At 68.6% G+C, this 57487-nt stretch carries 46 protein-coding genes (2 of these 46 only partly in view); 22 read left to right on the top strand and 24 right to left on the bottom strand.

The genetic code is table 11. The features are described 5' to 3' along the window. The 4 genes from N8I71_RS09530 to N8I71_RS09515 all read right to left on the bottom strand — a co-directional run. Window positions 1–348, bottom strand: the beginning of a protein-coding gene (locus tag N8I71_RS09530; protein WP_262877743.1) for a hypothetical protein. It extends 393 nt beyond the left edge of the window; the window shows 348 of its 741 coding nt (coding positions 1–348); it begins with the start codon at window positions 346–348; its stop codon lies beyond the left edge, outside the window. 173 nt (window positions 349–521) lie between these two features. Then, window positions 522–854 carry a GYD domain-containing protein gene (locus tag N8I71_RS09525; RefSeq protein ID WP_262877742.1) on the bottom strand — a complete coding sequence of 111 codons (333 nt, stop codon included), beginning with the start codon at window positions 852–854 and terminating at the stop codon, window positions 522–524. A 127-nt stretch (window positions 855–981) separates the two neighbouring features. Continuing rightward, window positions 982–2532: a winged helix-turn-helix domain-containing tetratricopeptide repeat protein gene (locus N8I71_RS09520; protein ID WP_262877741.1), complete on the bottom strand. Its 1551-nt coding sequence runs from the start codon at window positions 2530–2532 to the stop codon at window positions 982–984. A 102-nt stretch (window positions 2533–2634) separates the two neighbouring features. After that, entirely contained in the window at window positions 2635–5121 is a 2487-nt protein-coding gene (locus N8I71_RS09515) for an NAD-binding protein (protein WP_262877740.1), read from the bottom strand. Between the two features lie 306 nt (window positions 5122–5427). Here N8I71_RS09515 and N8I71_RS09510 point away from each other — a divergent pair, with 306 nt between their 5' ends. After that, window positions 5428–6483, top strand: coding sequence for a patatin-like phospholipase family protein (locus N8I71_RS09510; RefSeq protein WP_262877739.1), 1056 nt, complete (start codon window positions 5428–5430; stop codon window positions 6481–6483). Next, window positions 6474–7163 (top strand): hypothetical protein, encoded by a 690-nt coding sequence (locus N8I71_RS09505; RefSeq protein WP_262877738.1) that lies wholly within the window; start codon window positions 6474–6476, stop codon window positions 7161–7163. Before N8I71_RS09510 ends, N8I71_RS09505 begins: the two co-directional genes overlap by 10 nt. On the opposite strand, the gene N8I71_RS09500 is transcribed toward N8I71_RS09505, so the two are convergent. The 4 genes from N8I71_RS09500 to N8I71_RS09485 form a co-directional block, all read right to left on the bottom strand. Next, window positions 7160–7672, bottom strand: a complete 513-nt coding sequence (locus N8I71_RS09500; protein ID WP_262877737.1) for a hypothetical protein — start codon at window positions 7670–7672, stop codon at window positions 7160–7162. The two genes, N8I71_RS09505 and N8I71_RS09500, sit on opposite strands and share 4 nt — an antisense overlap. Further along, window positions 7662–9188, bottom strand: a complete 1527-nt coding sequence (locus N8I71_RS09495) for a type IV secretory system conjugative DNA transfer family protein (RefSeq protein ID WP_262877736.1) — start codon at window positions 9186–9188, stop codon at window positions 7662–7664. The genes N8I71_RS09500 and N8I71_RS09495 overlap by 11 nt, the downstream gene beginning before the upstream one ends. Beyond that, window positions 9185–9883, bottom strand: coding sequence for a hypothetical protein (locus N8I71_RS09490; RefSeq protein WP_262877735.1), 699 nt, complete (start codon window positions 9881–9883; stop codon window positions 9185–9187). Before N8I71_RS09490 ends, N8I71_RS09495 begins: the two co-directional genes overlap by 4 nt. A 147-nt stretch (window positions 9884–10030) precedes the next feature. After that, window positions 10031–14128, bottom strand: a complete 4098-nt coding sequence (locus N8I71_RS09485) for an nSTAND1 domain-containing NTPase (protein WP_262877734.1) — start codon at window positions 14126–14128, stop codon at window positions 10031–10033. Window positions 14129–14287: 159 nt separating this feature from the next. Between N8I71_RS09485 and amrB the strand changes: the two genes are divergently transcribed. Further along, on the top strand, window positions 14288–16042 hold the full coding sequence (amrB, locus tag N8I71_RS09480; protein WP_262877733.1) for an AmmeMemoRadiSam system protein B: 1755 nt from the start codon (window positions 14288–14290) through the stop codon (window positions 16040–16042). 4 nt (window positions 16043–16046) lie between these two features. On the opposite strand, the gene N8I71_RS09475 is transcribed toward amrB, so the two are convergent. Next, on the bottom strand, window positions 16047–17888 hold the full coding sequence (locus N8I71_RS09475; protein ID WP_262877732.1) for an MORN repeat-containing protein: 1842 nt from the start codon (window positions 17886–17888) through the stop codon (window positions 16047–16049). A 187-nt stretch (window positions 17889–18075) separates the two neighbouring features. Here N8I71_RS09475 and N8I71_RS09470 point away from each other — a divergent pair, with 187 nt between their 5' ends. From N8I71_RS09470 to N8I71_RS09450, 5 genes are read left to right on the top strand one after another with little or no spacing between them, the layout of a single operon-like run. Then, a complete protein-coding gene (locus N8I71_RS09470) occupies window positions 18076–20943 on the top strand; it encodes a molybdopterin oxidoreductase family protein (RefSeq protein ID WP_262877731.1) in 2868 nt (955 codons plus the stop codon). Beyond that, window positions 20940–21683, top strand: a complete 744-nt coding sequence (locus N8I71_RS09465; RefSeq protein ID WP_262877730.1) for a 4Fe-4S dicluster domain-containing protein — start codon at window positions 20940–20942, stop codon at window positions 21681–21683. The genes N8I71_RS09470 and N8I71_RS09465 overlap by 4 nt, the downstream gene beginning before the upstream one ends. Before the next feature lie 7 nt (window positions 21684–21690). Continuing rightward, on the top strand, window positions 21691–22644 hold the full coding sequence (locus N8I71_RS09460) for a dimethyl sulfoxide reductase anchor subunit family protein (protein ID WP_262877729.1): 954 nt from the start codon (window positions 21691–21693) through the stop codon (window positions 22642–22644). Continuing rightward, window positions 22641–23909 carry a fumarylacetoacetase gene (fahA, locus tag N8I71_RS09455; RefSeq protein ID WP_262877728.1) on the top strand — a complete coding sequence of 423 codons (1269 nt, stop codon included), beginning with the start codon at window positions 22641–22643 and terminating at the stop codon, window positions 23907–23909. The genes N8I71_RS09460 and fahA overlap by 4 nt, the downstream gene beginning before the upstream one ends. A 10-nt stretch (window positions 23910–23919) precedes the next feature. Continuing rightward, a complete protein-coding gene (locus N8I71_RS09450) occupies window positions 23920–24846 on the top strand; it encodes a ribokinase (protein ID WP_262877727.1) in 927 nt (308 codons plus the stop codon). Between the two features lie 49 nt (window positions 24847–24895). Here the strand turns inward: N8I71_RS09450 and N8I71_RS09445 are convergent, their stop codons facing one another. After that, entirely contained in the window at window positions 24896–25327 is a 432-nt protein-coding gene (locus N8I71_RS09445) for a MarR family winged helix-turn-helix transcriptional regulator (RefSeq protein ID WP_262877726.1), read from the bottom strand. Between the two features lie 87 nt (window positions 25328–25414). Between N8I71_RS09445 and hmgA the strand changes: the two genes are divergently transcribed. The 5 genes from hmgA to N8I71_RS09420 all read left to right on the top strand — a co-directional run bounded on the left by hmgA (window position 25415) and on the right by N8I71_RS09420 (window position 30148). Further along, complete coding sequence (hmgA, locus tag N8I71_RS09440) at window positions 25415–26776, top strand: homogentisate 1,2-dioxygenase (RefSeq protein ID WP_406676090.1); 1362 nt, start codon at window positions 25415–25417, stop codon at window positions 26774–26776. 70 nt (window positions 26777–26846) lie between these two features. Next, a complete protein-coding gene (locus N8I71_RS09435) occupies window positions 26847–27797 on the top strand; it encodes an MBL fold metallo-hydrolase (protein WP_262877725.1) in 951 nt (316 codons plus the stop codon). Between the two features lie 23 nt (window positions 27798–27820). Next, window positions 27821–28312: a DinB family protein gene (locus tag N8I71_RS09430; protein WP_262877724.1), complete on the top strand. Its 492-nt coding sequence runs from the start codon at window positions 27821–27823 to the stop codon at window positions 28310–28312. A gap of 19 nt (window positions 28313–28331) precedes the next feature. Beyond that, on the top strand, window positions 28332–29945 hold the full coding sequence (locus N8I71_RS09425) for an FAD-dependent oxidoreductase (RefSeq protein ID WP_262877723.1): 1614 nt from the start codon (window positions 28332–28334) through the stop codon (window positions 29943–29945). Continuing rightward, entirely contained in the window at window positions 29945–30148 is a 204-nt protein-coding gene (locus N8I71_RS09420; RefSeq protein WP_262877722.1) for a DUF2783 domain-containing protein, read from the top strand. Before N8I71_RS09425 ends, N8I71_RS09420 begins: the two co-directional genes overlap by 1 nt. A 3-nt stretch (window positions 30149–30151) precedes the next feature. On the opposite strand, the gene N8I71_RS09415 is transcribed toward N8I71_RS09420, so the two are convergent. Next, on the bottom strand, window positions 30152–31495 hold the full coding sequence (locus N8I71_RS09415; RefSeq protein ID WP_262877721.1) for a UDP-glucose dehydrogenase family protein: 1344 nt from the start codon (window positions 31493–31495) through the stop codon (window positions 30152–30154). A 295-nt stretch (window positions 31496–31790) separates the two neighbouring features. On the opposite strand from N8I71_RS09415, the gene N8I71_RS09410 reads away from it, so the two are divergent. Continuing rightward, a complete protein-coding gene (locus N8I71_RS09410) occupies window positions 31791–33239 on the top strand; it encodes an NAD-dependent succinate-semialdehyde dehydrogenase (protein WP_262877720.1) in 1449 nt (482 codons plus the stop codon). A gap of 6 nt (window positions 33240–33245) precedes the next feature. Here the strand turns inward: N8I71_RS09410 and N8I71_RS09405 are convergent, their stop codons facing one another. The 11 genes from N8I71_RS09405 to N8I71_RS09355 all read right to left on the bottom strand — a co-directional run bounded on the left by N8I71_RS09405 (window position 33246) and on the right by N8I71_RS09355 (window position 47156). Then, window positions 33246–33935, bottom strand: coding sequence for a GntR family transcriptional regulator (locus tag N8I71_RS09405; protein WP_262877719.1), 690 nt, complete (start codon window positions 33933–33935; stop codon window positions 33246–33248). A 50-nt stretch (window positions 33936–33985) separates the two neighbouring features. Continuing rightward, on the bottom strand, window positions 33986–35989 hold the full coding sequence (locus N8I71_RS09400) for a 3'-5' exonuclease (protein ID WP_262877718.1): 2004 nt from the start codon (window positions 35987–35989) through the stop codon (window positions 33986–33988). Window positions 35990–36065: 76 nt separating this feature from the next. Next, a complete protein-coding gene (locus tag N8I71_RS09395) occupies window positions 36066–36599 on the bottom strand; it encodes a hypothetical protein (RefSeq protein ID WP_262877717.1) in 534 nt (177 codons plus the stop codon). A 13-nt stretch (window positions 36600–36612) separates the two neighbouring features. Further along, window positions 36613–38427, bottom strand: a complete 1815-nt coding sequence (locus N8I71_RS09390; RefSeq protein ID WP_262877716.1) for a DUF294 nucleotidyltransferase-like domain-containing protein — start codon at window positions 38425–38427, stop codon at window positions 36613–36615. 108 nt (window positions 38428–38535) lie between these two features. Beyond that, on the bottom strand, window positions 38536–40326 hold the full coding sequence (locus N8I71_RS09385) for a sodium:solute symporter family protein (RefSeq protein WP_262877715.1): 1791 nt from the start codon (window positions 40324–40326) through the stop codon (window positions 38536–38538). A gap of 15 nt (window positions 40327–40341) precedes the next feature. Continuing rightward, a complete protein-coding gene (locus tag N8I71_RS09380) occupies window positions 40342–40599 on the bottom strand; it encodes a DUF4212 domain-containing protein (protein WP_262877714.1) in 258 nt (85 codons plus the stop codon). Window positions 40600–40689: 90 nt separating this feature from the next. Further along, complete coding sequence (locus N8I71_RS09375; protein ID WP_262877713.1) at window positions 40690–41379, bottom strand: adenylate kinase; 690 nt, start codon at window positions 41377–41379, stop codon at window positions 40690–40692. A 10-nt stretch (window positions 41380–41389) separates the two neighbouring features. Continuing rightward, the gene (gene acs, locus N8I71_RS09370) at window positions 41390–43261 is read right to left on the bottom strand and encodes an acetate--CoA ligase (RefSeq protein ID WP_406676092.1); all 1872 of its coding nucleotides are present in this window, start codon (window positions 43259–43261) and stop codon (window positions 41390–41392) included. Window positions 43262–43894: 633 nt separating this feature from the next. Beyond that, window positions 43895–44860: a LysR family transcriptional regulator gene (locus tag N8I71_RS09365; RefSeq protein WP_262877711.1), complete on the bottom strand. Its 966-nt coding sequence runs from the start codon at window positions 44858–44860 to the stop codon at window positions 43895–43897. Window positions 44861–44971: 111 nt separating this feature from the next. Continuing rightward, window positions 44972–45913 (bottom strand): hydrogen peroxide-inducible genes activator, encoded by a 942-nt coding sequence (locus N8I71_RS09360; protein ID WP_262877710.1) that lies wholly within the window; start codon window positions 45911–45913, stop codon window positions 44972–44974. A 322-nt stretch (window positions 45914–46235) separates the two neighbouring features. Then, window positions 46236–47156 (bottom strand): hydrogen peroxide-inducible genes activator, encoded by a 921-nt coding sequence (locus N8I71_RS09355; protein WP_262877708.1) that lies wholly within the window; start codon window positions 47154–47156, stop codon window positions 46236–46238. Window positions 47157–47260: 104 nt separating this feature from the next. Here N8I71_RS09355 and N8I71_RS09350 point away from each other — a divergent pair, with 104 nt between their 5' ends. The 8 genes from N8I71_RS09350 (at window position 47261) to mnhG (ending at window position 54081) form a co-directional block, all read left to right on the top strand. After that, window positions 47261–48226 (top strand): universal stress protein, encoded by a 966-nt coding sequence (locus N8I71_RS09350; protein WP_262877706.1) that lies wholly within the window; start codon window positions 47261–47263, stop codon window positions 48224–48226. Window positions 48227–48323: 97 nt separating this feature from the next. Further along, window positions 48324–50624: a putative monovalent cation/H+ antiporter subunit A gene (locus N8I71_RS09345; protein WP_262877705.1), complete on the top strand. Its 2301-nt coding sequence runs from the start codon at window positions 48324–48326 to the stop codon at window positions 50622–50624. A gap of 4 nt (window positions 50625–50628) precedes the next feature. Further along, complete coding sequence (locus tag N8I71_RS09340) at window positions 50629–51048, top strand: Na+/H+ antiporter subunit B (protein ID WP_262877704.1); 420 nt, start codon at window positions 50629–50631, stop codon at window positions 51046–51048. Beyond that, a complete protein-coding gene (locus N8I71_RS09335; protein WP_262877703.1) occupies window positions 51048–51410 on the top strand; it encodes a Na+/H+ antiporter subunit C in 363 nt (120 codons plus the stop codon). The genes N8I71_RS09340 and N8I71_RS09335 overlap by 1 nt, the downstream gene beginning before the upstream one ends. Further along, window positions 51407–52945: a Na+/H+ antiporter subunit D gene (locus tag N8I71_RS09330; protein ID WP_262877702.1), complete on the top strand. Its 1539-nt coding sequence runs from the start codon at window positions 51407–51409 to the stop codon at window positions 52943–52945. The genes N8I71_RS09335 and N8I71_RS09330 overlap by 4 nt, the downstream gene beginning before the upstream one ends. Then, complete coding sequence (locus N8I71_RS09325; RefSeq protein ID WP_262877701.1) at window positions 52942–53418, top strand: Na+/H+ antiporter subunit E; 477 nt, start codon at window positions 52942–52944, stop codon at window positions 53416–53418. Before N8I71_RS09330 ends, N8I71_RS09325 begins: the two co-directional genes overlap by 4 nt. 4 nt (window positions 53419–53422) lie before the next feature. Continuing rightward, on the top strand, window positions 53423–53752 hold the full coding sequence (locus tag N8I71_RS09320; RefSeq protein ID WP_262877700.1) for a monovalent cation/H+ antiporter complex subunit F: 330 nt from the start codon (window positions 53423–53425) through the stop codon (window positions 53750–53752). Then, entirely contained in the window at window positions 53752–54081 is a 330-nt protein-coding gene (gene mnhG, locus N8I71_RS09315) for a monovalent cation/H(+) antiporter subunit G (RefSeq protein ID WP_262877699.1), read from the top strand. Before N8I71_RS09320 ends, mnhG begins: the two co-directional genes overlap by 1 nt. A gap of 11 nt (window positions 54082–54092) precedes the next feature. On the opposite strand, the gene N8I71_RS09310 is transcribed toward mnhG, so the two are convergent. Both N8I71_RS09310 and N8I71_RS09305 read right to left on the bottom strand, forming a co-directional pair. Next, window positions 54093–54902 carry a metallophosphoesterase gene (locus N8I71_RS09310; protein WP_262877698.1) on the bottom strand — a complete coding sequence of 270 codons (810 nt, stop codon included), beginning with the start codon at window positions 54900–54902 and terminating at the stop codon, window positions 54093–54095. 89 nt (window positions 54903–54991) lie between these two features. After that, window positions 54992–57487, bottom strand: partial view of an ABC transporter permease gene (locus tag N8I71_RS09305; protein ID WP_262877697.1) — the 3' portion only. It continues 30 nt past the right edge of the window; only the last 2496 of its 2526 coding nucleotides appear in the window; its start codon lies off the right edge, out of view — the gene reads right to left on this strand; its stop codon occupies window positions 54992–54994.

Here is a 57487-nt window from a genome sequence, read left to right as displayed (position 1 = left end):
CCGGATGGCCGTTCCGTCCTCGACTTCGCCGCGCCAGTTGACCTTACCCCGGTGCGAGATCGGCACCGCGAGGCAGTGCCATGCGGCCACCGTCTCCGACAGCCAGGGCATGGCTGTTGCGGGATCGTCGATCACCGCCTCGGCCGCATCCCGCTCGGGCCAGATGCCGAATGCGCCCCAGACGTCGGAACGGCGGGTCAGCAGCCCGTCCGCGCCGACCGACTGGTGTGGGCAGAACCGCCATACGGATGCCCCGGGCGCGGTCGGGAACGACCGCTCGGTGACCGAGACGGGCACGGGAAACCGTATGCGGTGCAGCGTGATCCAGTCGTGGCGGGCGGATGTCATGAGGTCAGTCTCCACGCCACTCCCCGGACAGCCGAAGCATGACCGGGGACAGGTTCCGACGGCGGCGTGTTTCGGACGGCGCAGCGCGCCCGGGATGTGGGTGTCATGTCTTCACGTCTTCGGAAATTGCAGGATGCCGAGATGCGGGCGGCCCTGGGGTCGCCCGCGCCGGCTCAGCCATGCGGGGCCTTGTAGGCGCCCGTGACCTCGCCAGCCTTCTTCAGGGCTGCCATCGCCTCGGCCGATGTCATCAGCTTGGTCGTCGCCGAGGCGGAAACCGTTCCGGCCGATGCGACCGACGCCGCGCCGGCCATCATGAACATGTCGTCCGGCCCCTCGATCAGGCAGACGACGTCATATTGTCCGAAGGCGAAGAACATGTGGTGCAGCTTGCCGCCGAGCGCCTCGACCAGTTTGCGCGCCGCGGCCTCGCGGTCTGTCGGATCGGCCACCATCGCCTTGATGGCGTCCCCGGAATAGGCGAGCTGGTACAAATAGAACGGCATGGTTCGATCCTCCTCGGCGGGGTGCCGGCTCCGTTGCCGCCCCGTCCCGGAGAAGACTGTTACGATCCGCCGAGAGGCGTCTACCAATGCGCCTAAAACGATCTAAAGCGGGCAGCGTCGAAGCGCTTCACCGCAGTGCCGCTGCTGCATCGGCAGGGGCAAGGCCGCCGGCGATGCGAAAGAAGGTATGCGCCCGCGCGAGGTAGTCGGGGTTGGACGTCAGCCAACGCCCCGCCAGCCTCGCCTCGACGAGCGACGGTGCGATTGTCGCGACCCGCGCGAAGGCGGCCGCGGCCCGGTCGGTGCGCCCCGCACCCACCCAGGCGATGGCCGCGAGGATGAGGGGTGTCGCGCTGCCCGCGGATTCCGACAGCGCGGCCTCCGCGGCCTCGGCGGCGGCGGCGTAGTTCCGCACCGCGAACTGCGCGAAGCCCAGAACGACGAGCATCGATCCGCGGGACGGATCGCGCGGGCTGCGTCGCAGGGCGGCCTCGGCCAATGGAACGCCCCGGTCGGCTTCACCATGGAACCCCTCGTAGAGTCCGAGCCATGCAAGCGTCACGGCGCAATTGGGGTTCATCTCGTGGGCCTGGCGCAGCTCGGGCAGTCCGGTTTCAGGGTCCTGGTTGAGGAAATGCAGGAGCGCGCGAAGCCGGCGACCGTGGTGGTCGGTCGGATCCGCGGCGATGGCGCAGGTCGCAGCCTCGATCCCCTCGGCGAGGGTCCGCGGCACCGACGGCGTCGTGACATGATACGCGTTCCACCACGCGACCCAGGCCAGCACCCGCCAGGCGAGCGCGGAATTCGGGTCAAGCGCGAGTGCCTGCCGTGCGAGGTCCGCGGCCTTGTCCCGGGGTCCCCGGTCGTAGGCCATGTCGCCCGCCGAGATGACCGACCAGCCCCGGAGCGCAAGGCCGTGGGCCGTGAGGTCGCCGGGCGCGGCGGTGCGGATCCGTTCCGCCTCGACCCGGTCGATCTGGGGCGCAAGGCAGGTGACGATGGCGCGCGCGACGCGGGCCTGCGTGTCGAAATGCCTGCCGAGGCCCCGGTCGAAGTTCTCCGCCCAGACCTGGCCGCCCGTGGTTGCGTCGATCAGCTGGGCCGTCACACGCACCTGGTGGGGTGTCGCGCGCACGCTCCCCTCCACGGCATAGCGGACGCCGAGTTCGCGCGAGACCCTCCGAAGGTCCCGCGGCATGTCGCGGTAGACGAAGGCCGAGTTCCGGGCGACCACGAAGAGATCGCGGAAGCGGGACAGCTCGGTCGTGATATCCTCGGCGAAACCGTCGGCGAGCCATGCGAGCTCCGGATCGCCGCCGAGATCCGAGAATGGCAGTACGACCACGGACGGCCTGTCGGGCAGCCCGAGCGCGAGCGGCCCCTCCGCCGCGATCTCGAGCGTGAAGCGAAGCCCGCGTCCCGCAACCGTCACGATCGACTCCGCCCCGATGATCCGGCGCAGGTTCGCGACCTGGACGTTCAGGTTATTGTCGCCCACCACCGTTTCGGGCCAGACGGTCGCCATGATCTCGTCCCGGCTGACCACGCGGTCGCGTCCGGCGATCAGGAGGTCGAGGAGATCGAAGGCCCTTGCCCCGATGGCGAGATCCTCGTCATCGCGGGTCAGCCGGCGCGTGCGTCGGTGCAAGGTGAAATCGGCGAAGCGAACGCTGTCCATGATCTGGAATGTCCCCCTTCCATCAAGACATGTTCTTGGCCGGAAAAACAGGGTGCGTCGCCGGAAATCCTCGGATCGTCGATCGGCCGAACGCGCGGCCCTTTACTCGGGCGTCTTGAGACCCCCGCGAGGCGGCAGGACGCGGCCCCAGACGGCGGTGTCATGCCTGAGCCGGGCGATAACGGGATCGGGGGGAAGCCATTGCGACGGTTCGATCTCGTATTGCAGCCTGGCGAAGGGTTCGCCGCCTCTGGGCTCCGCGCCGCCGCCTGCATTCCAGGCCCAGACGGGATGGACCGTGACGCCGTGCCCCGCGACGGCCCCGGCGAGCGTGTTGGCGAGCGCGAGTATCTTCGGCACGGGCGGCGCCGGGAATAGCAATGTCAGGCGACAGAGGCGACCGGCGCGCGCGACCGCGATGAGCGTGTCCGCCAGTTGCAGATAGGGGTAGGTGTCGGGGTCGAGCCTCGTGTTCTCCGGGCGGGCCCGGTCGCCTTGTGGCAGCAGGATGCGAAGCTCGGTGGCCGTGGCCCATTCACGCGGGGGCGCTTCGGCCCGGACCACCGCCCCCGCTGCGCCGGACGCATCGCCATACGACAGCGCCACGTGGATCACCTTCGAGGGGAATGCCGCGGGGGGCCTGTTGCCCGACCGGAACGACAGCAGCGCACGAAGAAGGACCCCGTCATTCTGGCGGACCGTGCCGAGTTTCTCCCATGCGACCATGTTCTCGTGCAGCATGCGGGTCTCGTCCCGCGCGGACGCCTCTGTGCTGCCGGCATGGCGCCATCCGTCGAGTGCCCGGTCGATGACCCAGCGGTCATGCTCGTTCCGCATCGCCGAGAGAAACAGGGTCGCGTCCGTGGTCGCCGCCGCGATGTCGGCGAAGCCGTGCCGGGCAAGCCCGTTCTGGGCCTCCGAGAACCGCGCCGCGTCTTCGGCGGAGAAGAGCGGCAGGTCCCAGGCCCCCGACGCGCGCCAGTCCATGCCGAGATCGGCCAACTTCATCGCCGCATGGCGATGCGCCCGACGGTTTGCGGTCTTCTTGGATTCCGAAAGGCCGTTCCAGTCCGGAACGTCCGGTCCGCCGTCGCCGTCCGCGTCACCTGCCTCGGCGCGCTTCAGGTCTTCCTGCGCTGCCTCGTAGGCGCGGTGCAGCGCCTTGCTCAGCCGATCGGGGTCGCCATCGAGGGCGGTTGTCTGGTCGAGGCCGTCGTCGAGGCTGCCGAAGGCGGTGCTGAGCGTGATCCCGTCGGTGCCGAGCGCGTGCGCCTCGCCGCCGTGCCCGGCCCAGACCCGCACGTGGATCGGCGCGCCATCGAGCCGGCAGGTCTGGATCGCGGCCTGCAGGGCAAGGGCCGCGCGCAGGTTGAGGTCGTCGTCTCCGGTCGAGATCGCCCAGGCGGTGACCGGGATCGCGGCCTGTCCCTCCGCCTCCCGCAGGTCGAGCGACGCGAAGTCGACCGTTTCGAGGTCCGCCGTCACGAAGCGCGGCGGCAGCCAGTCGTGGACACCGAGTGCATTCGCGTCCGACAGAAGGGCGGGGCTGCGGCGCGTGAACCTGCTGCGCGCCGCCTCGGCGTCGGTGTCGATGACGGTGACGAGCGGCGGCTTCAGGCCGGCCCTGTTGGACAGTGTCAGGGTCTCTTCCAGCAGCGCCTCGCCCTGCCAGCCGAAGCCCGCGATCACCAGGTGCACCCGGTCCTGCCCCAGCAGCATCGCGGTCCGGTCCCAGCGTGCCGTCAGGACGAGGCGGCGCACGGCCTCGGCGCGGAGGTTGAAGAGTTCCACGCCGCGCCCCGTGGCGAAGCCCGCGCTGGCCGCCGTCGACAGGGTCGTGGCGACGACCGGGTTCTCGGTGAACATGCGGATGTCGCGCAGTCTGGGGGCAGCGGCCTGCACGGCCTCGGCGGCGTCGAACCCTGCAAGCTCGTCGCCCAGTGCCACGTAGACGCGCGCGGCGCGCCGGATGCGCGCGGCCCGAAGCTGTCGCCTGCCCGAAGGGTCGCCGGTCACGAGGAAACCGCCCATCCTTTCGGCGGCCTCGCGTGCCTCGCGGATGTCCTCGTCGCTGCCCTCGACCCGGTCGATCCAGGTGACGGCGCGGCCCCGCCTGAGAAGACGCCGGCCGATCTCGCGGCCGACGGGGCCGAAGCCGATGACCACGTCACGAGGTGCATTGGCCCGACGCGTGTGAAGGCGCCGCTGCACCCAGAGCCCGAAATCGTTGGCCAGAAGCTTGACGACCGCCGCGATCAGGACACCGGGGGCGAACATGCGCGCCACCTCCAACGTCCAGGGAAGCCGGACCTGGGCAGGCGCGGTGGGGTCGGCGCCCGCCGCGTCGGGCAGTTCGAGGTTCAGGCCGAAAAGCTGGACGGCCTTGTAGAAGGAATCCAGCAAGGCCACGCCATCGGGCCGGGATTTCCAGGGCTCACCGGTCCAGAACGCGTGTCCCCAGACCTCCATGTAGCCCGCCGTGCCGAGGCAAAGGATCACGACGACGAAGAGGATCGAGCACAGCCACAGCCATTGCCGGAAAAGAAGGCCTCGCCGGACGCGCCCCGGACGCTGGGAGTTCAGGCTCATGGCATCGCGCGCCCGCGCGGGCGGAAGAAGCCGCGTGCGGCAGTGTTGGACCGCCTGCTGCATTGCGCCTCGGGGGCTAAACTGGTGACGACGTGATGCTGCAAGGGTCCCGGCGCTGGTTGCTGCGCAACAGTATTCGGGGGAAGGCCACCGAAATCAAATGCTTCCTGCCCGGGTCACCGGAAGGTTGCCATCGGTTTCAAGCCGCGCGACGGTGCCCCCCGGGCCGGCGTGATGCACGGCTGAACCAGGATGGCCGCGTCCCGCCCGAGCGCCGGCCGACAGGAAAGGGGGCTGCGGCGCGCGATGAGGACGATCCTTTCGCTCGACGGTGGTGGTCTGCGCGGGGTGATCGCGCTTGGCCTTCTGTCGCAGCTCGAGGAGCGGCTCGGCGGCGGGCCGCTCGCGTCGCGCTTCGACCTGATCGGCGGCACCTCCACCGGTGCGGTGATCGCCACGGGGCTCGCCCTGGGCCTGCCCGTGCCCGAGATCCTGCGCTTCTACACGGACCTCGCGCCGCAGGTCTTCCGCCGCACGGGATTTCGTCTGCCGGGCATCCACGCCCTTTTCGACGAAGAGCCGATGGAGGCGCATATCCGCGACATCTGCGGCGACCGCACGCTCGAGACGTCCGACCTCGCCACGCATCTGGCACTTTTCGTCAAGCGGCTCGATACCGACAGCGTCTGGACGGTCACCAACAACCCGGCGGCCCCCTTCTGGGACGATCCGCCCGATGGCAGCTACATCGGCAACCGGCACTATCTCCTTGCCGACCTCGTTCGGGCCGCGACCGCCGCGCCGCATTATTTCGAGCCCGAACCGATCCCCGTGGCGCGCGACGATCACGGCATCTTCATCGACGCCGGCGTTACGCCCTACAACAATCCCGCCCTCGCGCTCCTGCAGCTTGTCGCGATGCCCGCGCAGGGGTTCGGCTGGCCGCTCCGGGCAGGGCAGCTCCGGATCGTGTCCGTGGGGACCGGCGCCTACCGCAATCAGCAGTCCCCCGACCGGCTGATGTCGATGACCTCCGGCACGCTCGCGCTCAATGCGCTCCTGTCATCGGTGCGGCATGGCGGGCAGATGATCGACGACATGCTCAGGCTTCTGGGCCGCGACGTGCGGGACGGAACCGCCTTTCTTCCCGATCCTCTTTTCGAAGTGCTTCGCCTCGACGTGCGGCTGGAACGGGAGTGGCTGAAACGGGAATTGGGGATGACGCTCTCGGACAGGGTGTTGAACCGTTTGCGCCGCATGGACGATACGACGCTGCCGGATGTGGCCTGGGAAATCGGTGCGCGCGCGGGTGAGCGCATCTTGTCGGATATGGCTCCGGGGGAGGTCTTGCCATGGGCATGAGCGAGATGGCGGCCCGCATCGCGGCGATCGGCGTGACCGAGGACGCAGGCTGCCCCGCCACGGACGAGGAGCGGGCGAAGCTGGTCTCCGACCTCTCGCCGGTGGACGGGCTTGGCTGGATCGGCGAGGGCACGGAGGTCCTTGTCTACACGCTTCCATTCTACGCGAAGGCCCGCCTTGTCGTGGCGGCGGATGCGTCGTGGAAACCCACGGGCGTGCTCGCGTGCTGGCTCTGGCTCGGCGGGGACTTCTGGCGGCTCGACGGGCGCTCGGCCGCGATCCACGATCTCAACCGCAAGAGCGGCCTCGTCGTCGAAGACCGCGTCGCGCTGCCCTACATGCGGTTCTTCTGCTTCTTCGTGCGCGGCGAGGAAGGGCCGTTCTTCGTTCTGGACGAACGATCGCTGCCGCTCCTGCCCGAGGCGGGCCGGGATGCCCTGGCGCCGCTGATGGTGCCGCCGGAGTTGCTCGGCCGGGACCGCGAGGGGGCGCTCCATGCCGCCGCCGTCCTGCAATACGGCAAGGGCGCCTTCGCGGCGCATTTCCGGATTCAGCCCACGGGCATGGTGGAGATGCTGGACGACGACCCGCTCGACACCGGCACGCTGCCGGACATCGACGCGCCCCTCTCTCTTGACGGGCCACATCCCGACCGGGACGACGACGAGATCCCGTTCTAGCGCATCCAGTCCCCGGCCCCGATGACGTGGACCGGCACGCCGCGCGCGCGGGCGAGCGAGACGACCGTTCCGGTTCCGCCCGGTTGGCCTGCCGTCCCGTCCCAGACCGCGATCAGCCTGTGGCAGGTTTTCGCGATGTGACGGGCGAGGCCGTCGAAATCGGGGGCGTCGTCAATCGATGGAAGGACAAGGGTCGATGCCTGCGCCAGCTGCGCGTCGAACCGTCCGATGTCGGCCGCCGTGACGCCCTCCTGCTCCGCGACGAAGGCCCGCCATGCATCGACCGGCAGCGGCAGGACGGCCTCGAGGGACCAGGATGCCGGGCGATGCCGCGCGGCGAGCAGGTCGGTGCCCTCGGCCATGCCGGACACCAGAAGGCGCGGTCTCGACACGTCCCGCGCGTCGATTTGCGCGAAAGCGACCGCCAGTGCCGCGACGATCTCGGCCTCGGCGCTGCGCCGCAACCGGTTCCAGCGGTGTCCGGTGATGCCGATGCGCTCAGGCGTCATCGCTGGCATTCGCGAGCCGGCGCAGGATCTCGCGCGAGACGAGGTCGTCGATCGGATCGATCGGGCCCGGACCACGGCGCACCTTGCTCCGGCCCTCGGACCTTGCCGCCGACGGTGGCGGCGCGGCGCGCAGGTAGGTCCGGTCGATCACCGGGCGCGGCACCGGGTCGAGGTCGGTGTCGAAGAACGGGTTTTCGTCGTGGAGCCCGTGAAACGGCGGGTCGCGAAGGTAGTTCGGGCGCGCGGCGACGACCGCCTCGTCGCCGGCGATCTGCAGAAGCATCTCGTCGGCCTCGAGCGCGAGGAACTCGCGGCCGTCGAGCGCCCCGAAGACCTCGGCCACGTCGGAGGCGGCGCTCAGGTTGTTCGGCCCGAAGGCCTGCAGCACGGCGCAGTTGTTGAGCATGGTCTGCCAGTCGGCGGGATAGAGGATGCGCAACTGGCTGAGGTCCTGCCAGAAGGTCCAGGTCTGAAGCCCGTAGCCTCGCATCAGCGTCACGGCGGTGCGCAGTTCGTCGAGCGGACCGAGTTGTGCGGCCTCGTCCAGGATGAAGAGCGTCGATTTTTCCGGCCGCCGCCGCCGCCGCATGATCAGCGACATCAGCGCGCTGATCCACAGCCGCAGGAACCGTCCGTGGCTGCCCAGCATATGCGGTGGCAGGACGATGTAGATCGTGAGCGGCGCGCCCGAAACCACGCGATCGATGTCGAAGCTCGTCCGCTCGATCGCCTTCTGCAGCGAGGGGCCGCGCAGGAAGTCGACTCCCTCCTGCGCGAAGGACAGGATGCCGCCAAGCGTCGTGTCCGCGCCGATCTGCAGGTTGCCGGCGATCATCCGCACCTCGGGGTGGCGCGACGCGAGGAAGGTTTTCGCAAGTGCGCCGGGATCGGAGGCCGCGGCATTGGCGAGGCGCCGCACCTCGGTCAGCGTGTGCTTCTTGCGCGGCAGGTCGGTCACGACATGCAGCACGATCGCCAACAGAAGCTGCCGCCCCCGGCTGACCCAGTAGAGGTTCTTGCCATCGTCGGAATCGTCGGGCAGGAGCGCATGCACGAGCGCCGCCGCCTCGTCCACGCCCGAGGTCGAGCGCGGGTCGATCAGGTCGAGCGGGTTGAACTGCCCGTCTGATCCCTCGACCAGGCCCATCGGGTCCAGCACCACGACCTCCTGGCCCATCTCGCGCCGGCGCCGCATCGTGATCGCGGCATTCTCGCCCTTGGGGTCCACCACGATGGCCGGGCCGTCATAGTGCAGGAGCGCCGGCACGATGCAGCCGACGCCCTTGCCCGCGCCGGTGGGCGCGACGGTCAGCAGGTGGCCCTCGCGGTTCAGGAGGATCGGATCGACGAAACCGGTCTCGGGCGAGGTATCGGCGGCGCCGAAGCTGAAACCGACGGGCGTTCGCAGATGCTCTCGCTCCATCGACCAGCCGACCAGCAGGCCGGGACCGCCAAGGTCCCGGGGCATTCTCAGCGCCGACTGCGGCGAGAGGCGCGCGATCCCCGGACCGTTCATTGCGCATCCTCCGCCCGTTCCCGGGGACCATAGCGCATCGATCCTTCGCGGCGCACCGCCTCGACCGTTGCGGCGGGGCCGAGCGTCTCCCGGGCCAGGACGGTGATCATGCCGTCGCTCGCCAGCCGCAATTCCAGCCGATGCAGCTCGTCCTCGCAGATCATGGTCGCGGAGATGCGGGCCGCCTCGGGCGCGCGGACGCCATCGAGCACGGAAGGCGATGTGGCGGCCAGCGCGACGTCAGGCGGCGCGATCGCGTCGCCGTCGCCTTGCGCGATGAAATGCGGCGCCTCGCCCAATGCCCCGAAGGCCGCCGCGAAGCGCACGAAGGACAGGCACAGGTCCACGCCCTCGAGGCGGACACCGTGGAGTTCGACATGCCGCTCTATCCGGCGGTAGTCGTCCAGCGGCGTGAACCCGTCGGGACCGTAGAGCATCACGAGGGCGGCCAGCTCGCTGTCGGCACTGGGTCCGACCTCGCCGAGCAGGAAATCGCACAGCATCCAGCCCTCGAAGAACCCCAGCGGCAGGACCCGCACCATCTCGATGGCGCGGCCTTCATCGATCAGGTTGGAGGCCGCAAGCCGTTGACGCAGCGCCTGTTCCAGTTCGTCCGGCAAGGCGCGCCAGTCCCCGGGCAGGACCGGCGGCAGGCCGAAATCGGCGGGCTCTGGTGTTGTGGCTCGGATGTCCATGGCGGGCGGGGCGTGTCGTTGCGGGTGCTTCGGGCGTACATGCGATCGGGCCCGTCGGGCGACAAGGCCTCGCATTGGTGCCGGTCACCCGGGCCGAGGTCAATGCGGAAGTCCCCCGTTCGTCGCCTCCCATGCCGGTCTGGTGCTTCAGAGATCGGCGGCGAGGGCCGTCCTCAGCGCGCTGAGGTCCCGGGCAATCGCTGCCCCGGTCACGGGCAGCGACACGACATCGCCGGCGGCCGTGGCCACGGCAAGCTCGTCCGGTCCGGTCCAGGCGATCCAGGCCACCTCGCGCGCGGTGCCGCCCGCAAGCAAGGCGCGCGGCAGGCCGGTATCGAGCCGCAGGACCGCCGTGGCCTCCGCCCCGTCCGCGTCGAAGGCGACGATGTCGATCGCGCCGGTCGCCCCAAGGACCGCGAGATGGCGCCCGTCCGGCGAGAAGGCGACCGTCCGCGTCTCCCGCTCGGCGGCGTCGAGCGCGACCGGCCCCGCGTCTCGGGCAAGGTCGAGGATCAGCACGCGGCCATCGCTCCGGCTGGTGGCGATCCAGCGTCCCGCGGGATGTATGTCGAGCGACAGCGCCGATGCCGTGTCCCGCGACTGGTCGGGCGGTATCGCGGGGACGAAGGCATCGCTGCCCGGCGCCACGGCCAGAAGGGCGCCGTCGCTCCGCGAGACGATGACCGTTCCGTCCCCGGCCACGGCGATCCCGCCGAGCGTCGCGCCGTCACCCCCCGGAAGGAGCGCGACGCGCGGGCAAGCGCCCTCCGGGGCATGGCGGTAGATCGCGCGGGCAGACGTTGCGTAGAGCGTTCCTCCCGATCCCGGGGTTGCCGTGGCAACGCGCTGCAACGTGTCGGGTGCGGTGCAGGCGCTGATCTCGCCGCTGGCACCGATCCGGACCACCCTGTTCGTGGCGGTCACGGCCGCCGCCTCCTCCGGCCCCGAGATCGCGAGATGCAGGATGGGTGCACTGTCCGCCGCAATGCTCCGGGCCCCGTCGCGGGCGCCCGGAAGCAGGAAGTGCACGCGCCCCTCGGCGTCGCCGGCGGCAAGCCCTGCCCAGCGGTCGGGATCGCGGGCAAGCGCCGTCATCGCCGCCCCGAAGCTCAGCGGCAGGCCGAAACCCGTGTCCGCCCGCATCTGCCAGCGCAGGGCCCCACCGCCGAACATGACGCCGTAGACGCTTGCGCCGGCGGCATCCCACGACAGGTCCGCCAGGTCGCGCGGCACGGGGTAGAACAGCGAGAAAGGCCCGTCAGGTTCACCTGCGCACACGACCTCGCCACCGCAGCGGAAGGCCAGCGCCGTCCCGTCGTCCGAGGCAGCCAGGGGCAGCGCCGGCAGGGCTTCGGCCAGCGTTCTCCGGAACCTGGGCGCGGCTTCCACCCCATCGGACCCGAGGTGGGCAATGCCGCCATCGCTCATCGCCACCGCGAGCGAGCCATCGCCGAGAAAGGCAAGGCCCGCCGCATTCATGTCGGTCCCGGTCGCCTCCTCAGCCGCATCTCCGGTCCTGCCCTGTCCGACGGTTCCGGAAAACGTCGCCCATGCGATGCGCGCGCCGTCCGCGGAGAGCGCCGTGGCAATGCTGCCCGGTGGCAGGGCGGGCATGACCTCGCACGAGGTGCTGTCGTCCGGGCAGTCGAGAAGGAGGCCGGCGTCCGGCCCGCCGTCGGCCAGCGCGGCGAGGCTTCTGTCGGACAGCGCCGCGACCGACCACTGGCTTGGCCGGATGAAGGCCGCGCGCTGCAACTCGGCCCAGGCGATGTCGGCCAAGCCGCCGCCCGGCGACGGCACGCGCCCCGCGCGCCCGTCCCGCGTGACGACGAGAAGGCTGCCGCCGCCCAGTGTCTCGAGCCCGGCGACAGGAAGGGCCGGATCGCCTTCCGGCCAGAGCCTTGTGCCACCACTACCGTCCGAGAGTAGGCCGCCCGATGACAGGGTCACGGGTGCCGGGCCGGTGCCGGGGCGGGGCGCGGCGAGCGCGATGACATCGGGACGTCCACCGACCCGCCCGCCGCCTCCGAAATCGCGCAGAACGGCGGCGGCCAGAGACAGCGAGGCCACCCCTTCGTTCCGGCGAAGGGCGCGCTCCGCGGCGTCGAGCGCGGCCGCCACGTCGCCGGACTCCAGCGCCGCCAGCCCGTCCTGTACCGTGCCCTGAAGTCCGACCCGCTGCACGAAGAGGCCGCCGAAGCCCAACGCCGCGACGACGGCGGCCGCGGTGCCCGCCTGCCAGATTGCGCGGAGCCGGCGGGCCGCGACCGAGCGGCGGATGAACCCCGGCAGGTCTGGCGCGGCGGCTTCCAGAGCGGCATCGCCCCAGTTGCGCTGGAGGTCGCGGGCCTCGCGCAGGGGCAGCCCGCGCAGGAGCGTCTCGCGCCCGGCCCGGCGGGACGTCCTCGCGGCATCCCTGTGGCGTTCGGCCATCGCGGCGAGGTAGCTGCGCAGCGCGAAGCGGCGCGCCTCTTCCTCCACCACACGGTCGAGTTCGCCCCAGCCGCGGATCAGGGACTCGTGGGCAAGGCGCAGCCCGTGGTCGTCGGCAACGAGGAGCCGCGCGTCGCGCAGCGCATTGGCGACGCGCTCCAGCGCGCTGTCGGGCGGGAGGTCTTGGTGTGGCAGGCGCCGGGCGACCACGGGGCTTTCGCGCCCGCGCATGTCGACAAGCAGCCTGACGAGGGCGGGAAACGCCGCCCTGTCGCTTGCCGACAGCGCCGCCAGCGCCGCGTCGCCTCGTGTCGCCATGACGCCACCCACGCCGCCCAGCGCATCGTAGGCCGCATGGGTCAGGACGTTGCCCTCGCGCGCGTCCCAAAGCCCGCTGAGCAGGAGTTGCAGCGCAGGCAGCGTGTCCGGCCCAGCCTCGGCCTCGATCCGCGTTGCGAGATCTGGCCGCTCCCCATCCGGGCCTTCATGGGCGAGGCCCGCCTTGCGCGCGGGGCCACGGATCATCTCGCGGATGTCGGCCTGCGTCGGTGGGCGAAGGACGAGGCTTGGCACCGGGGCATCCGGGCCCTTGATCGCCGGGCCGTTGGCCAGTTCGTCGAGTGCGTCGCTCTCGGCCAGCCGGTGCTGGAATTCCGAACGCATGGTCGCGACGAGAAACAGCGCCGCGCCGGCGCTGAGATCCTTCAGAAGGCCGGCCAGCGCCTCACGCTTCGGCGCGCTCCACTGGAACACTTCCTCGAACTGGTCGAGCACGAGGATCAGGCCCTGTTCCGGCCCGCCGCGCCCCGCACGCCCGAGCGCGGCGGCCAAGGGCGCCGCACGGGCCGGTCCGGGCGCCGTGAACAGTGCCGACAGCGCCTCGGGCGTGGCGAAGTCGCCCCGTGACAGTTCCTCGCCGATCGCTTCGGCATCGAAGAGCGCCCGCGCGAGGCCGAGGGCCGGCCCGCCGTCGGCTGCAAGGGCAGAGGGCGTGCGCGCCACCCATCGGTCCAGACGCGGCAGGTCCACCGTCCCCCCGGTCTTCTGCAGGCGAGGAAGGAGGCCCGCGCGCAGAAGCGAGGATTTCCCGCTGCCCGAGGGGCCGAGGATGAACAATGCCCGGTGCCCGCGCTTGGCATTGGCGAGGAAACGGGCGCGCGCGCGGTCGGTCTCATCGCGGCGCCCGAAGAACACCGGCGCGTCCTCGGGCCCGAAGGCGTCGAGGCCGCGGAAAGGCGAGCCCTGCCAGTCGGCGTCCCCGTCACGCTCGACCAGCCAAGCCCGGAGCGCGGCCTCGATCCGCGTCTCGAAATCCCCGGTGTCGTCGAACCAGTTGAAGGCGGTGACGAAATGGCCCTGTTCGTTGCGGAACCATCGCGTCCAGAAGCGTTCGAGCATTCCGAACTGCCGGGCGCGCTCCTCCATTTCGGCGACCGGCATCGTAACGTCGGCCTTCTTGCGGAAGACGAAGACGTCGGGCACCCGCACATCCGAGGAGAGGGCGCTTTCGAGGGCCGTTTCGAACTCGTATTCCGTGCCGGTGGGTATCGTGCCGTCAGCCCGCGCGTAGTGGGGGGGAAGCTCGCTTCCGAGGCTGCGCCACAGCACGCAGACAACGATATCGCAGGCCGAGGCCTGCGGGATCTGCGCCTGGAAGGTGGAATCGGCGCGGTAGAAGCTCTCTTCCCAGAGGACGGCCTCCAGCCGGTCCTCCGCGGCACGGTCGAGGTTTATCCGGTCGACCACGCGGCGGAAGGCCTGGCGCTCGGGGGCGACGTCATCCGGTGAGGACAGAAAGACGCGATAGACCACCGGTTGATCCTGTCCGTTCCGAAACCGCGCCACACCTTGACCGCGCCGAAAAAGACCGGCGCGCCGTCAGCCTAGCGGCAGGTCCGCGCCCCGATCAACCGCTTCGGACGTCTTGCAGCCTGCGTTGACAAGCCGGCGCGGCACCGCAAGCGTCGGGTCATGGCGAGGATCGCGACATGGATGGGGAGGGGCGGCGCCGTGCGGGGCGGTATCGGCGCGGTGCTGGCGCTTGCTGTGGGATGCGGGGCGGCCTCGGCAGAGCCGATGTCGCCCGGCTGTGTGCCGCCGCCCTCCCTGGCGATGCCGGCCGGTGGCGCGCTCCACCCGGATCTCGCCCATCTGCCCGAACCCGATCCCGTCGCCCTGACACAGGCCATCGCCGCCGAGCGTCCCGACAGCCCGCCGCCCGTGGGCGTGACCGGGATCACGGTTCCCCATCACCTTCTCGCCCCGGACCTGATCGCGCGCGGTTTCTGGGCCGCGTCGGCGGGCTCCTATGACCGGATCATCCTGCTGGCTCCCGATCACCATGGCCTTGTCGGGGAGGGCGCGGCCACCGCGCGCGGCTGCGTGGAGACGGTCTTCGGCCGCGTGCCTCTCGACCCGGCGGGCGCGGCGCGGCTTCTGGCGGAGGGTGGCCCCTTCTCGACCCATCCCGACCTTGCGCGGGAACACGGCGTGACCTCGCTTCTGCCCTTCGCCGCGAGATTTTTTCCCGGAACGCCGGTTCTGCCTGTGGTCACGTCGATGCGCGCGGGGGCAGAAGACTGGGCGGAGATGGCCGAGCATCTCGCCCCGCTTCTGACCGGGCGGACGCTGGTCGTCCAGTCGACCGACTACGTCCATTTCCTCGACGCCGCCGCGGCCGCGTTGCGCGACCAGGAGACGCTGGGCGTGCTGGCCACGGGCGATCCCGCGCGCGTCGCGCTGTTGCGCCAGCCCGATCATCTCGACGCGACGGGCGCGCAGGCGATCATGCTTGCGCTGCAGGCGCGCATGGGTCCGGCGCGGGGCGTGGTCGTCGCCAACCGGACTTCGGCCGACTACGGCGGCGCGCCCGACGACATCACGAGTTACATTGTCAGCGTCTTCCACCGCGATCCCGCCGTCCTGTCGGGGTTCCGATACGACGACCACGCCGTGATCCACCTTGCCGGCGACGTCATGCTGGGCCGTTTCATGCTGCCGGTTCTCGGCGATGCCGAGGCGCAGGCGCGGATCCTGAACGCGGTGCGGGTGCATACCGGTGGCGCGCCGGTCCTCGCCAATCTCGAGGGCGTGGTCCTGCCGGGGGCGGTGGTCGGCGCGCCGCCGCGTGCGCATGTCATGCCGGCGGAGGTGGCCTTGTCCCTGCTCGGAGGAATGGGTGTCGCGGCGGCGGGTCTGGCCAACAACCACGCCTGGGACCTCGGGCCCGACGGCCTCGCCGCGACGCGTGTCGCGCTGGAGGATGCCGGGATCGCCGCGCTGGGCCATGGCGAGGTGGCCGACCTCGGGCCGGTCCGCGTCGTGGCGCTGAACCTCGTGTCCCACCGGGGCCCCACCGCCTCTGAGGCCGAGATCGAAGCCGCCTGCCGGACCGATGCCCGCCCGCCCGTGATCGCCTTCCTGCACTGGGGCGCGGAATACACGCCCCTGCCGGGCCCCGGGGAGACCGCGCTGGCCGAGCGTCTGGCCGCCTGCGGTTTCGCGGCCGTCGTGGGAACGCACAGCCACCAGGCCTCGGCGGAAGTCGAGCTTGCCGGAGGGCGGATGCCCTGGGTCTATTCGACGGGCAATTTCCTGTTCGACCAGCGGTCCGACCGCGCGAGCGGCGCCCTCGTCGAGGTGCGCGTCTTCGAGCGCGGCACGATGGCGTTACGGCTCCTGCCCATCCCGAACCTCTTCGAGATGGGCGCGCATTGGCGTCCGTGACGGATCAGAAGTCTTCCCGCGGTTGCGCCGACCGGAAATAGAGCAGGTCCACCGGGCGCGACCGCACCTCGCGGCCGTCGGCGAGTTGCAGGACAATCTGGAACTCGTGCGTCGAGGAACGCGGCGCCTCGACCTCGATCTGCCAGCGCTGAACGAAACCGGGGCGCACGGCGGCTGCCACGGCGAAGGGCAGGCGGTAGGGTCCGCGGTCGAGGGCGAAGACGAGCGTATTGGGTATCGGCGTCAGCCCGGTTCCGCCTTCGCCGCAGCCGATAACATCATCGAACAGGGCAAGCCGGAAGGTCACTCGGAAGTCCCTGGTTTCGGTGCGCTGTATTCCATCGACATCCGTCCAGCCATAGGAAAGCCGTCCTTCGAAATCCGTGAACGCACCGCTTTCGTTGCCGAGGTCGAGGCGGGGGTAGACGGCATCCGTCAATGCACCGAAGGCCCCTTGGGAGCGGAGCGCCTCGAAACACGCGGCAAGATCGCCTCCGACGCATGTCACCGAGCGGTCCGGGAAAACCGCCAACTGACCACCGAGCGAGTCGATGAAGGGTCCAAAGTCGACGACGGGAAACGGCCACCCTCCCGCAAGTGCCTGGGAAACCGGAAGGATTGTCCGCCCGTCGTCGGGGTCGACGAAGCCCCCTTCGAAGGTGGCGTCTGTGGGTTGCGACCACCCGTAGTTCGCGAAGGTGAACTGCCGCACGGTACGGTCGGCTGCGCACTCAAGACTGTTCAACGTCTCCAGCACCGGTCGAAGATCCGAGCGGCTCCGGGTTACTTCCAGGTAGCCCCCCACGACCTGCTGAATCAGCGTTCCCGTATTCTCCAGTCCGATGTTGAAGGACAGCCTTTTGTCATTCACGTGGAACTGCGGTTGATGGTCTTCCGGCGGCAGGAGACGCCCCATGGGAGCGTCGCCCTGCCAACGCGCGAGAAAGGCCTCCGATTGTGGAAACACCGACAACACCTGTCCCTCGCTTCGGCTGGTGTAGCTGAGACGGTTCATTTGTGGCCGATCGAGCGTCATCCCGGGATCGAGCGCCACGGTCACGCGCACATCGGCGAACTGGTCCTGCTGCACCCGCGTGACATGGGCCATGCCCTCGTCCCCGCCGAGCGAGAGGCGCGTGCCTGCGACCTCGGCGCCCGCGCGCCATTCCGCGATGAAGGCGCGTGCATGAAGCGGGTAGACGAGGCCGGGGCCCTCGGGCAGACCATCCTCGAACCAGCCGGCATGGATCGTGCCGTCGGCACGGTAGAGCTCGCCGCGACCCTGGGGCCGGCCGGCGACGAACTGGCCAAGATATTCGCGCCCATCGGCCCATTGCAGACGCCCCTCGCCGTGGAAGAGCCCGTCGCGCCATGAGCCCGCGTAGGTCACGCCCGCGCGGTGCCGGAAGCGGCCTTCGCCATGCGGCCGCCCGTCGCGCAGTTCCCCCTCGTATTCCGCGACCTGTGCCGCCGCGTCGTAGGGCGCGCTGCCGGGAAGGCGCCAGCGCAGGACACCGGGCACAGAGGGGCGCGCGGCCCCGGTCAGGTGGCCCTCGGGATCGCTTGCTTCCCAGGCCAGATCGAGGCCCTCCTGCGCGAGGATGTCGAGAACCGACACCGTCTCGCGCGCAAGCCGGTTTTCGTCCCCGCGCCAGACGAGCTGTGTGATCTCGCGGAACTCGCCGGGACCGGGCAGGCCCGCCTGGGTGTCGACCGGGAGGGCGGGGCGCAGCACCGGGACATCGGCCGCACCGGGCCCCATGGCGAAAAGCAGGCTCGCGGCGGACAGGAGCGCGGCGCAGAGGCGCCGGACAACCCGGTGATCGGAAACGAAACGCAGTCTCATCGTACGGTGGGCCTCGGAAAGATACTCTCGCGGGAAAGTCTATCCGCGTCTTCCCTTTAGGCAACCTCGGCGAGGGATTCCGTCGGGCACAATCCACTCTCGCACAATCGGGATATGGCCGCTAACGTGGCCCGCGGGACCGCGTGGCAGGAAGTGAACCGCGCGGCAGGAGGAGACGCGCAGCACCATGTCACCCGAGCCCCGGATCGACCTGAACGCGCCGGTTGCGGACAGGGTCGCCAAGACGACGTGCTACATGTGCGCCTGTCGTTGCGGGATCGACGTGCACCTGAACGACGTCCCCGGCGGACGCGCCGAGGTGCGCTATATCGAGGGCAACCGTGACCATCCCGTGAACCGGGGCGTGATCTGCGGCAAGGGCGCCTCGGGGATCATGCAGCACAACTCGCCCGCCCGCCTTCGCGCGCCGATGAAGCGCGTGGGACCGCGTGGATCGGGCGAGTTCGAGGAGATCTCCTGGGACGAGGCGCTGCGGCTCGCCACCGAATGGATGGGCGAGGTGCGCCGGCGCGACCCCAAGCGGCTCGCCTTCTTCACCGGGCGCGACCAGAGCCAGAGCCTGACGGGGTTCTGGGCGATGAAGTTCGGCACGCCGAATTTCGCGGCCCATGGCGGGTTCTGCTCGGTCAACATGGCGGCGGGCGGGCTTTACACGTTCGGTGGCTCCTTCTGGGAATTCGGCGATCCCGACTGGGACCGGACGAAGTATTTCCTCCTCTTCGGCGTTGCCGAGGACCACGCCTCGAACCCGATCAAGATCGGTATCGGCAAGCTCAAGGCGCGTGGCGCGAAGGTCGTTTCGGTCAACCCGGTGAGGACCGGCTACAACGCGGTGGCGGACGAATGGGTCGGGGTCAGGCCGGGCACCGACGGGCTGTTCGTCGGCGCGCTGATCCACGAGCTGTTCCGGACCCGGCAGATCGATCTCGACTACCTCATCCGCTATACCAACGCGCCCTGGCTGGTGATCGACGCGCCGGGGACGGCAGAGGACGGTCTTTTCGCCCGCGACGGCGACGGCAATCCCCTCGCTTGGTCGCGCGACGCGGGCAGCCCTGTCAGCGGCAAGTCGGGCGATCTGTCGGTGTCGCTGACCGGGGCGCGTACGCTGCCCGACGGCCGCCGCGCGCGGCCCGTGTTCGAGCTGATGGCAGAGCGGTTCCTCGGCGAGGAGTACTCTCCCGAGGCCGTCGCCGCCGAAACCGGTATACCGGCGGATCAGATCCGCCGGATCGCCGCCGAGATGGCGCATGTGGCCTTCCGCGAGGAGATCGTTCTCGATCGTCCCTGGATCGATGCATGGGGGCGCAGGCACGAGAAGATGATCGGCCGCCCCGTGTCGATGCATGCGATGCGGGGGATCTCGGCCCATTCGAACGGCTTCCAGACCTGCCGGACGCTTCATGTCCTGCAGATCCTGCTGGGTTCCATCGATTGCCCGGGCGGCTTCCGCTACAAGCCGCCATACCCCAAGCAGACGCCGCCGAACCTGCTGCCGCACGGCCTGCCCGAGGAAATCCGTCCCGAGATGCCGCTCGGAGGACCGCACCTCGGTTTCCCGCACGGGCCGCATCACCTCCTGATCGACGCAGAGGGCAATCCCTCGCGCCTCGACAAGGGGTTCTCCTGGGACGCGCCGCTTTCGGCCCATGGGCTGATGCACATGGTCCTGAACAACGCGGCCACGCGGGACCCCTACGGCATCGACGTGCTGTTCCTCTACATGGCGAACATGGCGTGGAACTCTTCCATGAACGTGAAGGGCACGCTGGAGGCGCTGACCGCCAAGGACGGGAACGGCGACTACGTGATCCCGAAGATCATCTACTCGGACGCCTACTATTCCGAGACGGTGCCTTACGCCGACCTGATCCTGCCTGACACGACATATCTCGAACGCTGGGACTGCATCTCGCTTCTCGACCGGCCGATCTCGGAGCCCGACATGGTCGCCGACGCGATCCGCGTCCCGGTGGTGCCGCCCGACCGCGATGTGAGGCCCTTCCAGGACGTGCTGATCGACCTCGGCGCGCGCCTCGGTCTGCCGGGGTTCGTGAAGGAGGACGGGAGCGCGGCCTTTCCCGGCGGCTATCCCGATTACATGGTGAACCACGAGCGCAAGCCGGGGATCGGGCCGCTGGCGGGCTGGCGCGGGGACGGGACCGAGTTCGGCGTCGGCGCGCCCAACCCCGATCAGCTTGACCGTTACGCCGCGAACGGGGCTTGGTCCGCCGCGCATATCGCGCCGGAACATGCCTATTTCAAGCATGCCAACCGAGGCTATCTCGACTGGGGCATCGCCAAGGGCATCCGCCTGTCGCCCGAGCCCACGATCTTCCAGCTCTACTCCGAGCCGCTGCAGCGTTTCCGCCTCGCCGCGCGTGGGCATGGTGAGCGTCAGCCGCCCGACCACGCCCGCGACCGGATCGAACGGCACTTCGATCCGCTGCCTTTCTGGTATCCGCCCTTCGAGGGCGAGATGATCGATGGCGGGGCGTATCCGCTTCACGCGATCACCCAGCGGCCGATGCACATGTATCATTCCTGGGGCTCGCAGAATGCCTGGCTCCGGCAGATCACGGCGGCCAACCGGCTTTACATCCATCGAGATCTCGGCGCGCGGATCGGCGCCATGGACGACGACTGGGTCTGGATCTCATCGCATCTGGGCCGGGTGAAATGCCAGGTGCGGCTGATGGAGGGCGTCAACCCGCACACCGTCTGGACCTGGAACGCCATAGGCAAGCGCAAGGGGGCGTGGAACCTGTCGAAGGACGCGCCCGAGGCGACGGAGGGCTTCCTGCTCAATCATCTTATATCGGAACTTCTTCCGAAGGGCGGTGGCGGCTACCGCTATTCCAACTCGGACCCGATCACGGGGCAGGCGGCCTGGTTCGACCTGCGCGTGTCGATCGAGAAGGCCGAGGCGGGCGGCGAGAGCGAGCCGCGGTTCGAGCCGCTCGGTCGGGGCGGACTGCCCGACGCGCCGAACAGGATCGCCTATGGCGCCAAGCTCGGGGAGCCCGCGGAATGACCAACCTGCCCGGAGCGACGCCGAAGAAGCTCGGCCTCGTCATCGACCTCGACACCTGTGTCGGCTGCCATGCCTGCGTGACAAGCTGCAAGGAGTGGAACACCGGCGGATATTCCGCACCGCTGTCCGACCATGACCCCTATGGCGCCGACCCATCCGGCGCCTGGCTCAACCGCGTGCACAGCTACGAGATGGAGATCGGGGGTGCCGGGCGGACCGTGCATTTCCCGCGTTCCTGCCTGCATTGCGAGGAGCCCGACTGCGTCACGGTCTGCCCGACGGGCGCGAGCTACAAACGGGCCGAGGACGGGATCGTTCTGGTGAACCCCGACACCTGCATCGGCTGCAAGCTGTGTTCCTGGGCCTGCCCCTACGGCGCGCGGGAATATGACCACGACGACGGCGTGATGAAGAAATGCACGCTCTGCGTCGACCGGATCTACAACGACACGATCCCCGAGGAGGATCGTGTGCCCGCCTGTGTCCGCGCCTGCCCCACCGGCGCCCGGGCTTTCGGCGATCTCGGCGACCCCGACAGCGACGTGTCGGCCCTCGTGGCCGAACGGGGCGGTTTCGATCTTATGCAAGAATTCGGCTACAAGCCGGTGAACAAGTATCTGCCGCCCCGCGCCCCCAGCGAGGCGCCAACCGCCCCCGAGCCCGATGCGGAGACGATCCCGGCACCCCGGGACCGGCTCGAAAGGCTGTTTGCCTGGGTCGATGCGAAGCTGAGCGCCTGAGACGAAGATGCACCCGGCCTATTCCGTCATCTTCTTCACCACGGCCTCCGGAGCGGGCTACGGCCTGTGGTTCTGGCTTGGCCTTCGACTGCTGGCCGGTGGTGCAGCGGATGGTGCGGCGCTGGCCGCACTCATCGTTGGCGGCGTCCTGGTCACCTTCGGCCTTTTCTCCTCCACGTTCCATCTGGGCCACCCCGAACGCGCCTGGCGCGCGTTGTCGCAATGGCGCAGTTCCTGGCTCTCGCGCGAGGGCGTGGCGGCGGTGGCGACCTATGTGCCCGCAGGGCTCCTGTTTCTCGGTCTGGTCCTGCCCGGCGGCCTTCCGGGCGTGGCCGTGCTGGGTCTGCTCCTTGCGCTGGGCGCGTCCATGACCGTCTGGTGCACCGGCATGATCTACGCGGCACTCCGCACGGTGCCGGAGTGGAACCACGGGATCGTTCCGGTGCTCTACCTCGGGCTTGCGGGCGGCACCGGCGCGCTCGTCCTGGCCTTTGTCGATGCCGTCGCCGGTGTGGACGGCGTCATGGGTGTCGTTGCGGGCCTCGTGTTGCCTGCGGCGGCGGCGCTCAAATGGGTCTACTGGCGGCGCATCGACGGGGCGGAGGCGCCCTTCGGCATGGCCGAAGCCCTCGGTATCCCCGGCGCTGCGAACATCCGGGTCCTCGACCCGCCGCACACGCGGCCGAACTTCGTGATGCGCGAGATGGGATATGCCGTTGCCCGCCGCCATGCGGTCAAGCTGCGTCTCTGGGCGCTGACGCTGCTGCTGACGGTGCCCATCGCCGGGCTGATCCTCGCGGCGCTGCTGCCCGGCCTTGCCATCGCCTTCCTCGCGCTTGCCGTCGCGGCGGCGGGCGTGGGCGTCTGGGTCGAGCGCTGGCTGTTCTTCGCGGAGGCGCGGCACCTCTCCATGCTCTACTACGGCGCCACGCCCGGTGGTAGGGGAGGAGAGGTGTCATGAGCGCACCGCGCCTCGACGAAACGCACGATCCAGCGCGACGCAGCTGGGTCGAGAGTGCCAATGCGCCCGACTGCGATTTCCCGATCCAGAACCTGCCCTATGGCGTCTTCTCCGAAGGGGGCGGAGCCCGGCGGGTCGGCGTCGCGATCGGGAACATGATCCTCGACCTCACCGCGACCGAGGCGCAGGGGCGGCTCGGGCCCGGCGCGCCCGTCTTCGGCGAGGGTGTCCTGAACCCGCTGATGGCGAGGCCGCAGGCGGACTGGGACGAGATGCGCCGGCGCATCGCCGGGCTTCTCGACGAAAGGGCCGGCGCACGCGATCTGCCGATGGTCGCGCAGGGCGACGTGGAAATGCACCTGCCGGCCTATATCCGCGGGTTCACGGATTTCTATGCCTCGCGCGAGCATGCCACCAATGTCGGCAGCATGTTCCGCGACCCCGAGAACGCGCTTCTGCCGAACTGGCTTCATGTCCCCATCGGATACAACGGCCGCGCCTCGACGGTCGTCGTGTCGGGGACGGAGATCACGCGTCCGCTCGGTCAACTGAAGGCGCCCGATGACGAAGCGCCGCGTCTCGGTCCATCGGAGAGGCTCGACTTCGAGGTGGAACTGGGCGCGCTTGTCGGGACGGGCAACGCGATGGGCCAGCCCATGACCACCGCCGAGGCATTCGACGCGATCTTCGGTTACGTCCTTCTCAACGACTGGTCGGCACGGGATATCCAGGTCTGGGAATACCAGCCGCTGGGGCCCTTCCAGTCCAAGGCCTTCGGCACAACCATCAGCCCCTGGGTCGTGACCCGCGCCGCGCTCGAGCCGTTTCGCACCCAGCCGCCGTCACGGGTGAAACCACTTCTGCCCTACCTGTCCGAGGCGGGCCCGAACAACTTCGACATCGTCATCGAGGGCGATCTCGCCCCGGACGGATGCGCGCCCCGGACGATCCTGCGCACCAATGCGCGCTGGCTCTACTACTCCGCCGCGCAGCAGCTTGCGCATCACAGCCTGTCGGGGTGCGCCATGGAGACGGGCGACCTCCTCGGCTCCGGAACGATTTCGGGCGCGGAACAGGACAGCTGGGGCTCGCTCCTCGAACTGACGTGGAACGGGCGTGACCCGGTCCAGGTCGAGGGCGGCACACGAACCTTCCTGCAGGACGGCGACACGGTCACGTTGCGCGGCTGGTGCCAACGGCGATACCGCGTGGGCTTCGGGGCGTGCGCGGGGACGATCCGGCCCGCGCCCGAATGGCGGAAGTGAAGGAGGCGGCATGGCCCATGACATCGTGATCCTCGGCGTTTTCGTCGCCGATGCCAGTTTCCGGGCGGACCGTATGCCGCGCATGGGCGAGACGATCCTCGGCCACGGCTTCGCGCTGGGTCCGGGCGGCAAGGGCTCGAACCAGTCGGTCGCCGCCGCGATGGCGGGCGGCGACGTCGGTTTCGTCACGAAACTGGGGGCCGACACCTTCGCGGAGATGGCGCTTGCGACATGGGAGAATGCCGGCGTGACGCCGCTTGCCACTCGGCATCCCGACAGCTTCACCGGCGCCGCGTTCATCTACATCGATGCCGCATCCGGGGATAACGCCATCATCATCAGCCCGGGGGTGGCGGCCACGATCTCGGCCGCGGATGTGGAGGCGCGGGCGGCCGCCATCGGCGCTGCGAAGGTCTTCGTCACGCAACTGGAGCAGCCGCAGGAGGCCGCGATGCGTGCGCTGGCCCTGGCCCGGGGGGGCGGGGCGGCGACGATCCTCAATCCCGCACCAGCGGCGGCGATCCCCGACGAGATGCTCGCGCTTTGCGATTACGCGACACCGAACGAGACCGAGGCGGCGGAACTGACCGGGATCGCCGTGACCGATGCCGCGAGCGCGCGGGAAGCCGCCGCGGCGCTTCTGGAGCGCGGGGTCGGCAAGGCGGTCATCGTGACCCTTGGCGAGCAGGGATGCCTCTGGTTCGACGGGGTCCGCGCGCTGCACGTCCCGGCGATGAATGCGGGGCCCGTGGTCGAGACGACGGGGGCGGGAGACGCCTTTAACGGCGCGTTCGCCGTGGCGCTGGCCGAGGGCATGGCGCCCGAACCGGCGCTGAGGTTCGCCAATGCGGCGGCGGCGATTTCGGTGACCCGCGCGGGGACGGCACCGTCCATGCCCTCGCGGGCGGAGATCGAGGCGCTTCTGGCCCGCGGCTGAGGGTCTCGTTGTCCGGCGGAGTTCCCGCTCCTGCCCGCCATTCGTCCGCTTACATCGCAAGCTCGCGCAGCAGCAGGCGCAGTTCGCCCAGGCGTTGCGTGCCCAACCGCGCCTCCAGCTCCGCTTCATGCGCCGCGGCGGCACGCGACAGGTCGTCGAAAGCCGCGCGACCCGGCGGGCGCAATGCCAGAAGCTCGACCCGTCGGTCCTCCTCGCTCGGGCGGCGTTGCAGGAACCGTTTGGCCTCCAGCGCCGAGACCGCGCGGGATACCTTCGTCTTGTGGATCGAGGCGCGGCGGGAAATCTCCCGCGCCGACATCTCGCCATAGCGCCCGAGATGGAACAGGACGCGCCACTCGGTCCGCAGCATCCCGTATCGGTCGCGGTAGACGCGGGAGAACTCTTGCGACTGCGCCTCGGCCGCGGCGTTCAGCAGGTAGGGAGTGAAATCCGTCAGCTCGAAGTCGTCGTCCGGGGCCATTGTTTTGCCTCCGCCGCCCTTGTTGGTTACAAAAGTAACTATACACCTTGCCCCCGGAAAGACCCGCCGGAAAGGGAGGATGCCCAGATGACCGACCAGTCGCCATCGCGCCCCATGGTCCAGGACCGCAACGCCCAGGGCACGCATCCCGGCTACATGCCGGGCTTCGGCAATGATTTCGAGACCGAGGCGCTTCCGGGTGCGCTGCCGCAAGGGATGAACTCGCCGCAGAAATGCAACTACGGCCTTTACGGCGAGCAGCTTTCGGGCACCGCCTTCACCGCGCCGTCGCATCAGAACGAGCGGACGTGGTGCTACCGCATCCGCCCTTCGGTGAAGCATTCGCGGCGCTACAGAAAGATCGACATCCCCTACTGGAAGACCGCGCCTCACGTCGTCGAGGACGTGATCTCGCTCGGACAGTATCGCTGGGACCCGGTGCCGCAGGCCTCCGAGCCGCTGACCTGGCTTACGGGGATGCGGACGATGACGACGGCCGGCGACGTGAACACGCAGGTCGGCATGGCGAGCCACATCTACCTCGTGACCGCCTCGATGGAGGACGAGTACTTCTACTCCGCCGACAGTGAATTGCTGATCGTGCCGCAGGAGGGGAAACTCCGGTTCTTCACCGAGCTCGGGATCATCGACCTCGAGCCGCAGGAGATCGCGGTCATTCCGCGCGGGCTCCTCTACCGGGTGGAGGTCGTCGAAGGCCCCGCGCGCGGGTTCGTGTGCGAGAATTACGGCCAGAAGTTCGAGCTTCCGGGCCGTGGTCCCATCGGCGCCAACTGCATGGCGAACCGCCGCGATTTCAAGACGCCGGTGGCGGCCTACGAGGACCGCGAGGTGCCATCGACCGTGACCGTGAAATGGTGCGGCCAGTTCCATGTCACCGAGATCGGGCACAGCCCGCTCGACGTTGTGGCGTGGCACGGCAATTATGCACCGGTGAAGTACGATCTGAAGACCTACTGCCCCGTGGGGGCGATCCTCTTCGATCACCCCGACCCGTCGATCTTCACCGTGCTCACCGCGCCTTCGGGGGTACCGGGGACGGCCAACATCGACTTCGTGCTCTTCCGCGAACGCTGGATGGTGGCCGAGGACACGTTCCGCCCGCCGTGGTACCACAAGAACATCATGTCCGAGCTGATGGGCAACATCTACGGCCAGTACGACGCGAAGCCCCAGGGCTTCGTGCCCGGCGGCATGAGCCTTCACAACATGATGCTGCCGCACGGGCCCGACCGGGAGGCCTTCGAGGGCGCGTCGAACGCCGAGCTCGCGCCCCACAAGCTCGACAACACGATGTCCTTCATGTTCGAGACGCGGTTTCCGCAGCACCTGACGGAATTCGCCGCGAAGGAGGCGCCCCTGCAGGACGACTACATCGATTGCTGGACGTCGCTGGAAAAGAAATTCGACGGGACGCCGGGCAAGAAGTGAGGCGGCACCGGAAACGCCGAGGGGTCCGGGCCGGAAAAGCGGGCGGATCCGGCATCGAGGGAGCAGAGGCATGAGCAAGACATTCGCAAGCGCGGGCGACACTGCGGAGAAGAGGATCACCTTCGAGGAGATCGGCCCCGGCCTTTACGCCTTCACGGCCGAGGGCGACCCGAACACGGGCGTCATCGTCGGCGACGAGAGTGTGATGATCATCGAGGCGCAGGCGACGCCGCGCCTGGCGCGGAAGGTCATCGACTGCGTCCGCTCGGTCACCGACAAGCCGATCAGCCACCTCGTCCTCACGCACTACCATGCGGTCCGTGTTCTCGGCGCCTCGGCCTATGGCGCGCGGGAGATCATCATGTCGGATGCCGCCCGTGCGATGGTCGCCGAGCGCGGCCAGGAAGACTGGGAGAGCGAATTCGCTCGCTTCCCGCGCCTTTTCGAGGGGCACGAGGAAATCCCCGGCCTCACCTGGCCCACCACGACCTTCTCCGAGGCGATGACGATCTATCTGGGAAACCGCCGCATCGACATCTTCCGCCCGGGCCGTGCCCATACGGCAGGGGATGCCGCGATCTGGGTGCCCGACTGCGACGTGATGTTCACCGGCGATATCGTGGAGTACCACTCCGCCTGTTACTGCGGCGACGGCTACCTGACCGAGTGGGGCGGCACGCTCGACGTGATCGCCTCGTTCGAGCCGCAGGCCATCGCGCCGGGACGGGGCGCGGCCCTGGTCGGTCCGGACATGGTCGCCGCCGCCATCGAGAGCACGCGCGACTTCGTCGAGAGCACCTATCGCCCCGCGGCGCGGGTCGCGGCTCGGGGCGGCTCGCTCAAGGATGCGTGGGACGCCGTGCGCGCGGCCTGCGACCCGAAGTTCTCCGACTTCGCCATCTACGAGCACTGTCTGCCCTTCAACGTCTCCCGCGCCTGGGACGAGGCGCGCGGCATCGAGACGCCGCGGATCTGGACGGCCGAGCGCGATGCGAAGATGTGGGCGGACCTGCAGGGATGAGCGGGCACTCCCTCTTTTCGCGCATGGCGCGCAACAACGCCTGGGCCAATGCCCGGCTCCTCGGCGCAGTGGCGGAGTTGTCCCAAGCGGAGTTCGAGGCGGAGCGCACCGGCTTCTTCCCCTCGCTGAAGGAGACGCTGGGCCACATCTGGCTTGTGGACCTTTTCTATCTCGATGCGCTGGAGCGCGGTGGACGCGGGCGCGCGATCTTCCAAGTGGAAAAGATGCCCGACACCGCCACCGACCTCGCCGCGAAACAGGCCGAGGCCGACCGGCGACTGATCGCCTTCTGCGATGCGGGCGTGGGGCCCGAGGACACCGTCTCGGTGGGCTGGACGGGAGGTCCGGCGACCGAACTTGTGGAGGACGTGCTGCTCCATCTCTTCCAGCACCAGGTGCACCATCGCGGGCAGGCGCACGCCATGCTGGCGGGTACGGATGTCGCGCCGCCGCAACTCGACGAGTTCTTTCCGGTCTTCGACCGCCACCCCGACGCCGCCGCCTATCTCGACTGACGAGAGGAAGGAGGACCCGATGCCAGCCTATCCCTATGCCGAACAGCCCTTCATCCGCCCGCCCGAGCTCGACGGCGGCAGGACGGACGCCCCCGTCGCCATCGTCGGAGCGGGTCCCATCGGCCTGTCAATGGCCATCGACCTTGCGCTGAAGGGCGTGAAAACGGTCGTGCTCGACGACAACAACGTGGTTTCCGTCGGCTCCCGCGCGATCTGCTGGGCAAAACGGACGCTGGAGATATTCGACCGACTCGGCGTGGGCGAACGGATGCTGGAGAAGGGCGTGACGTGGAAGGTCGGGCGCAATTTCCACGGTAGGGACGAGGTCTATTCCTTCGATCTGCTGCCCGAGGCCGGGCACAAGTACCCCGCGTTCATCAACCTTCAGCAATACTACGTCGAGGAATACCTGCTGGAGCGTGCGCGGGAGTTTCCGGACCTCATCGACGTGCGGTTCCTCAACAAGGTCACGGGCCACGAGGACGGGGGCGACGGCGTGCGGCTGTCGGTCGAGACGCCGGAAGGCACCTACACCCTCGACGCCCGCTATATGCTGGCCTGCGACGGGGCGAACTCGCCGACACGAACACGCATGGGCCTCGACTTCTCCGGGCAGACTTTCGAGGAGCGGTTCCTGATCTGCGACATCGAGATGAAGGGCAGCCCCTTCGGCGACCATGACACGCCCGAACGCTGGTTCTGGTTCGACCCGCCCTTCCATCCGGGCAAGTCGGCGCTTCTGCACAAGCAGCCGGACGACATCTACCGGATCGACCTGCAACTCGACGCGGGCGCGGACCCCGAGGCGGAGGTCGCGCCCGACCGCGTGGTCCCCCGACTCCGCGCCATCGTCGGCGACAAGCCTTTCCGGATCGACTGGCTGTCGGTCTACCGTTTCCGCTGCATGATGCTGGACCGTTTCGTCCATGGCCATGTGATCTTCGTGGGCGACAGCGCTCACGTCGTGTCGCCCTTCGGAGCGCGCGGCGGAAACGGCGGCATCCAGGACGTCGACAACCTCGGCTGGAAGCTTGCCGCCGTTCTCAAGGGCGAGGCCCCCGAGAGCCTGATCGACAGCTACGACGAGGAGCGCCGGCACGGGGCGGAGGAGAACATCCTGAACTCGTCCCGCGCCACGAACTTCATGACCCCGAAGACCCCGGCCGAGGCGTTGTTCCGGGCCGAGACGCTGCGCCTCGCCCATGACCAACCCTTCGCGCGGGAACTCATCAATTCGGGGCGGCTATCACGGCCCTGCTCGCTGGCGGGCTTTCCGCTCCAGACGCCGGGCGGCGGGCCGGTGGTGCCGGGAACCGCGATGCCGGACGCGCCCCTTGGCGGGGACTGGCTGATCTCGCTCGTCCAGGGCGACTTCACGTTGGTGGGGTTCGGCAATGTCCGGTTGCCGGCGGTGCCGGGCATAAGGCGGATCGGTGTGGACCAGAGGGGCGACTATCCCTGTCATGGCGACGCGGAGGGGTTCGCGCTGGGCCGGTACGGGATGGGGCTGGCCTATCTTTTCCGGCCCGACGGCCACGTGGCCGCCGTCTTCGATGCGCCGACGGCGGCGCAGGTCGGCGCGGCCCGCGACCGGGCGCTGGGGCGTATCCCCGCGATGCAGGAGGCCGTGTGATGGGTGCGCGCAGGCTCTATGAAAGCGGCTTGGGCGGGAGCGGCGACGAGATCTACGCCGCGCTTCTCGAGGCGCACAAAGGGTTGAGCGAGGCCGAAAGCGAGGCTCTGAACGCGCGCCTCGTCCTCTTGCTCGCGAACCGGATCGGCAATGCCCACGAAGTGCTCGAACTGATCGAGACCGCCCGCAGCTACACGGGCTGATCCCTACTCGGCGGCGAGCTTGCTGGCGTCGGGGTTCAGGCCGCCGCGGCCGACCGCGTCGTAGGCCTCGAAGCCGGCCTTCTTCGCGTCCTTCGCGGAGTAGACGTTGCGAAGGTCCGCCATGCGCGGGGTCGCCATCTTCTTGGCCAGTCGCTTGAGGTCGAGCGCGCGGAACTCGTTCCACTCGGTAAGGATCACCACGAGATCGGCATTCTGCGCCGCCTTGTAGGGATCGTCCGTCCAGTGCACGCCGGGCAGGAGCGTCTCGCCCTCGCGCCGGCCCTGCGGGTCCACGACACGCACCTTGGCGCCGCCGCCCACCAGCGCTGGCACGATGGTCAGCGAGGGCGCGTCGCGCATGTCGTCGGTGTTGGGTTTGAACGTCACGCCGAGAATAGCGATCGTCTTGCCGTTGAAGGACCCGTCGCAGAGATCGCGCAGCTTCTCGATCATGCGCGCCTTCACGGCATCGTTCACGCGGATCACCGTCTCGACGATGCTCTGCGGCACGGCGTGTTCCTGCCCGATCCGGGCCAGCGCGCTCGTGTCCTTGGGAAAGCACGATCCGCCATAGCCGGGGCCTGCGTGCAGGAACTTGTTGCCGATCCGTCCGTCGAGGCCGATGCCCTTGGACACTTCCTTCACGTCGGCGCCGACCCGCTCGCACAGCGCGGCGATCTCGTTGATGAAGGTGATCTTCGTGGCGAGGAAGGCGTTGGCCGCGTACTTGATCATCTCGGCCGACTCCAGGTCGGTGGTGATGATCGGGAAATCGCGCAGGAACAGCGGGCGGTAGACCTCGGCCATGACCTCTGCCGCGCGCTCGGTCTGGACGCCGACCACGACACGGTCGGGGCGCATGAAGTCGTCGATGGCCGCGCCCTCGCGCAGGAACTCGGGGTTCGAGGCGACGTCGAACTCGGCCGTGGGGTTGGCCTTGGTGACCACCTGCTTGACCTTGCGGTTGGTGCCGACCGGCACGGTCGACTTGGTGACGATCACGGCATAGCCGGTGAGCGCGTTCGCGACCTCCTCGGCGGCGGCCATGACGTAGCTCAGGTCCGCGTGCCCGTCGCCGCGCCGCGTCGGCGTGCCGACGGCGATGAAGATCGCGTCCGCCCCGGCGACCGCGCTGGCGAGATCGGTGGTGAAGGACAGGCGTCCCGCCTCCACGTTCTTGGCCATCAGCTGGTCGAGCCCCGGCTCGAAGATCGGAACCTCGCCGCGTTCGAGCATCTCGATCTTGGCGGGGTTCTTGTCGACGCAGACAACGTCATGGCCGAAATCCGAGAAACAGACCCCCGAGACAAGGCCGACATAGCCCGTGCCGATCATCGTGATCTTCATGGATGCTCTCCAATCGCAGGGACGCGCCCGTCGCGGTCCGTTCGTTGCAATACCATGGCTGCGCGGGACGGCGCGGAAAAGGCCCGCGTCGCCCGAGGTCTGCCGGCGGTCAGTATCGCCGCCGTGCGCGTCATACTGCAATGCAGCACTCATGGAAACCATGCCGGTGCGTGCCGCGTCCGTTCCGAACGCGAAAACCCGCCGGACCTTGCGGACACCCCTGCGCCGATGCGACATGTTCGGCACGGGATGGCGGCCGCCAAGATGCGCCGCGCAAGAAGCAAAGGATCACGACATGGCGGACTGGCAGGGATGGATGCGGCAGGCGAACTACGTCGCAGGTGAATGGATCGGAGCGGATTCGGGGCAGACGATCGACGTCACGAACCCGGCCACCGGTGAGGTCATCGGCACGGTTCCCGCCTGCGGCGAGGCCGAAACGATGCGCGCCATCGATGCCGCCGCCGCCGCTTTCCCCGAGCTTGCCGGCATGGGCCTGATGGCGCGCGTGGGCCTTCTGTGGAAGCTGCACGACGCGCTCATGGACAACCAGGCGGCGCTGGCCGAACTGCTGACCGTCGAGATGGGCAAGCCGCTGACCGAGGCCATGGGCGAGATCGCCATCGGCGCGCAATACGTGCGCTGGTTCGCCGAGGAGGCGCGACGCGCAAAGGGCGAGATCGTGCCCGCCGGCGTGAACGGGCGCCGCATTCTCGTGACGAAGCATCCCGTGGGCGTTGTCGGCATGATCACGCCGTGGAACTTCCCGTCCTCGATGCTGGCGCGCAAGGTGGCGCCTGCGCTCGCCGTGGGCTGCACCGTGGTCGCCAAGCCCGCGACGGCGACGCCCTATTCGGGCCTGGCCTGGGCCGCGCTGGCCGAGGAAGTGGGCTATCCCGCCGGTGCGGTGAACGTGCTGACCGGCTCGGCCCGCGCCATCGCGGGCGCCATGATGGCGCGGGACGAAGTGCGGAAGGTCACCTTCACCGGCTCCACCGAGGTCGGCAAGGAGCTGATCCGTCAATCGGCCGACACGGTGAAGAAGGTGTCGATGGAACTTGGCGGCAACGCGCCCTTCATCGTCTTCGATGACGCCGATCTCGATGCGGCGGCGGAGGGGGCCATCGTGTCGAAGTACCGCAATTCCGGCCAGACCTGTGTCTGCGCGAACCGGATGTACGTGCAGGCGGGCGTCTACGATGCCTTCGTCGAAAAGCTCGTGGAGAAGACCCGCGCGCTGAAGGTGGGTGACGGACGCGAGGCGGGCGTCGCGCAGGGGCCGCTGATCGACAAGGACGCGGTCGCCAAGGTCGAGGAACTGCTGGACGACGCCAAGGCCAAGGGGGCGCAGGTCGCGCTTGGCGGCTCGCGGCACCAGCTGGGTGGGTCCTTCTTCCAGCCGACCGTGGTGACCGGAGCGACGCAGGACATGGCCTTCGCAACCGAGGAGATCTTCGGGCCTCTCGCCCCCGTCTTCCGCTTCGAGACCGAGGAGGAGGCCATCGAGATGGCCAATGCCACGCGCTTCGGCCTTGCCTCCTACGCTTACACAAGCGATCTCGGCCGGGCCTTCCGGCTGAACGAAAAGCTTCAGTACGGGATGATCGGCATCAACTCGGGCCTTATCACCACCGTCGAGGCACCTTTCGGCGGGGTCAAGGAAAGCGGCCTCGGCAAGGAGGGCGGCAGCCAGGGGCTCGAGGATTACCTCGACACGAAATACGTCTGCATCGACGGGATCTGACGGGGACTAGCCCCAGGTCACGTCTTCGGCGGCGACCCGCATGACCTGCAGCGCGATGGCCCGCCCCTTGCCATCGCGCGCGACGCGGCGGATCACCAGCAGGGGCGTATGCCGGTCGCACGACAGCGCCACCGAATCCGCCATCGTGGTGATCCCGGCGGAGACCGAGGCCTCCGTCCCGGCCGGGTCGAGGCCATGGGCGATCAGGAAGGCCTCCAGATCGACGGGCGCGTCCTCGTCGAGTGCCGGGATCAGCGTCTCCGGAATCAGGGTTTCCTCCAGCGCCGCGCGCTCGCCGTTCCGCTTCAGCAGCCGCTCCACGGCGGCGAGGCGCGGCTTGCCGAAAAGCGCGAGTTCCGCCTCGTCGGCACCGCGCGTGGCGGATTTCGCGCGGTGGACCTCGAAGGCGACCGGCTGGCCGTCGGCATCGCGGAGCTGAGCGGCGGTCCGCGCAGCGGTCGGGGCCTCGGGGGTCTCGACCGTCTCGGCCACGATGGTGCCGCGTCCGGGCTTGCGGCTGAGAAGCCCCATGCCCTCCAGCGTCATGAGCGCGCGCCGCATCGTGCCCTGGCTGACGCCGAATTCCTCGGCCAGCACGAATTCGTTGGGCAGGCGGCGGCCGACCTCCCATGTTCCGGCCTCGATCCGGCGGATCATCTCGGCCTCGGCGGCCTTGTAGAGCGGCGTGCGCGCCATGGTCTGTCCCTTCCTTGTCCCTTCCCCTCTGCGGCTTCGGGACGGTTCGGTCAATTCAGGTGTTCGATCAGCCGCGAATGGCGGTCGAAGGCCTGGATGAGTGCCCCGAGATTGGGCAGGTCTGCCGCTTCCAGCATCGGGATCATCTTGCGGAAGGCCTCGCCGGTGCCGATCGCATCGCCAATGGCTGTGTGCCGGTCGGCTTCGGGGATGGCGACGCCGAGCCTCGTGCACAGCGCGTCGAGCGTGTGCTCCGCCGATTGCCCGAAAAGGATCGCCGAGCACAGGACCGTGTCGAGGATCGGCTGGTCGAAGCGCCGCCCGATCTCACGCTCGCGGCGCCGGAGGAACGACATGTCGAAGGGTGCATTGTGGGCGACCAGCACCGCACCGTCGGCGAAGGTGTGAAACCGCCGGATCGCCTCGGCCACGCCGGGTGCGTCTGCCACCATCGCGTCGGTGATGTGGTGGACGGCGGTCGAAGCCGCGGGGATGCCGCGCCCGGGGTTCACCAGCATGTCGAACCGTTCCGCGCCCACGAGCTTGCCGTTCACCACGCGGACGGCGGCGATCTGGCATATCTCGTCCACCTGCGGGTTCAGGCCGGTGGTCTCGGTGTCGAAGATGACGAAGTTCAGCTCGCGCAGCGCGGCGGCGGCGAGGTCCTCGGGGATCTCGGCGTTGAGGAGGTCGAAGTCGTAGAGGACCGCGCGCTTGGGCCGCGCGGGCCGCGCCTCGGCCAGCGGCAGCGCAAAGCGCAGCGCGCTCCGCCCCGGTCCCGCCGGTTCGCGCAGGATGGCCGTGCCGTGGGCCAGCGCAACATTTGCCCCGGTGAAGCCGCTCATCCCCGGCGATAGCGGTGTGGCGAGCCAGCCCGCGACCGCCTCGGCCGTCGGGATGTCGCCCGACGCCTCGAGGCTGACGATGGCCTCCCGGTCGCCTTCGGAGGCGATCGTCAACGCGAACTCGCGCGCGCCGTCGCCCGACCAGTCAAGCGCCAGCCGCTCCATCAGCCGCGTGACCGCGAAACCGTCGCAGCGGAGCGCCGTCGCCCCGAGGTCCGATGCCAGCGCTACGCCCTTGCGGGAGAGGCGCGCGGTCAGCGCCGCGCCTAGGTCCTCGGCGGCGATATGCTCCATCGGCCACCAGCCGGTGTCTGTGGCGCCTTTTCGCGTCTCGGTGGCCTCGGCGAGCGTGGCGAGGCTCGCGGCGGCGTCGCCCTGAATGCCGGGAAGGGCGTCCTGCACGCCCTTCAGCAACGTCTCCAGCAGGTGCGTCCGCTCCATGTGGGTGGCCATGTCCTCCGTCACGTCGCGCAGCGTCAGGACATAGCCCGGCCGCTCCGTCTCCTGCCCTTCGAGCCGGAGAAGCCGCATCCTGGCCTCCAGAAGCCGCGCCCCCTCGCGCGTCGTCACGAGGATGTCGGTTCCCTCGTCGCCGTCCTTGCCGACTAGGCGCTCATAGGCCTGTTCCACCGGGCCCATGCGCAGCAGCCCGCGCAGCGGCCGGTTCAGTCCCAGCGCCTCGGAGGCGCCAAGGATGCCGCGGGCATTGGCGTTGTAGAGCGCGATGGAATGACCCGGCGTACAGAAGAGGACACCGTCGGGAACCTCGGCCAGAAGCGCCTCGAGCCGCGTCTTCTCGGTCGTCAGGCGCGCGGTCTCGCGGCCCACGGCCAGCGCCATGGCGTTGCGCGTCTCGGTGAGGTTCGTGGTCACGGCCGCGGCAGCGGTGCCCAGATCGCCCAGGTACTTCGCGGGGGCGTGGTCGATCACGTCGTCGACATCGGCATGGGCCCGCGCGCGCATCTCGGCGGCCAGTCGCTCGACCGGTTTGGCGACATTCTCATCGAAGAGAACCCAGATCCAGGTCGTCAGGGCGAAGATCGCCAGCACCGCGATGACGCCCGAGATGACGAAGGCCGAAAGGGCATGGTCCTCGCCCAGGCGGACATAGCCCAGCACGAGGCCCGCGACGGCAAGGGCCGATGTCGCGGCCGCGAGAAAGGCGAAGAACAGGAATATGCGCAGACGCAGGGATAGCGTGGTGAACATCTTTCGGGGCCTCCTCCTTGCCCCGTCACTTGGTGCCCTCTCCCGGCGGTCGCGCGGCGCCGGGCGGGCGGTTTCGTCAGCCGCCTGCAGCCCCCCCGCTGCAGACGGAATTCAGGATCGGGTCATCGCGGCCGGGGCTCAGCCAGCCGGCATCCACGGGTGCCCCGGTTTCGGTGAAGGTGGTCGAGGGCGTGATCTCGGCCCGGCGTGCGCCGTCACAATCCACGAGGACAGGCAGGACGAATTGCGGCTGCCAGCGTTCCTGGCGGCGGATCTGCACGACCTGGATCCCGGAACCGGGCGCGGTCTCGACCGTCTCGGACGGCGAATAGGCGATGAAGCCGCGCACCCAGGGCCGGACATAGGTCCAGGGCTGATACCATGTCTGCTGCTCGCGGGTGGAAACGACGACCGTATCCGCCGCCATGTTCCGCAACACGTTGGGATACCAGCCGTACTCGGTGCCCACGGTGGCGGCGAGCATGGCGAGGCCCGCGCAGATCGGGATGATGCCCTGGGGCAGCCGCTTGCGCGACAGCGACCGCAGCAGCAGGCCGATCCCGGCCCCCGCGAAGCCGGCCACCACGGCGGTGATCAGCGCCCAGAACATGGCGTCTCCTTCCTCAACTCAGGTAGCCGCGGCCGGAGCCGGCGGCGTTTTGCATGGTCTTGATGACGACGAACGCGTCGCGCAGGTGGCTGCGCTCGAAATCAGAAAGATCCGCGGGCGTCATGAAGTTGTCGGGCTTCTCGCCGGACTTGATCAGTTCCGCCTGATGTTCGAGCCGGGTCTGCGCGATCATGTCATAGGCGTCGATCAGGTCGCGCCCCCCGGTTGTCGACACCGCACCCGCCTCGATCGCGGCCAGGAGCCGCGCGCGCGTGTTCACCTCGGTCAGACGTCCCTTCAGCGCGTAGACGCGGCCGAGGTCCACGACCGGCACGACGCCGTTGTGCTTGAGGTCGATCGTGTTCTTGTGCTCGCCCGAGCGGACCGTGGCGAAGCCTCGGAAAAGCCCCAGCGGCGGCTGATGCTTCAGCGAGTTGGAGATCATGTGCGCCACGAAGATCGAGTTCTTCGAGGCGGCCGCCAGCGTCTCTTCCTGCAGGTCGGCGAAGAGGCCGAAGTTCCCGCCGATGGGCCGCAGGTCGAACATGACGGAGGCGAGCATCTGTGCCTCGGGGTTCGGCGTGGCGATCCAGCCCGCGAAGTACTGCCGCCAGACGCGCACCGGCTGCCGCCAGCGGACCGCCGTCGCCATCATGTCGCCGGGGCAGTAGAAATAACCCGCCTCGTTCAGCCCGTCGGACACGAACTTGGCGAGCTCCGCGAAATAGGCGTCGTCGGGGGGCGTCGCGGCATCGTCGAGGATAAGGCAGTTGTCCTGGTCCGAGACCCCGGTCTGTTCCTGTCGCCCCTGGCTGCCGCAGGCGAGCCAAAGGTAGGGCACGGGTGGCGGCCCGAGCTTCGCCTCGGCGAGCGCAAGAAGGCGCCGCGTCGTCGCGTCCCCGATATCGGTGATCAGCCGCGTCACGACCTGGTGGGGGTTCTGGGCGGCGACGAGCTGCACCAGAAGCTCGGGGATGCGGCCCACGATCTTCGCCAGCGTCGCGCTGTCCGGGGCCGATGCGATCTCCTGGATCAGCGCGGCCGAGGACGTGGCCTGGAACCGCGTCAGGTCGGTCTGGGTCAGGATGCCCACGAGCTTGCCGGCCTCGACCACGGGCATGTGTGTGATGCCGCGTTCGACCATCGTGTGCAGGACGTCGGCGACAAGGGCGGTGGGGGGCAGGGTGATGGGATCGGGCGTCATGACGCTGGCCACCGGCGTGTCGAAGGGCACGCCTTCGGCGACCGCGCGGCTGGCGATGTCGCCGGTGGTCAGGATGCCCTTCACTGTACCTTCCTCGGCGGCGATGATGCAGGAGACGTGGATCTCGCGCATCTTCCGCGCCGCCTCGATCAGCGGGGTCTCGGGAGGGCAGGTCAGCGGGTCGCGCGTCATCAGGTCGGCGAGCGCGATGGTGGTGATGTCCTGGCGGCGCCTTGCGGCCGGCCGCGTCCGGTCGAAGAAGCGCATCACGCGGGGATGGTCGCGCAGGAGCGCGTGGAACGCCGCGGCGGGAATGCGCAGAAGCCGGCTGTCCTCGGCGGCGGTGGCGGTCACGACGGCGGTGCCGTCCTTCATCAGCCCGCGTTCGCCGAAGGAGTTGCGGGGCCCGAGGATGGACAGGACCTCGCCGCCCTCGTCGGTGATGTCGATGCGACCTTCGAGGATCAGGTACAGGTGTGTCTGCGGATCGCCGACCCTGTAGAGCGTCGCCCCGGCGTCGATTTCCTGCAGGTCGACTTGGGCGGCGAGCGCCGCGCGATCTGCATCGGGCAGGGCGTCGTAGGGATGCGTGCCGGCCAGCGTGGCTGCGATGTCGAGGCTCATCGGTCCGCTCCCGTTAAGTAGAAAGGCGCACCCCGAAGGTGTCGGGATGCGCCGGTGTCTTGAACAGGGCCCGCGGTGTCGCAGGCCCTGTCCGATCCGTTCAGGCGATCACTTGTTGATCGCCGCGCCGGCGCCGCGCGGGATCCGGACGCTCTCGACGAGGTCCTGGATTTCCTTGGGCGGAGCGGCCGTTGCGTTCGACACGAGGTAGGCGACTGCGAAGTTGAACACAGCGCCGATCGGGCCGAAGTGGGTCGGCGGGATGCCGAACAGGTACTGGTCTGCGGTCAGCATGTTCGTACCCGGGATGAAGAACCAGCCGAGGTAGAGGAACAGGTACAGGCAGGTCGAGATCAGACCGGCCAGCATGCCCCAGGTCGCACCGGCGGAGTTCATCCGCTTGGAGAAGATCCCCATCATCAGCACCGGGAACAGGGTGGCCGCGGCAAGACCGAAGGCCAGTGCCACAACCTGCGCCGCGAAGCCCGGCGGGTTGAGACCCAGGTACGTCGCCAGCACGATCGCGCCCGCCATCGAGATACGGGCCGCGAGAAGTTCGCCCCGCTCCGAGATGTTGGGGTTGATCACCGACTTGATGAGGTCGTGGCTGATCGCCGAGGAGATGGCGAGCAGAAGGCCTGCCGCGGTGGACAGTGCCGCCGCGATGCCGCCCGCCGCGATGAGTGCGACGACCCAGCCCGGCAGGTTGGCGATTTCCGGGTTGGCCAGAACCAGGATGTCCCGGTTGAAGTTGGTCAACTCGTTGCCGGCCCAGCCACGCTCCGCCGCCAGGGCCTGCATGTCGGCATTGGCGTCGTTGTAGTACTGGATGCGGCCGTCGCCGTTCTTGTCTTCCCAGCCCAGAAGGCCGGTTGCCTGCCACGTCGCCATCCAGTCGTAGGCGTCGTCGTTCTCGATCGTCTCGAGCGACACGGCCTCACCCTGGATGCCCTCGGGCCAGAACTGCGTGGTGATGTTCAGGCGAGCCATTGCACCGACCGCGGGAGCGGTGAGGTACAGCAGCGCGATGAACACCAGCGCCCAGCCTGCGGACCAACGAGCGTCGGCCACCTTCGGCACCGTGAAGAAGCGGATGATGACGTGCGGAAGGCCCGCGGTGCCGATCATCAGCGACAGGGTGTAGAGCGCCATGAGCCAGGCGTTCGTGCCGGCGGTGTACTCGTTGAAGCCGAGATCCGTCAGCAGGCCGTCCAGCGTCACCAGCAGGTGCTGCCCCGCGCCGACCTGGCCTTCGGCCATGGTCGAGAACAGGCCGAGACCCGGGATCGGGTTGCCGGTCAGCTGCAGCGAGATGAAGACGGCCGGGATCGTGTAGGCGATGATCAGAACGACATACTGGGCCACCTGCGTGTAGGTGATGCCCTTCATGCCGCCGAGAACCGCGTAGACGAAAACCACCGCCGAGGCGATGAACAGGCCGGTGGTCGATTCCACCTCGAGGAAGCGCGAGAAGGCAACGCCCGCCCCAGTCATCTGGCCGATAACGTAGGTGACCGAGATGACGATGAGCGAAACGACCGCCACGACGCGTGCGGTGTTCGAGTAGTAGCGGTCGCCGATGAACTCCGGCACCGTGTACTTGCCGAACTTCCGCAGGTAGGGCGCGAGAAGCATGGCCATGAGCACGTAGCCGCCGGTCCAGCCCATCAGGAACAGCGAGTTGGTGTAGCCCGAGAAGGCGATGAGGCCGGCCATCGAGATGAACGAAGCCGCCGACATCCAGTCAGCGGCGGTGGCCATCCCGTTGACGACGGGGTTCACACCCCGGCCGGCGGCGTAGAATTCCGACGTGGAGCCCGCGCGGGCCCAGATCGCGATACCGAAGTAGAGCGCGAACGACAGCCCCACGACGATGATGTTGAGTGTTGTCTGATCCATGACTTGGTCTGCCCCTTACTCGTCCACGCCATGTTCCTTGTCGATCTTGTTCATGCGCCAGGCATAGAAGAAGATCAGGACAAGGAAGACGAGGATCGATCCCTGCTGGGCAAACCAGAAGCCCAGATCCGTGCCACCCACCGCGATACCGCTGATCAGCGGCCGAAGCAGGATCCCGAAGCCGTAGGACGCGAATGCCCAGATCACCAGCGAGATGGTGACCAGGCGGATATTCGCGGCCCAATAGGCATTGTTATCAGATTTTTCAGCCATTTAGCTCTCCCTTCGAGGTCCGCCGACCGGCCCCTCCTGGTCCGGCCGACATCGTCCTCCGGCAGGGTGCGACCCCGCCGGAAGATCTGGTCATGCGGTCGTGACGCCTGTCACGATCGCGCACATCCGTTCCGCGATCTCGCCGATCTCTCCCATCGCGGGAATGCCGGTGAGGGTGCCGCGGGCGGCGTAGTAGTCGATGAGCGGCGCGGTCTCGGCATGGTAGGCCTGAAGCCGCGTGCGCACCGTCTCGGCGTTGTCGTCGGCACGGCGCTTCATCTCCGTCCCGCCGCACTTGTCGCAGACGCCGGCCACGGCCGGCATCTTGAAGCTGTCGTGGTAGCCCTCGCCGCAGGCGGCGCAGGTGTAGCGGCCCGAGACGCGCTCCACCATCGCCGCGTCGTCCACCTCGAGGCTGATGACGGCGTCGATCCGCTGTCCGCGTTCGGCCAGCAGGGCGTCGAGTGCTTCGGCCTGCGCGGCGGTGCGCGGGAAACCGTCGAGGATCGTCCCAGCGGCCACATCCGGCTGGTCGAGCCGTTCCTTCAGGACGGCCAGCACGATCTCGTCGGAGACGAGGGCGCCCGTCTCCATCACGGCCTTTGCCGCCAGACCAGCCTCGGTCTCCGCCGCGACGGCCCCCCGCAGGAGGTCGCCGGTCGACAGCTGCACGAGGCCGAACTGCTCCATCAGCATCCGCGCCTGCGTGCCCTTGCCCGCGCCGGGCGGGCCCAGCAGGATCAGGTTCACGGGGCGGGTCTCGGTCGCTGTGTCCTTCATCGCTCCGCCCTCACGTGTTCGCGCGGTTGGCGATGAGGTCGTCCACGACAGACGGGTCCGCCAGCGTGGACGTGTCCCCGAGCGCGCCGAAGTCGTTCTCGGCGATCTTGCGCAGGATGCGGCGCATGATCTTGCCGGAGCGCGTCTTGGGCAGGCCGGGGGCGAACTGGATGACGTCGGGCTTCGCGATCGGCCCGATCTCCTTGCGGACCCAGGTCTGAAGCTCTTTCTTCAGCTCTTCCGTGGGCTCCTCGTCGGCCATGAGCGTGACGTAGCAGTAGATGCCCTGGCCCTTCAGCTCGTGCGGGAAGCCGACCACGGCGGCCTCGGCCACGGCATCGTGGGCCACCAGCGCGCTTTCGACTTCGGCAGTGCCCATCCGGTGGCCCGAGACGTTGATGACGTCATCGACCCGACCGGTGATCCAGTAATAGCCATCCTCGTCCCGGCGGCAGCCGTCGCCGGTAAAGTAGTAGCCCTTGTAGTCGGAGAAGTAGGCGCTGACGAAGCGTTCGGGATCGCCCCAGAGCGTGCGCATCTGGCCGGGCCAGCTGTCCTTGATGCACAGGACGCCCTCGGCAGCGGTCTCGTGGATCTCGGCGCCGGTCTGGGCATCGAGCAGCACGGGTTGCACACCGAAGAACGGCACCGTGGCCGAGCCCGGTTTGGTCGGCGTCGCGCCCGGCAGCGGCGTGATGAGGTGGCCGCCCGTCTCGGTCTGCCACCATGTGTCGACGATGGGGCATTTCCCCTTGCCGACGACCTCGTTGTACCAGTTCCAGGCTTCGGGGTTGATCGGCTCGCCGACCGAGCCGAGCAGCTTGAGGCTGGAGAGATCGTATTTCGTCACGAACTCGTCGGGCTGGCCCATGAGAAGGCGGATCGCCGTCGGCGCGGTGTAGAACTGGTTGACGGAGTGCTTCTCGCACACCGCCCAGAACCGGCCAGCGTCGGGGTAGGTGGGCACGCCCTCGAACATCAGGGTCGTTCCGCCGTTCGCCAGCGGGCCGTAGACGATATAGGAATGCCCGGTGACCCAGCCGACGTCCGCCGTGCACCAGAAGACGTCCCCGTCCTTGTAGTCGAACGTGTACTGGTGGGTCATCGCCGCATAGGCGAGATAGCCGCCCGACGTGTGAACCACGCCCTTCGGCTTGCCGGTCGAGCCCGAGGTGTAGAGGATGAACAGCGGATCCTCCGCGCCCATTTCCTCGGCCGGGCATTCGGTGCCGACGGTCGAGGCGATGTCGTCGTACCAGACGTCCCGGTTGGCCACCCATGCGACCTGCTGGCCGGTGCGCTTCACGACGAGGCACTTCACGTGGTCGTCGCAATGCAGGAGCGCCTTGTTGACGTTGTCCTTCAGTTCGGTGACCCGTCCGCCGCGCGGCGCGCCGTCGGAGGTGACGACCACCTTGGCCTCGCTGTCGTTCACCCGGTTGGCGAGCGCGTCGGGCGAGAAGCCGGCGAAGACGACGGAATGGATGGCGCCGATCCGCGCGCAGGCCAGCATCGCATAGGCCGCCTCGGGGATCATCGGCAGGTAGAGCACGACGCCGTCGCCGCGCTCGACGCCCAGTTCCTTCAGGACGTTGGCGAAGCGGCCGACCTCGTTGTGGAGCTGACGATAGCTGATGTGCTGGGACGGCTCTTTCGGATCGTCCGCCTCGAAGATGATCGCGGTCTGGTCGGCGCGCTTCTCAAGATGGCGGTCGATGCAGTTGGTCGCGACATTCAGCGTGCCGTCCTCGAACCAGCGGATATGCACGTCGTCATGGGCAAAGGACGTGTCCTTCACCTTGGTGTACGGCTTGATCCAGTCGAGACGCTTCCCGTGCTCGGCCCAGAAGGCCTCCGGGTCGCGGACCGAGTCTGCGTACATGCGGCTGTAATCTGCGGCGTCGATATGAGCGTCGGCAAGCAGGGCGGGCGAGGTCTGGGTATCCTTGGGCACGTGATATCCCCTCCGGAATGCGACGACCCGAACATATCAGCGGACCACACCAGGCCGTCCGCGGGGCCCCTGTGCCCCCGCGTGATCCGCAAGACCCGCCCCGATGCGATGTTTCACGCGGCCGGGGCCTTGGTCGCCCGCTACGGGGCATGACGATTTCGGGTCAGCCTCCCCCAACCTCCTCCTGCGGGCCGTTACCGGGCGTTCCCTGCATCCGCGCTCTGTTCCCCTCGCGGATGAGCCGGTGCCGGCCGCATCTGGCAGCGTGGCGATGCACCTTGTGCATGCCGATTCCGCCGCCGTGGGCAACATGGCAGGTTTGCCCCTGCGAAAGAATATGTCGTGGAGTGGCGGCTCAGGATTATGTCGTGATCCTTCACGCCGCGACGCAGAAGTTGTGAAGAAATTTTCAAATGCGCCGCGAGAGCCTCAGAACAAAGGGTGTTTCGCGCCCGGCGTCAGTCGACTTTGTTTTCAGCCGGGGCCGGTGCGCCGGCCCCGCGCGGCAGCTGCCCGGCAAGGCCGCGGTTCACCCCTTGCCGGGGCGGCGTGCCTGTTCGATCAATCGAGGAGGGCGAAGGCCGGGCCGAGCCAGGGCATCCGCTCCAGTCCGGGTTCGAGGAAATGGGTGCCGATCAGCTCGCGGGCCAGGGTGGCGATCTGCTGCGGGATCGGCCCGGTCCAGTCGTCGGTCGCGAACAGCGCGATGTGACGTGCCACCGGCTCGCCCGGAAGGGGATGGGCGTCGATCCCGCCCGCGAAACGCCCGGCGCGAAGCAGGCTGAGCGGCGTTGTGATGGTCCAGCCGGTGCCCGAGGCGACGAGCGCGCTGATCGACTGGTTGGAGTCGATCTCGAACCGCTGCGGAGGGCTGAGGCCGGCCCGGCCGAGATAGGCCTCGATCTGCCGTCCCATCACCTGGTCCATGTCCCGCCGCAGGAATGACAGGCCCGCCAGGCCGGACAGGCCAGCATCGACGCGGGTCCCGCGCGGCACAGCGAGGATGTAGGGGTCGCGCACCAGTGGATGCGGAACGGTTCCGGGCGGATTGCCGGGGTAGGCCGCGCAGATCGCGATATCGAGTTCCCGGTCCGCGATGCGGGCGGCCAGCGCGTGGCTCGGCCCCGTCTGCAGCCGGAAGGCGCACTGGCTCATCGCCTCCGCCAGCCGCGCCGCGAGCGTCGGTGTCACCTCGTTCTCGAAATCCTCGATGACGCCCAGCGACAGCGCCGAGAGATCGGTAAGATCGAGCTGGGTGAGGTCGCGCTGCCCCGCGCGCAGAAGCTCGAGCGCGGTTTCGGCCCGTTCCAGAAACAGCCGCCCCGCGGGTGTCAGCGTCATGGGGCGGCGGGAGTGATCGAGCAGCTCGACCCCGAGCGCGGAGCTGAGGTTGCGCATCTGCTGCGACACCGCCGGCGCGGACAGGCCCAGTTCGCTTGCCGTGGCCGCGACCGATCCGGTGCGGGACAGCGAGGTGAACACCTCCAGTCCGCGGAGCGTCAGGCCTTTCGTCAGGGCGGTGGGCATTCTCGGCGGGGTCCCTTTTCGGGCGGAGCGGGCCGCAAATCTCGGCCCCATGATGGCGGCGCGGGTCCCGGCGTCAATGCACATGGGCGAAAACCGCAATTGCGGTCGCCCTCAGCCCTCGATGACGAGTTCCGGAAAGCGGCGGGCGGTATCCCGTATCGCCGACGCGAGCCGGGAATAGGCCACGCCCGCACCCGAATTCTTGCGCCATACCAGCCCGATCGACCGGGAGAAGCGTCTGCCGCGGAAGGGTCGGGTCACCACGTCGCCGGCGGCGCGAGCGTCGATTTCCGAGCGGACGTAGAGCGCGGGCAGGAAGGTCAGGCCCATGCCCATCGCCGCCATCTGCCGCAGCGCGTCGAGCGAAGTCCCCTCGTAGTCGCGCGACAGGAAGGCCCCCGTCTCCGAGCAGAGCGCCGAGATCTGGTCATGGAGCGCGTAGTTCTGCGACAGCGTCAGCACCGTCTGGTCGGCAAGGTCCGGATTGTCGAGGCCTTCGCGCTCGGCGAGCGGGTGGTCGGAGGGCAGCACGGCTAGGATCGGCTCGCGGAACAGTCGCGCGACCTCGAATGCCGCCCCCGGAACCGGAAGCTGGGTCAGGATCAGGTCGTGATGGCCATCGTTGATCTGCCGCATCAGGTCGCGCGGGGTGGCCTCGCGGATGTAGAGGCGCAGGTCGGGGTGGGACCGGTGGAGGTCGGCCACGACATGCGGCATGAGGTAGGGGCCGAGCGTGGCGGAGGTGCCCATCCGGATCGTGCCGGCGAGGCCCGATTGCAGCGTGACGGAGAGATCGAGGATGCCCTGCGCCGCGTCCAGCATCTCGCGCCCGCGACGGGACACCTCTCGGCCCGCCAGCGTCAGGCGCACCGGTCCCCGGCCGCGTTCCACTAGGGTCTGGCCAAGGGCCTCCTCGAGCGTCTTGATCTGCACCGACAGCGACGGCTGCGAGATGCCGCAGCTTTCGGCCGCCTCGCGGAAATGCTCGGTGTCCTCCAGCGCCGCAAGGTAGCGCAACTGGCGTAGCGTGAAGGGCGGAATGGCATTCGGCATGGTATGTCGCTCCCCTGACTTCGAAGCGAGATAGGAACTTCCAATTGAATTTGAAGGGGTGAGGGTATTTCTCCTATCCGGAACTCGGAATATCTTCTCACTGCGACCGAGGGTATTGGTTAAGCGGATCCATGGGCACGCGTGGGTTCGTTTTGGGTGTCGGTGCTGTGCTGGCGGTTGTCCCTTCCAGCGCTCACGGACCTGTACCGGCATCCCCCGGACGATTTGCGTACGGTCCCTGCCGTCAACCGGATGCGGATCGTCCGACCCTCGGTCGCATGACTTCCCTGCGAAAAAGGCATCTCGCCCGAATGTGTGTGCGTCAGTCTATGACGGTGACTTCAGGCGTTGTGGCGCGGAGGATGCGCCGGATCGCCTGGGCGAGTTCGAGGTATTCGGCGCTGCGGGCGGCCCGTGTGCGCCAGACCATGCCGACGGCACGGAACGGCTGCGGCCCGTCGAGCGGGCGCGACGTGACCAGTTGGTTGGGGCGCACCTCCGAGCGGACATAGAGCGCGGGCAGGAGCGAGATGCCCAGTCCCATCGCCACCATCTGCCGGATCGTGTCGAGCGAGGTCGCGCCATAGTCGAGGCTGATCTCGGCCCCGGTCTCCTCGCAGATGCGGCGCACCTGGTCGTGCAGGCGGTGGCCGGTCTCCAGCGTCAGGATGCGTTCGCCGGCCAGCCGGTCCCGCGGCACCCGTTCGAGCGTGGCGATGGGGTGGTCGTTGGCCGCGACCGCCAGAAGCGGTTCGCGGAACAGGCGGGCGACCGAAAGATCCGCGCCCGTCACGGGCAGGGGGAAGAACAGCAGGTCGAGCGAGCCTTGCTCGAGCCGCGTATCCAGGTCGGCGGCGAGCCCCTCGCGGACATAGAGCCTGAGGTCGGGGTAGGTCGCGTGCAGATCCGGGATCACCAGCGGCAGGAAGTAGGAGCCGAGCGACTGCACCACGCCGACGCGGATCGTGCCGCCCAGCGGGCGCTGCCCCCGGCGTGCGATCTCCACGATCTCGTCCACCTCGGCGAGGATGCGGCGCGCCCGATGGGCGATTTCCTCGCCCTCCGGCGTCATCACGACCCGCGCGCGAGACCGCTCCACCAGTTTCAGGCCCAGCTTGTCCTCGAGCGCCGAGAGCTGTGCCGACAACGTCGGCTGGGTCACGTTCGCCCGCTCTGCTGCGCGGCGGAAATGCAGGGTCTCGGACAGGAGCGCGAGATAACGGAGTTGCTGCAGACTGGGCATTTCTGGCTCTTTGATAGATTTTCTCGATCAAAGTAGCCCGAAGTTTCGATTGGACCAATCAGAAAGGCATCCCTACTTCCCCCAAGGACGCGAACGGGGACGCAATGCAACGCTTCAAGAGCATTCTTGCCGTGCTCACGGAGGACAGCCTCGCCGAGGTTGCCCTGGAGCGTGCGGTTCACCTGGCGAAGGTGAACTCCGCGGCGCTTACGCTCGTGGACGCGGTCGAGACGGCGCCGGGCGAGATTGCGCGCGTTCTGGGTGTTCTCACGGGGTCGAAAGGCCCCGAGGTCGAGGAAGACGTGCTGGCCTACCACCGTGCGCGGCTGACCAAATTCGCGCAAACGGCGCGGTCCGAGGGCGTCGAGGTGTCCGAGGCGGTCCTGCAGGGCGTGCCCTTCGTCGAGGTCATCCGGATGGTCCTGCGCGAGGGGCATGACATCGTCATCAAGGGCGCCACGGCGGCCGCGCATGGTCGGGGCGTGCTGAAGGGCGTCGACCTGCACCTTCTGCGCAAGTGCCCCTGTCCGGTCTGGATGATGATGGGGCCCGGCGACGGGCATTTCGACCGCATTCTCGCAGCGGTCGATCCCGGGCCGAGGGAAGACCCGGCGCGGGACCGTCTCGACCGGCTGGTACTCGACCTGGCCACCAGTCTCGCGGCCCGCGAGAATGCGGAGGTTCACGCCGCGCACGCGTGGTACCTGCAGGCGGAACACGCGCTGCGCCACGGTCGCTACACCTCGGGCAAGCAGGGCGAGGTCGACCGCCTCGTCGAGCGGGAGCGCGCCGAGGCGGCGGCGCGGCTGACTGCGTTGCTGGACGACTACCCGCAGATTCCCGAGGCCCACCGCCATCTGCTCAAGGGCAATCCCGGCGAGGTCATCGCCGAATTCGCGGACGCGGAGGGGGTCGACCTCGTGGTCATGGGCACGGTCGGCCGCACGGGGATTGCGGGCTTCGTCATGGGCAATACGGCCGAAACGATCCTGGGCGCAGTCAAGTGTGCCGTGATCGCGGTCAAGCCAGAGGGTTTCGTCAGTCCGGTGACACTGGACGGCGGACAATAACAGTGCAGGTTCCTCAGTTTCGGGGGCCGTGCGGTCCGGGCGCCAGGAGGGCCCGGCGGCGGCGACCGGCGGGGACGGAAAGATAGGGGTCACGGGGGTGGCAAAAACCGGAACGGAAGTGCCGCGCGTCTACGGCGGGCCGGCGGGGTGGATCTCGGTCCTCTTCCCCGCCGCGATATTCGTTTGGTTCCTGCAGTTCCTCGGCCCCGTGGCCGCGGGCGAACAGGTTCTGCTCGGCATCGACTGGGTCCCCTCGATGGACATCCGCATGTCGGTCCTGATCGACGGGCTGAGCCTTACCTTCGGTCTCCTGATCTCCGGGATCGGGGCTCTGGTGACGCTCTATTCCACGAAATACCTCGGCAATCATCCCGAATACCCGCGCTTCGTCCTGTTCCTGATGCTGTTCATGGTGGGGATGCTGGGCCTCGTTCTGGCCGACAACCTCATCGCGCTGTTCGTCTTCTGGGAGATCACGACGATCTCCTCCTACCTGCTGATCGGGTTCGACAGCGACAGCGCGAAGTCGCGGCGTTCCGCGCTGCAGGCGCTCCTGCTGACGGGGACCGGCGGCCTTGCGCTGCTGGCGGGCATGATCCTGCTCGGCAATGTCGCGGGGTCCTTCGAGCTATCGGTCATCCTGACAATGGGCGACGAGATCCGGGCGGACCCCCTCTATATTCCCATCCTCATCCTGTTCCTCGCGGGGGCGTTCACCAAGTCGGCGCAGTTCCCGTTCCACTTCTGGCTGCCGAACGCGATGGCCGCGCCCACGCCCGTGTCGGCCTACCTGCACTCGGCCACGATGGTGAAGGCGGGCGTCTACCTGATGGCGCGGATGAACCCCTCGCTCGGCGGGACCGAGCCGTGGTTCTGGGCGCTGGTCATCGCGGGCGGCTTCACGACGGTCTTTGCGAGCCTGCTGGCGGTGCGGCAGACCGACATCAAGCAGGTGCTGGCCTACACGACGCTGATGGCGCTCGGTGCGCTGACGCTGTTCATCGGGGTGGGAACGCAGGACGCGATCAAGGCGGCGATGCTGTTTCTCGTGGTCCACTCGCTCTACAAGGCGGCGCTGTTCCTGATGATCGGTATCGTCGACCACGAGACCGGCACGCGCGAGGTGGACCAGTTGCGCGGGCTCGCCCGCAAGATGCCGGTGACTTTCGTCGCCGGCGCGCTCGCCGCGATCTCGATGGCCGGTATCCCGCCCTTCGTGGGCTTCATCGGCAAGGAGTTCCTCTACAAGGCGGGCCTCGGCACCGAGATCGCGTCGCTCTGGGTGACGGGGACGATCTTCGCGGCCTCGGTCCTGATGTTCGTGGCGGCCGGTATCGCCGTCGCGCGGCCCTTCCTCGGCCGCACGCCCGAGGCGCTGTCGGGCACGCACGAAGGCCCCGCCGCCATGTGGATCGGCCCGCTTCTCCTCGGCGGTCTGAGCCTGTGGCTGGGCGTCTTCTCGGACGTGGGCGAGACCTGGATCGTCGCGCCGGCGACCTGGGCGGTCTACGGATCGACCTCCGTCGCGGTCGACCTCTACCTCTTCCGCGAGGTGAACCAGGCGTTCCTGCTGTCGCTCGTCACCTTCGCCGCGGGCTTCGTCCTCTACCTCGCGCAGCGGCCGCTTCGCGCCTTCCTTGCGCGCGCGATCGAGATCAGCCCGCTCAAGTTCGATCCCGGCTGGGACCGCACGCTCGACGGGCTGAAGGCGCTGGCGGAATGGCAGACGCGTATCCTGCAGTCGGGCGTGCTTCAGCGCTACATGGTCATCGTCTTCGTGACGCTCGCGCTCGGCATGGGGGTCACGATCTCGCTCAAGGATGCGCTGGGTCCCGTCGTCCTAGATTTCGCGGAGGAGTTCGACGGCCTCGTCTTCAAGCACTGGGCGGTTCTCGTCTTCATCACCGCCGGCGCGCTGATGACGGCCTACACGTCCAGCCGCATGACGGCGGTGGCAGCACTCGGGGTCGTGGGCATCGGTGTCGCGCTGATCTTCATCATGTTCTCGGCGCCGGACGTCGCCATCACGCAGCTTCTGGTCGAGACGCTGACCGTCGTCCTCGTCGCGGTCGCCATGCTGAAGCTGCCGCACCTGAACCTGTCGAAGGAGGAGCGCCGCCCGGGCCACGCGTTCCTGTCGCTCACCGTGGGCGCACTGGTGGCCGTGGTCCTCGTCGCGGTCGAGCAGGGCGACATCGACCGTCGCATCACCGACTACTTCGAGGTCGCGAGCTGGCCCGAGGCCTACGGACGCAACATCGTGAACGTGATCCTCGTGGATTTCCGGGCGCTGGACACCTTCGGCGAGATCGCCGTGGTGGTGATCGCGGCGCTGGCGGCCTACGCGCTGCTGCGCGGCACGCGCTATGGCCGGGTCACGCGGGACGGGGAGGAGTGACATCATGAACTCGATCATCCTCAACGCCGCGACGCGGCTTCTGGTGTCGCTCCTGCTGCTGTTCTCCGTCTACATGCTGCTCCGGGGCCACAACCTGCCCGGCGGCGGTTTCATCGGCGGACTGATCGGGGCCACGGGTTTTGTCCTGTACGCCATCGCGCAAGGGGCCGAGGCGACACGTGCCGCGCTTCGCTACGAGCCGCAGAACATCGCGATGATCGGGCTGGGCGTGGCGCTGGGCGCGGGGGTCTGGGCCGTGTTCTTCGACGACGCCTTCTTCACCGGCCAATGGCTGTTCATCGGGGCGACGGAGGACGACAAGGGCCTGCCGATCTCGTCCGTCCTCGTTTTCGACATAGGGGTGTATCTCGTGGTCTTCGGCTCGATCCTGACGCTTGTGCTCGCGCTGGAGGAGGAGGTCTGATGGAACTTCTCGTCGCCATCATGGTGGGCGTTCTCGTGGCTGCATCGGTGCACCTGATGCTCGCGCGGAACGTGCTGCGCTTCATCTTCGGGCTGATCCTGATCTCGAACGCGGCGAACCTGACGATCTTCGTCTCGGGACGCCTGACGCCCGAGGCGCCGCCGCTGATCCCCGAAGGCGCCGATGCGCCGCTCGAGACCGTGGCCAACGCGCTGCCGCAGGCGCTGGTGCTGACGGCCATCGTCATCGGCTTCGGCCTCTTCGCCTTCGCGCTGACGCTCGTCTACCGGACCTACCAGAACCTCGGCACCCTCAACTCCGACGAGATGCGGCTGGCCGAACCAGAGGAGCGCAAGGGATGAGCTGGATACTCGCAGCCCCCATCATCATTCCCTTCGCAACCGCGGTCCTGGCCTTCCTGTTCCGCCGCGGCCCCGAGGGGCGCTGGCTGTCGGTCATCGGATCGGCGGGCCTCCTGGTCGCGTCGGGCATCCTGATGGCGGAGGTGCTTCGCGAAGGTGTGGTCGCCGCGCAGATGGGCCAGTGGGCCGCGCCCTTCGGCATCACGCTGGTGGCCGACCTTCTCTCGGCGGTGATGGTGGTGATCACCGGCATCACGGGTCTGGCCGTGGCGGTCTACGCGCTTGCCGACATCGACGAGCGGAAGGAGGTCCTGGGCTACCACGCACTGTTCCAGGTGCTTCTGGCAGGGGTGTGCGGGGCGTTCCTGACGGGCGACCTCTTCAACCTCTACGTCTGGTTCGAGGTGATGCTGATCGCGTCCTTCGGTCTCCTGATCCTCGGCGGGCGGCGCGAGCAGCTTGACGGCGGGATCAAGTACGTGACGCTCAACCTCGTCTCGACGATCCTGTTCCTGTCGGGTGTGGGCCTTCTCTACGGGATGACCGGCACGCTCAACATGGCGGACCTGCATGGCGCGGTGCAGGAGGTCGACAATCCCGGCCTGCTGATCGTCATCGCCGTGATGTTCATGATCGCCTTCGGCGTGAAGGCCGCCGTCTTCCCGCTGTTCTTCTGGCTGCCGGCCTCGTACCACACGCCCGCCTTCTCGGTGTCCGCCATCTTCGCGGGTCTCCTGACGAAGGTTGGCGTCTATGCGCTGATCCGTGTCTTCACGCTGATCTTCACGACCGACGTGGCCTATACGCATACCATCCTGCTGTGGGTTGCGGGTTTCACCATGGTGACGGGCGTTCTGGGGGCGGCGGCGATGAACGACTTCCGCCGCATCCTCTCGTTCCACATCGTCAGCCAGATCGGATACATGATCCTCGGGCTGGCATTGTTCACCCCGCTCGCGATCGTGGGGGCGGTGTTCTACCTCGTCCACCACATCATCGTGAAGGCGAACCTCTTCCTCGTGGCGGGCGTGGCCAAGCGCATCGCCGGGTCGACCGACCTTGCGGCCATCGGCGGGATGTACCGCTTCGCGCCCGTCCTCGGGCTTCTGTTCCTGATCCCGGCCTTCTCGCTGGCGGGGTTCCCGCCGCTCTCGGGGTTCTGGGCGAAATACGTGCTGGTGAAGGCCTCGCTCGATGCGGGCGCCTACTGGATCGCCGCCGTCGCGCTGGTAGTGGGCCTTCTGACGATCTACTCGATGACGAAGATCTGGGGCTATGCCTTCTGGAAGCCGCACCCCGCCGGGCTGGAGCCCCGGCTTGCGGTCCTCACGCCGCGTGACCGGGCGGCACTCCTCCTGCCGATCGCCTCGCTGGCCGCGCTGACCTGCGTCATCGGCTTCTTTCCGGAACCCTTCGTGGCCTTCGCCGAGCGCTCGGCCGAGCAATTGCTCGACCCGACGGCCTACGTGGCGGCGGTCCTGGGCGATCCGGCGGTCGGGGCCGAAGGGCTTGCCATGCTGGAGGCGCGCGAATGAACATCTTTACGCTCAACATCGTGCTGGCCGTCGCCTGGGCCGCTCTGACGGGCAACGTCACGCTTTCGGGGCTTGCCGTAGGTTTCGCGCTGGGCTCCGCGGCGCTCTATGTCACTCGGCCTCTCTTTCCCGGCAGCGACCGGTATTTCAAGCGCGTCTGGCTCTGGTCGAAGCTGATCGTCCTGTTCCTCTACGAACTGGTCGTCAGCTCGGTGCAGGTGATCTGGGACGTCCTGACGCCGCAGCACAAGGCACGGCCGGGCATCATCGCCATGCCGCTCGACGCGAAGGGCGAGATGGAGATCCTGCTGGTCACCAATCTCATCTCGCTGACGCCGGGGACGCTCTCGCTCGACGTGACGGATGACTGCAATACCCTCTACATCCACGCCATGTTCGCCGACGATCCCGACGCGATCCGCGCGCAGCTCAAGGGCGGGATGGAGCGTTGGGTGATCGAGGCGATGGAGTAGAGCCATGGATATCCTCAAGACCGCGGTCGACATCTCTTTCGTGATGGTGATGTTGGGCGTCGCCTTCGCCTTCGTGCGCCTCATCAAGGGTCCGAGCCTGCCCGACCGGATCGTCGCCCTCGACATGATGACGGTGCTCATCGTCTCGTTCTGCGGCCTCTACGCGATCCTGTCGGAGGACACGGCCTTCGTGGACGTGGCCATCGTGCTGGCGCTGGTGGGCTTTCTCGCCACCGTCGCGCTGGCCCGTTTCGTCGAGCGCCGCGTGGTGCGGCGGGACCGGGCACAGGCGGCCGATGCCGTCGCACCCACAACCGGCGAAGGGGACGTGTGATGGCCGAGATCGTGATGGCGGCACTTGTGCTTCTTGGTGGCTTCTTCTGCTTCGTCGCGGGGCTGGGCGTGCTGCGGCTGCCGGATGTCCTGATCCGGATGCATGCCTCGACCAAGGCGGGCACGCTGGGCTCCGGCCTCATCCTCGCGGCGGTTGCGGTCTATTTCGCGGATACCGCCACGATCACGCGGGCAGTCGCGACGATCCTGTTCCTGCTGATCACGGCACCTGTGGCGGCCCATATGATCGGCCGCGCCGCGTTCCGCTCGGGCGTGGAATTGTGGAAGACGAAGATCGAGGACGACGCGGAGCGCAAGCTCAACCGCTAGGCCCTCCGGGCTCAGGTCTGCAGGAAGTCGTGGCGACCGTCGGGCCGGAGCGCGCAGGCCGTGAGCCGCCCCGTCCGCCACGCCCCGGTGTCGAGCGCGATCCGCCCATCTTCGCAGACCGGGCCCTGCATCTCGACATGGCCGTGGGCGACCCATGTGCCGTCGGCGCGGGGAACGGCCTCGAACTCGGGATGCCCCCAGAGCAGCACGCGCGACGATTGCTGATCCATCGGATGGGCGGGGTCTGCCCCGGCATGAACGACCCAAAGGTTGCCGGACCGAAAGCTGAGCGGCAGGTTCGCCATCCACCCGGCGAGGCCTTCGGGCATGGCCTTGCGGAGGCGTGCGGCGGCCTCGCGGAATTCCTCGGCCCCGCCGCCCGAAAGGATCGGGTCGGGATCGATGCGGAAGCTCAGAAGCGTTGCGGCACCGCCCTCGCGCATCCAGCGCGGTCCGCGCGTCGCGGGGTCGGCCAGGAAATCGAGCAGCATGCGCTCGTGATTGCCCATCAGGCAGACCACGTTGTCGGGATAGTCGCGGGTGAGTTCGCGCAGCCGCGCCAGGGTCTCTGCGCTTTCCGGGCCATGGTCCACGTAGTCGCCGACGAAGACGAGTTGCGGGTCGCCCGAGCCCGAGCCGCCGATATGCGCGTCGATCAGGCCAAGCAGCAGCTCCAGGAGGTCGGCGCGGCCATGGAGATCACCCACGACATAGGTGGGCCGCTCGGGCCGAGGCGCATCAAGTTCCCGCGCACCCTCGGTATCGGGCACGTCGCGGGGCCGTTCCCTGCGGCCAAGTAGCGATCTGACAGAGCGCAGCATGGGTTTTCAGGTGCGCTCTCGCGCACGCATTGGCAAGTGGAAAGGCATATGGTGCGGACGCATGCCGCGCAGGCTGTTGACGGCGTGCGTCAATCCTGGGCGCGCAGCACGCGCGCCGGGCGGACCGCGAGTGGCCGAAGCGCGAAGGCGAGGCCCGCGATGAGCGTGGCGAGCGCGCCGCCGATCACGATGGCCAGCGCCGAGATCGGCTCGAACCGGTAGGACGTGTCCATCACGAAGGTCGTGACGCTCCACCCGCCAAGCGCGCCGGCGGCGATCGCCACGATCCCCGCCGCCCCGCCCAGAAGCGCGGAGCGGAGCGCGAAACTTGCCAGGATCGTGCGGCGCTCGGCGCCCAGGGTCTTGAGGACCGCGGCCTCGAAGACGCGGCCCCGCTCCCCCGCCGCCGCTGCGCCGATCAGGACGATGAAACCGGTCAGAAGCGTCGCCGCCGCGCCGTAGGAGGTGGCCGCCGCGAGGCTGCGCAGCGCCTCGGCGACCTGGTCGATGGCGTCGCGCACGCGGATCGCGGTGATGTTGGGCGCGGCGCCCGCCACGTCGCGCAGGATGGCGGCTTCCGCCTCTTCCTCGGCGTAGACGGTGGCGATGTGGGTGTGCGGGGCGCCCGCGAGCGCGTTCTGCGACAGGGTCAGGATGAAGCCGATCCCGGCATTCTCGAACGTCACCTCGCGCAGCGCGGCGATGGTCGCGGTGATGTCCCGCCCGAGGATGTTCACCGTGATCTCGTCGCCGACGGTCAGGCCGATCTCCAGCGCCTCCTCGGCGGCGAAGGCCGCGAGCGGGGGGCCCGCGTAGTCGTCCGGCCACCATTCGCCCGCGACGATCTCGTCCGCGGGCGGCGCGCTGGGCAGGTAGGTCACGCCGCGGTCGCCCTGGATCACCCAGTGGTCGCCCGCGACCTCGCTCGCCCGCTCGCCGTTGATGCGGGTGATGATGCCGCGAAGCATGGGCGCGGTGTCGACGCGGGATACGGCGGGGTCGTTCTCCACCCTCTCGCGGAAAGGGCCCAGCTGGTCGGGCTGGATGTCGACGAAGAAGTAGGACGGCGCGACCTCCGGCAGGTCCCGCTGGATCGCGGCGCGGAGGTTGGCGTCGATCTGGCCCACCGATGCGAGGACGGCGAGACCGAGGCCGAGGGACAGCACGACCGAGGTCGCCTCGGACCCCGGCCCGCCGACCGCGCCGAGCGCGGTGCGCAGCGCGGTGTGCCCCCGGACCCGGCGGCTGCGCGCGAGGCGGCGCGACAGGGCGCGGATGCCGCGCGCGGACAGCGCGAGAAGGAGGAGCGCACCGAGGATGCCCGCAGCCGTGCCGAGCGCGAGCCGGGGGATGCCGGACAGGGTCACCGCTGCCCCCACGAGGGCCGCGGCGAGGCCTGCGATCACGGCGAGATAGATGGGTCTCGGCAGTTTGCGCGCGGGCCCGGTCGCATCGCGATAGAGAGCTGCCGCGCGCACCTGCTCGGTCCGGGCCAGCGGCCAGAGCGTGAAGATCAGCGCGGTGAGCGCACCATAAAGCGCGGCCTCGGCCAGCGGCGCGGGGTAGACGGAGACGGCGATGGGCACCGGCAGCCGCGCCTCGATGAAGGGCGCAAGTACGAGGGGGATCACCGCCCCGAGCGCCACGCCGAGGCCAAGCCCCAGAAGCGTCAGCGCCCCGATCTGCGCGAAGTAGATCGTGAAGATCGTCCGCGCCTCGGCCCCCAGCGTCTTGAGCGTGGCGATGGTGGCGATCTTGCCGTCGAGATAGGCGCGCACCGCGGCCGAAACGCCGACGCCGCCGACCGCGAGGCCCGCAAGCCCCACGAGGACGAGGAAGGCGCCGATCCGGTCGACGAATTCCTGCACGCCCGGCGCCCCGTTCCGCGCATCGCGCCAGCGCATGCCGTTGTCGGCGAACAGCGCCTCGGCCTCGGCCTCGAGCGCGGCAAGGTCGGCACCGGGTGGCAGCGCGAGGCGGTACTCGGTTTCGTAGAGCGTGCCGGGTTCGAGCAGCCCCGAAGCGTCCAGCGCGTCGAGATGCACGATCGAGCGCGGACCGAGAGCGAAGCCGCCCGCCGCGCCGTCGGGTTCCGTCTCCAGCACGGCGCGCAGCTCGAAATCCTGGACGCCGAGCCGCACGGTGTCGCCGACAGACAGCGCGAGGCGGTCGACCAGAAGGCGCTGCATGACGATGCCGGGAAGCTCTCGCGCCTCCAGCGCCCGCGACAGTGGCATGGCCGGGTCGAGCACGACCTCGCCATATAGCGGATAAGCCCCGTCGACGCCCCGCACCTGCGTCAGCGCGCGCTCGGGCCCGCCGTCGCGGTCCACGACGATCATGGAGCGGAAATCGGCGGTCTCGGAGACGCCGACTGCCATCTCGTCCATGAAGGCCCGCTCCGCCTCGTCGGCGAAGCGATACGTGAAACTCATTTCCGCATCGCCGCCGAGGATCGTTGCGCCTTCGCGCGACAGCCCTTCCTGGATCGCCTCGCGCACCGATCCGACCGCGGCGATGGCCGCGACGCCGAGCGCAAGGCAGGCGAGGAAGATGCGGAAGCCTTTCAGACCGCCGCGCAGCTC

The sequence above is a fragment of the Roseicyclus sediminis genome, from assembly GCF_025515305.1.
In the GTDB taxonomy this organism is placed as follows: Bacteria; Pseudomonadota; Alphaproteobacteria; order Rhodobacterales; family Rhodobacteraceae; genus Roseibacterium; species Roseibacterium sediminis.
Note: the sequence above shows the minus strand (reverse complement) of the source record. Positions and strands in the feature narration are given on the sequence as shown.

Bases quoted from the DNA above. Each gene is read 5' to 3' on its own strand.
- N8I71_RS09525 (WP_262877742.1), bottom strand. From the start codon at position 854: ATGCCGTTCTATTTGTACCAGCTCGCCTATTCCGGGGACGCCATCAAG.
- N8I71_RS09520 (WP_262877741.1), bottom strand. From the start codon at position 2,532: ATGGACAGCGTTCGCTTCGCCGATTTCACCTTGCACCGACGCACGCGC.
- N8I71_RS09515 (WP_262877740.1), bottom strand. From the start codon at position 5,121: ATGAGCCTGAACTCCCAGCGTCCGGGGCGCGTCCGGCGAGGCCTTCTT.
- N8I71_RS09510 (WP_262877739.1), top strand. From the start codon at position 5,428: ATGAGGACGATCCTTTCGCTCGACGGTGGTGGTCTGCGCGGGGTGATC.
- N8I71_RS09505 (WP_262877738.1), top strand. From the start codon at position 6,474: ATGGGCATGAGCGAGATGGCGGCCCGCATCGCGGCGATCGGCGTGACC.
- N8I71_RS09500 (WP_262877737.1), bottom strand. From the start codon at position 7,672: ATGACGCCTGAGCGCATCGGCATCACCGGACACCGCTGGAACCGGTTG.
- N8I71_RS09495 (WP_262877736.1), bottom strand. From the start codon at position 9,188: ATGAACGGTCCGGGGATCGCGCGCCTCTCGCCGCAGTCGGCGCTGAGA.
- N8I71_RS09490 (WP_262877735.1), bottom strand. From the start codon at position 9,883: ATGGACATCCGAGCCACAACACCAGAGCCCGCCGATTTCGGCCTGCCG.
- amrB (WP_262877733.1), top strand. From the start codon at position 14,288: ATGGCGAGGATCGCGACATGGATGGGGAGGGGCGGCGCCGTGCGGGGC.
- N8I71_RS09475 (WP_262877732.1), bottom strand. From the start codon at position 17,888: ATGAGACTGCGTTTCGTTTCCGATCACCGGGTTGTCCGGCGCCTCTGC.
- N8I71_RS09470 (WP_262877731.1), top strand. From the start codon at position 18,076: ATGTCACCCGAGCCCCGGATCGACCTGAACGCGCCGGTTGCGGACAGG.
- N8I71_RS09465 (WP_262877730.1), top strand. From the start codon at position 20,940: ATGACCAACCTGCCCGGAGCGACGCCGAAGAAGCTCGGCCTCGTCATC.
- N8I71_RS09460 (WP_262877729.1), top strand. From the start codon at position 21,691: ATGCACCCGGCCTATTCCGTCATCTTCTTCACCACGGCCTCCGGAGCG.
- fahA (WP_262877728.1), top strand. From the start codon at position 22,641: ATGAGCGCACCGCGCCTCGACGAAACGCACGATCCAGCGCGACGCAGC.
- N8I71_RS09450 (WP_262877727.1), top strand. From the start codon at position 23,920: ATGGCCCATGACATCGTGATCCTCGGCGTTTTCGTCGCCGATGCCAGT.
- N8I71_RS09445 (WP_262877726.1), bottom strand. From the start codon at position 25,327: ATGGCCCCGGACGACGACTTCGAGCTGACGGATTTCACTCCCTACCTG.
- hmgA (WP_406676090.1), top strand. From the start codon at position 25,415: ATGACCGACCAGTCGCCATCGCGCCCCATGGTCCAGGACCGCAACGCC.
- N8I71_RS09435 (WP_262877725.1), top strand. From the start codon at position 26,847: ATGAGCAAGACATTCGCAAGCGCGGGCGACACTGCGGAGAAGAGGATC.
- N8I71_RS09430 (WP_262877724.1), top strand. From the start codon at position 27,821: ATGGCGCGCAACAACGCCTGGGCCAATGCCCGGCTCCTCGGCGCAGTG.
- N8I71_RS09425 (WP_262877723.1), top strand. From the start codon at position 28,332: ATGCCAGCCTATCCCTATGCCGAACAGCCCTTCATCCGCCCGCCCGAG.
- N8I71_RS09420 (WP_262877722.1), top strand. From the start codon at position 29,945: ATGGGTGCGCGCAGGCTCTATGAAAGCGGCTTGGGCGGGAGCGGCGAC.
- N8I71_RS09415 (WP_262877721.1), bottom strand. From the start codon at position 31,495: ATGAAGATCACGATGATCGGCACGGGCTATGTCGGCCTTGTCTCGGGG.
- N8I71_RS09410 (WP_262877720.1), top strand. From the start codon at position 31,791: ATGGCGGACTGGCAGGGATGGATGCGGCAGGCGAACTACGTCGCAGGT.
- N8I71_RS09405 (WP_262877719.1), bottom strand. From the start codon at position 33,935: ATGGCGCGCACGCCGCTCTACAAGGCCGCCGAGGCCGAGATGATCCGC.
- N8I71_RS09400 (WP_262877718.1), bottom strand. From the start codon at position 35,989: ATGTTCACCACGCTATCCCTGCGTCTGCGCATATTCCTGTTCTTCGCC.
- N8I71_RS09395 (WP_262877717.1), bottom strand. From the start codon at position 36,599: ATGTTCTGGGCGCTGATCACCGCCGTGGTGGCCGGCTTCGCGGGGGCC.
- N8I71_RS09390 (WP_262877716.1), bottom strand. From the start codon at position 38,427: ATGAGCCTCGACATCGCAGCCACGCTGGCCGGCACGCATCCCTACGAC.
- N8I71_RS09385 (WP_262877715.1), bottom strand. From the start codon at position 40,326: ATGGATCAGACAACACTCAACATCATCGTCGTGGGGCTGTCGTTCGCG.
- N8I71_RS09380 (WP_262877714.1), bottom strand. From the start codon at position 40,599: ATGGCTGAAAAATCTGATAACAATGCCTATTGGGCCGCGAATATCCGC.
- N8I71_RS09375 (WP_262877713.1), bottom strand. From the start codon at position 41,379: ATGAAGGACACAGCGACCGAGACCCGCCCCGTGAACCTGATCCTGCTG.
- acs (WP_406676092.1), bottom strand. From the start codon at position 43,261: ATGTACGCAGACTCGGTCCGCGACCCGGAGGCCTTCTGGGCCGAGCAC.
- N8I71_RS09365 (WP_262877711.1), bottom strand. From the start codon at position 44,860: ATGCCCACCGCCCTGACGAAAGGCCTGACGCTCCGCGGACTGGAGGTG.
- N8I71_RS09360 (WP_262877710.1), bottom strand. From the start codon at position 45,913: ATGCCGAATGCCATTCCGCCCTTCACGCTACGCCAGTTGCGCTACCTT.
- N8I71_RS09355 (WP_262877708.1), bottom strand. From the start codon at position 47,156: ATGCCCAGTCTGCAGCAACTCCGTTATCTCGCGCTCCTGTCCGAGACC.
- N8I71_RS09350 (WP_262877706.1), top strand. From the start codon at position 47,261: ATGCAACGCTTCAAGAGCATTCTTGCCGTGCTCACGGAGGACAGCCTC.
- N8I71_RS09340 (WP_262877704.1), top strand. From the start codon at position 50,629: ATGAACTCGATCATCCTCAACGCCGCGACGCGGCTTCTGGTGTCGCTC.
- N8I71_RS09335 (WP_262877703.1), top strand. From the start codon at position 51,048: ATGGAACTTCTCGTCGCCATCATGGTGGGCGTTCTCGTGGCTGCATCG.
- N8I71_RS09330 (WP_262877702.1), top strand. From the start codon at position 51,407: ATGAGCTGGATACTCGCAGCCCCCATCATCATTCCCTTCGCAACCGCG.
- N8I71_RS09325 (WP_262877701.1), top strand. From the start codon at position 52,942: ATGAACATCTTTACGCTCAACATCGTGCTGGCCGTCGCCTGGGCCGCT.
- N8I71_RS09320 (WP_262877700.1), top strand. From the start codon at position 53,423: ATGGATATCCTCAAGACCGCGGTCGACATCTCTTTCGTGATGGTGATG.
- mnhG (WP_262877699.1), top strand. From the start codon at position 53,752: ATGGCCGAGATCGTGATGGCGGCACTTGTGCTTCTTGGTGGCTTCTTC.
- N8I71_RS09310 (WP_262877698.1), bottom strand. From the start codon at position 54,902: ATGCTGCGCTCTGTCAGATCGCTACTTGGCCGCAGGGAACGGCCCCGC.